The organism is Bradyrhizobium sp. SZCCT0153 (assembly GCF_018129995.1).
In the GTDB taxonomy this organism is placed as follows: domain Bacteria; phylum Pseudomonadota; class Alphaproteobacteria; order Rhizobiales; family Xanthobacteraceae; genus Bradyrhizobium; species Bradyrhizobium japonicum_G.
Genome location: NZ_JAFCKS010000002.1, coordinates 224209 through 281087, shown reverse-complemented (window position 1 = coordinate 281087; position 56879 = coordinate 224209). Strand labels below are relative to the sequence as shown.

The 56879-nt window shown below is 64.5% G+C and carries 53 protein-coding genes (2 of these 53 only partly in view); 18 read left to right on the top strand and 35 right to left on the bottom strand.

The window, feature by feature from the left end:
* A protein-coding gene (locus JQ572_RS09185; protein WP_211382685.1) for a transketolase crosses the window boundary here: on the bottom strand, positions 1–2144 show its 5' portion. It extends 220 nt beyond the left edge of the window; only the first 2144 of its 2364 coding nucleotides appear in the window; the start codon lies at positions 2142–2144; its stop codon lies off the left edge, out of view.
* A gap of 133 nt (positions 2145–2277) precedes the next feature.
* Between JQ572_RS09185 and JQ572_RS09180 the strand changes: the two genes are divergently transcribed.
* Complete coding sequence (locus JQ572_RS09180) at positions 2278–2739, top strand: Lrp/AsnC family transcriptional regulator (RefSeq protein WP_014497003.1); 462 nt, start codon at positions 2278–2280, stop codon at positions 2737–2739.
* 109 nt (positions 2740–2848) lie between these two features.
* A complete protein-coding gene (ppk2, locus tag JQ572_RS09175) occupies positions 2849–3766 on the top strand; it encodes a polyphosphate kinase 2 (RefSeq protein ID WP_211382684.1) in 918 nt (305 codons plus the stop codon).
* Between the two features lie 108 nt (positions 3767–3874).
* On the opposite strand, the gene JQ572_RS09170 is transcribed toward ppk2, so the two are convergent.
* The 10 genes from JQ572_RS09170 to JQ572_RS09125 form a co-directional block, all read right to left on the bottom strand.
* Positions 3875–4954 carry a zinc-binding dehydrogenase gene (locus tag JQ572_RS09170; RefSeq protein ID WP_211382683.1) on the bottom strand — a complete coding sequence of 360 codons (1080 nt, stop codon included), beginning with the start codon at positions 4952–4954 and terminating at the stop codon, positions 3875–3877.
* 60 nt (positions 4955–5014) lie between these two features.
* Positions 5015–5956, bottom strand: a complete 942-nt coding sequence (locus tag JQ572_RS09165; protein WP_211383524.1) for a DMT family transporter — start codon at positions 5954–5956, stop codon at positions 5015–5017.
* Between the two features lie 187 nt (positions 5957–6143).
* Positions 6144–6983 (bottom strand): aldo/keto reductase, encoded by an 840-nt coding sequence (locus JQ572_RS09160; RefSeq protein ID WP_211382682.1) that lies wholly within the window; start codon positions 6981–6983, stop codon positions 6144–6146.
* Positions 6984–7307: 324 nt separating this feature from the next.
* Entirely contained in the window at positions 7308–10013 is a 2706-nt protein-coding gene (locus JQ572_RS09155; RefSeq protein WP_211382681.1) for a nitrate reductase, read from the bottom strand.
* Between the two features lie 14 nt (positions 10014–10027).
* A complete protein-coding gene (locus JQ572_RS09150; protein ID WP_211382680.1) occupies positions 10028–11245 on the bottom strand; it encodes an NAD(P)/FAD-dependent oxidoreductase in 1218 nt (405 codons plus the stop codon).
* Between the two features lie 10 nt (positions 11246–11255).
* On the bottom strand, positions 11256–11684 hold the full coding sequence (locus tag JQ572_RS09145) for a globin family protein (protein ID WP_211382679.1): 429 nt from the start codon (positions 11682–11684) through the stop codon (positions 11256–11258).
* 119 nt (positions 11685–11803) lie between these two features.
* On the bottom strand, positions 11804–13195 hold the full coding sequence (locus JQ572_RS09140) for an MFS transporter (RefSeq protein ID WP_211382678.1): 1392 nt from the start codon (positions 13193–13195) through the stop codon (positions 11804–11806).
* A 329-nt stretch (positions 13196–13524) separates the two neighbouring features.
* Entirely contained in the window at positions 13525–15240 is a 1716-nt protein-coding gene (locus JQ572_RS09135; protein WP_211382677.1) for an ABC transporter ATP-binding protein, read from the bottom strand.
* 7 nt (positions 15241–15247) lie between these two features.
* Positions 15248–16336 (bottom strand): ABC transporter permease, encoded by a 1089-nt coding sequence (locus JQ572_RS09130; protein WP_211382676.1) that lies wholly within the window; start codon positions 16334–16336, stop codon positions 15248–15250.
* Between the two features lie 79 nt (positions 16337–16415).
* Entirely contained in the window at positions 16416–17879 is a 1464-nt protein-coding gene (locus JQ572_RS09125) for a CmpA/NrtA family ABC transporter substrate-binding protein (RefSeq protein ID WP_211382675.1), read from the bottom strand.
* A gap of 693 nt (positions 17880–18572) precedes the next feature.
* Between JQ572_RS09125 and JQ572_RS09120 the strand changes: the two genes are divergently transcribed.
* Both JQ572_RS09120 and JQ572_RS09115 read left to right on the top strand, forming a co-directional pair.
* Positions 18573–19412 carry a formate/nitrite transporter family protein gene (locus tag JQ572_RS09120; protein WP_211382674.1) on the top strand — a complete coding sequence of 280 codons (840 nt, stop codon included), beginning with the start codon at positions 18573–18575 and terminating at the stop codon, positions 19410–19412.
* Positions 19413–19473: 61 nt separating this feature from the next.
* Complete coding sequence (locus JQ572_RS09115) at positions 19474–21210, top strand: bifunctional protein-serine/threonine kinase/phosphatase (RefSeq protein WP_211382673.1); 1737 nt, start codon at positions 19474–19476, stop codon at positions 21208–21210.
* Positions 21211–21274: 64 nt separating this feature from the next.
* Here JQ572_RS09115 and JQ572_RS09110 read toward each other — a convergent pair whose 3' ends face one another.
* Both JQ572_RS09110 and JQ572_RS09105 read right to left on the bottom strand, forming a co-directional pair.
* Positions 21275–21748, bottom strand: a complete 474-nt coding sequence (locus JQ572_RS09110; RefSeq protein WP_211382672.1) for an SRPBCC family protein — start codon at positions 21746–21748, stop codon at positions 21275–21277.
* Between the two features lie 38 nt (positions 21749–21786).
* On the bottom strand, positions 21787–22656 hold the full coding sequence (locus JQ572_RS09105) for an SDR family oxidoreductase (RefSeq protein ID WP_211382671.1): 870 nt from the start codon (positions 22654–22656) through the stop codon (positions 21787–21789).
* A gap of 102 nt (positions 22657–22758) precedes the next feature.
* Here JQ572_RS09105 and JQ572_RS09100 point away from each other — a divergent pair, with 102 nt between their 5' ends.
* A complete protein-coding gene (locus JQ572_RS09100) occupies positions 22759–23652 on the top strand; it encodes a LysR family transcriptional regulator (RefSeq protein ID WP_211382670.1) in 894 nt (297 codons plus the stop codon).
* A gap of 28 nt (positions 23653–23680) precedes the next feature.
* Here JQ572_RS09100 and JQ572_RS09095 read toward each other — a convergent pair whose 3' ends face one another.
* Positions 23681–24598, bottom strand: a complete 918-nt coding sequence (locus JQ572_RS09095) for an intradiol ring-cleavage dioxygenase (RefSeq protein WP_211382669.1) — start codon at positions 24596–24598, stop codon at positions 23681–23683.
* Between the two features lie 172 nt (positions 24599–24770).
* On the opposite strand from JQ572_RS09095, the gene JQ572_RS09090 reads away from it, so the two are divergent.
* On the top strand, positions 24771–26045 hold the full coding sequence (locus JQ572_RS09090; RefSeq protein WP_211382668.1) for a serine hydrolase domain-containing protein: 1275 nt from the start codon (positions 24771–24773) through the stop codon (positions 26043–26045).
* Positions 26046–26097: 52 nt separating this feature from the next.
* Here the strand turns inward: JQ572_RS09090 and JQ572_RS09085 are convergent, their stop codons facing one another.
* The 4 genes from JQ572_RS09085 to JQ572_RS09070 form a co-directional block, all read right to left on the bottom strand.
* The gene (locus JQ572_RS09085) at positions 26098–27417 is read right to left on the bottom strand and encodes a TRAP transporter large permease (protein WP_211382667.1); all 1320 of its coding nucleotides are present in this window, start codon (positions 27415–27417) and stop codon (positions 26098–26100) included.
* On the bottom strand, positions 27414–27926 hold the full coding sequence (locus JQ572_RS09080) for a TRAP transporter small permease (protein ID WP_211382666.1): 513 nt from the start codon (positions 27924–27926) through the stop codon (positions 27414–27416). Before JQ572_RS09080 ends, JQ572_RS09085 begins: the two co-directional genes overlap by 4 nt.
* A gap of 83 nt (positions 27927–28009) precedes the next feature.
* The gene (locus tag JQ572_RS09075) at positions 28010–29008 is read right to left on the bottom strand and encodes a TRAP transporter substrate-binding protein (protein WP_211382665.1); all 999 of its coding nucleotides are present in this window, start codon (positions 29006–29008) and stop codon (positions 28010–28012) included.
* Positions 29009–29404: 396 nt separating this feature from the next.
* Positions 29405–29638, bottom strand: a complete 234-nt coding sequence (locus JQ572_RS09070; protein ID WP_211382664.1) for a hypothetical protein — start codon at positions 29636–29638, stop codon at positions 29405–29407.
* A gap of 138 nt (positions 29639–29776) precedes the next feature.
* On the opposite strand from JQ572_RS09070, the gene JQ572_RS09065 reads away from it, so the two are divergent.
* The 3 genes from JQ572_RS09065 (at position 29777) to JQ572_RS09055 (ending at position 33082) form a co-directional block, all read left to right on the top strand.
* Positions 29777–30121, top strand: coding sequence for a DUF1236 domain-containing protein (locus tag JQ572_RS09065; RefSeq protein WP_211382663.1), 345 nt, complete (start codon positions 29777–29779; stop codon positions 30119–30121).
* A 353-nt stretch (positions 30122–30474) separates the two neighbouring features.
* Entirely contained in the window at positions 30475–31932 is a 1458-nt protein-coding gene (locus tag JQ572_RS09060) for a sensor histidine kinase (RefSeq protein ID WP_211383523.1), read from the top strand.
* Between the two features lie 13 nt (positions 31933–31945).
* Positions 31946–33082 carry a mandelate racemase/muconate lactonizing enzyme family protein gene (locus tag JQ572_RS09055; RefSeq protein ID WP_211382662.1) on the top strand — a complete coding sequence of 379 codons (1137 nt, stop codon included), beginning with the start codon at positions 31946–31948 and terminating at the stop codon, positions 33080–33082.
* Between the two features lie 97 nt (positions 33083–33179).
* Here the strand turns inward: JQ572_RS09055 and JQ572_RS09050 are convergent, their stop codons facing one another.
* Together JQ572_RS09050 and JQ572_RS09045 are read right to left on the bottom strand one after the other, a co-directional pair.
* Entirely contained in the window at positions 33180–33911 is a 732-nt protein-coding gene (locus tag JQ572_RS09050) for a cytochrome c biogenesis CcdA family protein (RefSeq protein ID WP_211382661.1), read from the bottom strand.
* Between the two features lie 204 nt (positions 33912–34115).
* Complete coding sequence (locus JQ572_RS09045; protein WP_211382660.1) at positions 34116–34382, bottom strand: hypothetical protein; 267 nt, start codon at positions 34380–34382, stop codon at positions 34116–34118.
* Between the two features lie 483 nt (positions 34383–34865).
* On the opposite strand from JQ572_RS09045, the gene JQ572_RS09040 reads away from it, so the two are divergent.
* The 5 genes from JQ572_RS09040 to JQ572_RS09020 all read left to right on the top strand — a co-directional run bounded on the left by JQ572_RS09040 (position 34866) and on the right by JQ572_RS09020 (position 38222).
* Positions 34866–35912 (top strand): LysR family transcriptional regulator, encoded by a 1047-nt coding sequence (locus tag JQ572_RS09040; protein ID WP_211382659.1) that lies wholly within the window; start codon positions 34866–34868, stop codon positions 35910–35912.
* Positions 35913–35941: 29 nt separating this feature from the next.
* Positions 35942–36313, top strand: coding sequence for a helix-turn-helix domain-containing protein (locus JQ572_RS09035; protein WP_211382658.1), 372 nt, complete (start codon positions 35942–35944; stop codon positions 36311–36313).
* Positions 36314–36676: 363 nt separating this feature from the next.
* Positions 36677–36862 (top strand): hypothetical protein, encoded by a 186-nt coding sequence (locus tag JQ572_RS35040; RefSeq protein WP_256806466.1) that lies wholly within the window; start codon positions 36677–36679, stop codon positions 36860–36862.
* A gap of 129 nt (positions 36863–36991) precedes the next feature.
* On the top strand, positions 36992–37813 hold the full coding sequence (locus tag JQ572_RS09025) for an enoyl-CoA hydratase (RefSeq protein WP_211382657.1): 822 nt from the start codon (positions 36992–36994) through the stop codon (positions 37811–37813).
* Positions 37814–37931: 118 nt separating this feature from the next.
* Positions 37932–38222: a hypothetical protein gene (locus tag JQ572_RS09020; RefSeq protein ID WP_211382656.1), complete on the top strand. Its 291-nt coding sequence runs from the start codon at positions 37932–37934 to the stop codon at positions 38220–38222.
* Positions 38223–38266: 44 nt separating this feature from the next.
* On the opposite strand, the gene JQ572_RS09015 is transcribed toward JQ572_RS09020, so the two are convergent.
* The 3 genes from JQ572_RS09015 to JQ572_RS09005 form a co-directional block, all read right to left on the bottom strand.
* On the bottom strand, positions 38267–39346 hold the full coding sequence (locus JQ572_RS09015) for an isocitrate/isopropylmalate dehydrogenase family protein (protein WP_211382655.1): 1080 nt from the start codon (positions 39344–39346) through the stop codon (positions 38267–38269).
* Between the two features lie 135 nt (positions 39347–39481).
* Positions 39482–40549 carry an alcohol dehydrogenase gene (locus JQ572_RS09010; RefSeq protein WP_211382654.1) on the bottom strand — a complete coding sequence of 356 codons (1068 nt, stop codon included), beginning with the start codon at positions 40547–40549 and terminating at the stop codon, positions 39482–39484.
* Between the two features lie 159 nt (positions 40550–40708).
* The gene (locus JQ572_RS09005; protein ID WP_211382653.1) at positions 40709–41905 is read right to left on the bottom strand and encodes a CaiB/BaiF CoA transferase family protein; all 1197 of its coding nucleotides are present in this window, start codon (positions 41903–41905) and stop codon (positions 40709–40711) included.
* A gap of 203 nt (positions 41906–42108) precedes the next feature.
* Here JQ572_RS09005 and glgA point away from each other — a divergent pair, with 203 nt between their 5' ends.
* Entirely contained in the window at positions 42109–43524 is a 1416-nt protein-coding gene (glgA, locus tag JQ572_RS09000; RefSeq protein ID WP_211382652.1) for a glycogen synthase GlgA, read from the top strand.
* 26 nt (positions 43525–43550) lie between these two features.
* Here glgA and JQ572_RS08995 read toward each other — a convergent pair whose 3' ends face one another.
* From JQ572_RS08995 to JQ572_RS08985, 3 genes are all read right to left on the bottom strand, one after another.
* The gene (locus JQ572_RS08995) at positions 43551–44501 is read right to left on the bottom strand and encodes an oxygenase MpaB family protein (RefSeq protein WP_211382651.1); all 951 of its coding nucleotides are present in this window, start codon (positions 44499–44501) and stop codon (positions 43551–43553) included.
* Positions 44502–44592: 91 nt separating this feature from the next.
* Positions 44593–45741 carry a patatin-like phospholipase family protein gene (locus JQ572_RS08990; protein WP_211382650.1) on the bottom strand — a complete coding sequence of 383 codons (1149 nt, stop codon included), beginning with the start codon at positions 45739–45741 and terminating at the stop codon, positions 44593–44595.
* An 85-nt stretch (positions 45742–45826) separates the two neighbouring features.
* The gene (locus JQ572_RS08985; protein WP_211382649.1) at positions 45827–46651 is read right to left on the bottom strand and encodes a 3-hydroxybutyrate dehydrogenase; all 825 of its coding nucleotides are present in this window, start codon (positions 46649–46651) and stop codon (positions 45827–45829) included.
* A gap of 217 nt (positions 46652–46868) precedes the next feature.
* On the opposite strand from JQ572_RS08985, the gene JQ572_RS08980 reads away from it, so the two are divergent.
* Positions 46869–47756: a LysR family transcriptional regulator gene (locus JQ572_RS08980; protein WP_211382648.1), complete on the top strand. Its 888-nt coding sequence runs from the start codon at positions 46869–46871 to the stop codon at positions 47754–47756.
* Positions 47757–47838: 82 nt separating this feature from the next.
* Here JQ572_RS08980 and JQ572_RS08975 read toward each other — a convergent pair whose 3' ends face one another.
* A complete protein-coding gene (locus JQ572_RS08975) occupies positions 47839–48555 on the bottom strand; it encodes a peroxiredoxin-like family protein (protein ID WP_211382647.1) in 717 nt (238 codons plus the stop codon).
* A 324-nt stretch (positions 48556–48879) separates the two neighbouring features.
* On the opposite strand from JQ572_RS08975, the gene JQ572_RS08970 reads away from it, so the two are divergent.
* Entirely contained in the window at positions 48880–49299 is a 420-nt protein-coding gene (locus JQ572_RS08970) for a cupin domain-containing protein (protein ID WP_372703058.1), read from the top strand.
* 104 nt (positions 49300–49403) lie between these two features.
* On the top strand, positions 49404–50606 hold the full coding sequence (locus tag JQ572_RS08965; protein WP_211382645.1) for an MFS transporter: 1203 nt from the start codon (positions 49404–49406) through the stop codon (positions 50604–50606).
* On the opposite strand, the gene ccoS is transcribed toward JQ572_RS08965, so the two are convergent.
* From ccoS to ccoN, 8 genes are all read right to left on the bottom strand, one after another.
* Complete coding sequence (gene ccoS, locus JQ572_RS08960; protein WP_008550618.1) at positions 50603–50770, bottom strand: cbb3-type cytochrome oxidase assembly protein CcoS; 168 nt, start codon at positions 50768–50770, stop codon at positions 50603–50605. The genes JQ572_RS08965 and ccoS overlap by 4 nt on opposite strands.
* Positions 50770–52959, bottom strand: a complete 2190-nt coding sequence (locus JQ572_RS08955; protein WP_211382644.1) for a cation-translocating P-type ATPase — start codon at positions 52957–52959, stop codon at positions 50770–50772. Before JQ572_RS08955 ends, ccoS begins: the two co-directional genes overlap by 1 nt.
* Before the next feature lie 11 nt (positions 52960–52970).
* The gene (locus JQ572_RS08950) at positions 52971–53456 is read right to left on the bottom strand and encodes a FixH family protein (protein ID WP_211382643.1); all 486 of its coding nucleotides are present in this window, start codon (positions 53454–53456) and stop codon (positions 52971–52973) included.
* A gap of 15 nt (positions 53457–53471) precedes the next feature.
* Positions 53472–54938, bottom strand: coding sequence for a cytochrome c oxidase accessory protein CcoG (gene ccoG / locus JQ572_RS08945; RefSeq protein ID WP_211382642.1), 1467 nt, complete (start codon positions 54936–54938; stop codon positions 53472–53474).
* A 111-nt stretch (positions 54939–55049) separates the two neighbouring features.
* Complete coding sequence (gene ccoP / locus JQ572_RS08940; RefSeq protein ID WP_211382641.1) at positions 55050–55925, bottom strand: cytochrome-c oxidase, cbb3-type subunit III; 876 nt, start codon at positions 55923–55925, stop codon at positions 55050–55052.
* A gap of 6 nt (positions 55926–55931) precedes the next feature.
* Positions 55932–56096: a cbb3-type cytochrome oxidase subunit 3 gene (locus tag JQ572_RS08935; protein ID WP_211382640.1), complete on the bottom strand. Its 165-nt coding sequence runs from the start codon at positions 56094–56096 to the stop codon at positions 55932–55934.
* A gap of 13 nt (positions 56097–56109) precedes the next feature.
* Positions 56110–56844, bottom strand: coding sequence for a cytochrome-c oxidase, cbb3-type subunit II (ccoO, locus tag JQ572_RS08930; RefSeq protein ID WP_211382639.1), 735 nt, complete (start codon positions 56842–56844; stop codon positions 56110–56112).
* 10 nt (positions 56845–56854) lie between these two features.
* Positions 56855–56879: the 3' portion of a cytochrome-c oxidase, cbb3-type subunit I gene (gene ccoN / locus JQ572_RS08925; protein ID WP_211382638.1), read on the bottom strand. 1625 nt of this gene lie beyond the right edge of the window; only the last 25 of its 1650 coding nucleotides appear in the window; its start codon lies off the right edge, out of view; it ends in the stop codon at positions 56855–56857.

Sequence of the window (56879 nt, the reverse complement as noted above, 5' to 3'; positions counted from 1 at the left end):
CAGTCGCGCGGCAGCGGCGCCAGCAGCTTTTCGATGTGGCTGAGATGCTGCACGCCGCGCCGATCGCGCCGCAATTTTCGCGCGGCGGTCCAGCCAGCATGCAGGCGATCGGCCGAGGTGATCGCGAGCAGGCCGATGTCGCGGCGGCTCTCGCCGATGAAGCCGGTCGCCTCGATCGCTTCGGGCGCCACCGCGCCGGTATAGGCGATCACGAGTTCGGCATTCGGGCCCGGCTTGCGCAGCCAATAGGCGCCGTCGGTGATGCCCTGCTCCAGCTCCGGCGTCATGATCCGCTGCGCCTGCTCGATGCTGCGCGTCGAGAGCCTCAAGTAAACGGAACCACCCTCGCCCGGATCGCGCTGCATGTGGTTGAAACCCCAACCCATGATCACGGCGAGCTCATCGACGAAGGCCGGCTCGAACGAGGCAAGGCCGTCCTGCGCCATGCCGATCAGCGGCGTCGCGATCGACTGGTGCGCGCCGCCTTCCGGTGCGAGCGTGATGCCGGACGGCGTCGCCGCCACCATGAAGCGGGCATCCTGATAGCAGGCGTAATTCAGCGCATCGAGCCCGCGCTCGATGAAGGGATCGTAGAGCGTGCCGACCGGCAGCAGCCGCTCGCCGTTGATCTGGTGCGACAGGCCGAGTGCGGAGAGCATGATGAACAGGTTCATCTCGGCGATGCCGAGCTCGAGATGCTGGCCCTTGGGCGAGAAGTCCCAGTTGAAGGTGGAGGGAATTTTCTCGCTGCGGAATAAATCCGCCTTCTCGCCGCGCGCGAACAGGCCGCGGCGGTTCACCCAGGGGCCGAGATTGGTCGAGACGGTGACGTCGGGCGAGGTCGTGACGATGCGGCTGGCGAGTTCACTGTCGTCGCGCGCGATCTCGTTCAGGACGAGGCCGAAGCCCTGCTGGGTCGACATCTGCGCCGATGGCTTGAACGCGAGCTGCGAGGGCACCTCGACCACGGGCGCGGTCAGCCGGCGGCCATCCTGGTTGAACGGCACGCGCGCGAGGAAGGCGTCGAGCTCGGCGGCATCCTGCGCGAGGCCCTCGTATCTGTCCCATTCGTGGCCCGGGCGGATATTCTGGCTCTCGCGATATTTCTCCATCTGCGCGACCGTCATCAGGCCGGCATGATTGTCCTTGTGGCCCTGGAACGGCAGGCCGACGCCCTTGATGGTGTAGGCGATGAAGCAGACCGGGCGGTCGTGGTCGATGGATTCGAAGGCGTCCAGCATGCTCGCCATGTCGTGGCCGCCGAGATTCGACATCAGTGCCAGCAGCTCGTCGTCGCTGCGCTTGTCGATCAGCCTTGTGATCGGGCCCTGGTCGCCGATCTCGTCGTGCAGATGCTTGCGGAAGGCCGCGCCGCCCTGGAAGCACAGCGCCGCATAGAGTGCGTTCGGGCAATTGTCGATCCAGCGCTTCAACGCCTCGCCGCCGGGCTCGGCAAAGGCCTCGCGCATCAGGCGGCCGTATTTCACGATCACCACGTCCCAGCCGAAATTGCGGAACATGGTCTCGAACTTTTCCCAGAGCCCTTCGCGGACGACGGCATCGAGCGACTGCCTGTTATAGTCCACCACCCACCAGGTATTGCGCAGGCCGTGCTTCCAGCCCTCCGCAAGCGCCTCGAAGATGTTGCCCTCGTCCATCTCGGCGTCGCCGACGAGCGCGATCATCCGCCCCTCGCGGCGATCCTTCATCCAGCCATGCGCCTTGACGTAGTCCTGCACCAGCGAGGCGAACAGCGTCTGCGCGACACCGAGGCCGACCGAGCCGGTCGAGAAGTCGACGTCGTCGACGTCCTTGGTGCGGGAAGGATAGGATTGCGCGCCCTTGAAGCCGCGGAAATTCTCCAGCTTGTCGCGGGTTTGGCGACCGAACAGATACTGGATGGCATGAAACACCGGGCTCGCATGCGGCTTCACCGCGACGCGGTCCTCGGGCTTCAGCACGTGGAAATACAGCGCCGACATGATGGTTGCCAACGAGGCTGACGAGGCCTGGTGGCCGCCGACCTTCAGGCCGTCCGAGTTCGGGCGGATGTGGTTGGCGTGGTGGATGGTCCATGACGACAGCCACAGCGCCTTGCGGGCCAGCGCGGTCAGGGTTTCAAGGCGAGCGGACTCAACGGGCATGGCGATGCTCCGGAAAACAAGGCCCCGATCATACCCCTACGGAGCGCGCCAAACTTCTCAATTTTTCGCGCCATACCCGCGGATATTGGGATAATTTACCAAAGCATGCCCACAGAATACAGGTTTCATCCCAATGCCGGACCTCGACGCCATCGACCGCAAGATCCTCGCCTTGCTCCAGAACGACAGCCGACTGACCATGCAGGAACTCGCCGACAAGGTCGGGCTCTCGGTCTCGCCCTGCCATCGCCGGGTCAAGCTGCTGGAGGAGCGCGGCGTGATCTCGCGCTACATCGCGACCGTCGACCAGAAGGCGCTGGGGCTGCATGTCAGCGTGTTCATCTCGATCAAGCTGGCGCGGCAGAAGGAGGAGGACCTCAACCGCTTCGCGCGCGCGATCTCGAAATGGGACGAGGTGCTGGAGTGCTATCTGATGACCGGCAACCGCGACTACCTGCTGCGCGTGGTCGCGGCCGACCTCGCGTCATACGAGACATTCCTGAAGACCAAGCTGACCCGGCTCGACGGCATCGCTTCGATCGAGTCGAGCTTTGCGCTGAGCCAGGTCAAATATTCGATCGCATTGCCGGTGTGACGGCTTGCCCGGCCCATTTCGGAACCGGCCGGCCGCCGGTGTCACATGGGCGCAATAAACCCCATCGATGGTCGTGGGGATATTGGCACCCGAGCCGAGAGAATGACCCATGACCGCAGTCGATCGCCCCACCACCGCCATGCGCGAGCGCATCTACCAGGAAATGGCCGACAATCTCGACGAGGAGCTGGAGCTCGAGCTGGACGACAGCCGGCTCGACGAGTTCCTGGACGAGAACGACACGCTCAGTCCGACGGTGGATCGCAGGCTCTATTTCAAGGAGTTGCTGCGGCTCCAGGGCGAGTTCGTGAAGCTCCAGGACTGGGTGCAGAGCGAAAAGAAGAAGGTCGTCGTGCTGTTCGAGGGCCGCGACTCCGCCGGCAAGGGCGGCGTCATCAAGCGCATCACCCAGCGCCTCAATCCCAGGATCTGCCGCGTCGCCGCGCTGCCGGCGCCGAGCGAGCGCGAACGCACGCAATGGTACTTCCAGCGCTACGTCTCGCACCTGCCGGCCGGCGGCGAGATCGTGCTGTTCGACCGCAGCTGGTACAATCGCGCCGGCGTCGAGCGGGTGGTGGGCTTCTGCTCCGAGGACGAGTACGAGGAGTTCTTCAAGACGGTGCCGGAGTTCGAGCGGATGCTGATCCGCTCCGGCATCATCCTGGTCAAGTACTGGTTCTCGATCACCGACGACGAGCAGCAGTTCCGCTTCAGCATGCGCATCAGGGATTCACTGAAGCAGTGGAAGCTGAGCCCGATGGACGTCGAGGCGCGCAGCCGCTGGGAGGCGTACACCAAGGCCAAGGAGACGATGCTGGAGCACACGCACCTGCCGGATTCGCCGTGGTGGATCGTGGATGCCGTGGACAAGAAGCGCGCCCGGCTCAACTGCATCGCTCACTTCCTGAGCCAGATGCCGTACCAGGAGGTCGCACGCGTGCCGGTGGTGCTGCCGCCGCGCGTCCGCAATCCGGACTATCACCGCGGCCCAATTCCGCCGGAGATGTACGTGCCGTCGAAGTACTGAAGAAGATCTCGCAGGGTGGGCAAAGGCGCGTAGCGCCGTGCCCACCATGCGTCCGCGCTTGTGATGGGAATGGCGGGCACGCTATGCTTTGCCCATCCTACAGGACCGTCACCGCCACGGCTGCACGATGATCTTGGTGTGCGCCTCGGGATTGGCGAGGTCGGCGAAGGCTTTTGCGACGCCATCGATGCCGATTTGCGCCGTCACCATCGCTGCCGCATCCACCTGCCCTTCGGCGATCAGGCGCAATGAAGCTGCGAACTCGTCCGGCGTGTAGCCGAGCACATACTGGACGTTGAGCTCCTTCATGATGCCGAGCATCGGCTCGCTTTTGTCGCTTTCCATGCAGACGCCGACCACGACGATCCTGGCATCGCGCGGCGCGCCCTCGTACACCTGCTGCAACAGTCCGGGCACGCCGACGCATTCGAAGATGATCGCGGGCTTGAGTGCGGGCAGCATCGCCTGCAGCGGCGGCCGCGCCGCCTTCTCGGCCTCGGACATCTGCGCATGCTCGGCCCAGGTCGCATAGGGCTGCGACACTTTTGGATCGACCACGATATTGGCGCCGAGCCTGGCCGCGAGGGCGCGCCGCGCCGGCGAATAGTCGGCGGCGACGATCGGATGCAGGCCCCTGATCCTGAGCGCCGCGATCACCGCCAGCCCGACCGGACCGCAGCCGATCACGAGCGGCACTTCGCCACCGCTTATGTTGGCTTTCGCCACGGCGTGGACGCCGACGGCGAGAGGCTCGGTCAGCGCGGCATGTTCGGGCGCAAGTCCATTGGGTACTTCGAGCAGCAGCGGCTCGCTGAGCAGCATCGCCGCGGCATAGCCGCCGACATTGTCGTTGGAATAGCCGATGCCTTCGATGCCCTGCGGCGTCACGAGCGCTGGCAGCGAGCAGACGCGTGTGCCGGGCTTCAGCTTGCGCGCGGTGCCGGGGCCGTAGTCGACGATCTCGCAGCAGAACTCGTGGCCGAACACGACGTCGCGGGTGAGGTCCATCGGCTTGCGCCCGGTCTTTCGCGCCATCTCCACCATGCGATGGGCGTGCTGGCGCGCGTGCAGGTCGGAGCCGCAGATGCCGCAGGCGAGCGTCTTGACCAGCACCTGGCCGTTGCCCGGCGTCGGCTCGGCCATTTCGTCGACGATAATCTCACCGTTCCTGAAGATCGCAGCGCGCATCCGGCTCCTCCCGTGTTGTTGGAGCCGTTGATAGCACGAAGCGGAAGCCGTGATATTGCTTCAGGCGTTTGGGGAACGCTCTTCCAGCACCAGGAGCTGGGCACGGCGGACGCGCTCGCGGTGGGCGATGTAGAGACCGCTGGCGACGATGAAGGCCGCACCCACGACGGTCCAGACATCAGGCACTTCGCCGAAGATGAAGAAGCCCAGAATGCTGACCCAGAGCAATTGCGTGTAGGAGAACGGCGCCAGCACCGAGGCGTCGCCGTAGCGATAGGCCAACACGATGATCCACTGGCCGACGGTCGAGGCAACGCCGATCACGATGCCAAGCCCGATTGCAGTCCAGGTCGGAGTCACCCAGACGAACGGCACCATCACACTGAGAATCGCAAGACCCGTGAGCGCGGAATAGGCCATGGTGGTGAGGACGGCTTCGCGGCCGCTCATCATGCGTGTCAGGATCAGCGCCGCGGCCCAGCAGAATGCCGAGATGATCGGGAAGAACGCGGCGACGTGAAACGCGCTGGAGCCCGGCCGCAGGATGATCAGCACGCCCGTCAGGCCGATCGCGGTCGCGATCCAGCGGCGCATACCGACCTTCTCGCTCAGGAAGACGATCGACAGCGCGGTGACGAACAGCGGCGAGACGAAGCCGGTCGCCGACGCTTCCGCGATGGGGAGGAAGCTCAGGCCCGTGATGAAGAACAGCGAGGAGCCGAGCAGCGCGGCACCGCGCATCAGTTGCAGGCCGAGGCGCTCGGTGCGCATCGCATGCAGCGGCGAGCCCGGCAGCATCACCGGCGTGAACATCAGCGCGAACGTCACGAAGCGGATCCAGGTGATCTCGATCGACGGCAGGCTCGTCGACAGATATTTCGCGGTGACGTCGGAGCAACCTAGAAAGATCGTCGACAGCAGCACAAGCGCGATACCCTTGAAGGGATGATCGACGCGCGCAGGAGCACGACGGCCGACGCTCTTCTTCTCGGGCATGGGCACGGAAATACTGTCGAGCCTAACGGCTGCGGCGGGCGGCGGAGTCACGGCTGGAACTCTGGAAAATGCGAATCGGGGACGGCCTTAAAAAACGACAAATGCGCCGGTTTCACAACTTCCGAAAACAGGATGCCGATATGCGCTGAGGTCCGCGCGCGTCAATACTCCGTTAATTTGCCCGTTTGCTGCACTACAGCATTGGTAGGCCGCGCGGCTTCGGACCGCGCGGAAACGCCGCATCCAGCGCAGCAATCTCCTCTTTCGTCAGCATGAGATCGCCGGCCGCGGCATTTTCGCCGGCGTGTTCCGAAGACGATGCCTTCGGGATCGCGAACACCGTAGTCGCACGGGTGAGGAAGCTCAGCGCGACCTGACGCGGTGTCGCACGACGCGCCTCTGCGATGCGCGCCAGCACGGCGCCGCCCTTGCTGCCATCAGCTGGGAAATCGTCATGACCGAACGGCGAATAGGCGACCACGGCGACACCATGCTGCGCGCACCACGGGATCACCGCATGCTCGATCGCGCGTTCCTTCAGATGATAGAGCACCTGGTTGCAGGCGATCCGGCCTTCGCCGGCGACATCGAGCATCTCGTCGAGATCGTCTGCGTCGAAATTGGAGACGCCCCACGATTTGATCTTGCCAGCCTTCACCAGCTCTTCGAAGGCGGCCACGGTGTCTTCCTGCGGATAGGAACCGCGCCAGTGCAGCAGATAGCAATCGAGACGATCGGTCTTCAGCCGCTTCAGCGAGCGCTCGCACGCGGTGATGGTTCCGCGCCGCGAGGCGTTGCTCGGCAGCACCTTTGAAACCAGGAACACGTCGTCGCGCCGGCCCGCGATCGCATCGGCTATGACGAGTTCCGCATCGCCATACATTTCAGCGGTATCGATATGGGTCATGCCGAGATCGAGTCCGCGCTGAAGCGCAGCGATGGCGCGTTTGCGGTCGCCGTGGTCGAGATACCAGGTGCCCTGCCCGATGACGGAGACGTTGGCGCCGGTCTTGCCGAAGGCATGTGTGTTCATGTTCGTCTCCGAAATCTATGTCGTCCTGGCGAAAGCCAGGACCCATTACCACAGGGAGATGTTGCCGCAGTAGATGGTGGCGGCGGTGCGCTTCAGCAACTGATCGGGGCAATGGGTGGACGACGACGGAAAGATAGGAAGCACGCCTCCATCAACCCCGTCGTTGCGAGCGCCCTGTCCGCCGTAGCTCGAAGAGCGAAGGCGGAGGCGAAGCAACCCAGACTGCCCACCGCGGAGGAACTCCGGATTGCTTCACGGAGCCCGTCATCGGGCCGCGCTTCGCGCGGACCCGTTGGCGCGCAATGACGACGGCGAGAGCAGCGCCTAGCCCGCGGCGCCCGCGAGCTTGGCCTGCTTCACCGGCGCAACCTCCGTCGTTGCGATCAGGCGCTTCAGCTCCGGGATGCAGGAGCCGCAATTGGTGCCGGCCTTGAGCTTTGCGCCGATCTCGGCGGCCGTGCGGGCGCCTGCGACGATGGTGTCGCAGATGGTGCCGCGGCCGACGCCGAAGCAGGCGCAGACAACGGGACCCGTCGAAGCTGCGCCCTCACTGGACTTGCCGGACAGCAGCATGCGGCGCTGCTCGTCGGTGACGTGGTCGGCCACGAACAGGCTCTTCACCACCTCCCAATCGCCGGCATCATGCGCGGGGCCGACGAACAGGCAGGTCTCGATGCGGTCGCCCACAAACGACGCCGCGCGGTAGACGCCGCCGCCGAAATCGCGATAGTCGGCGACGTCCTCGCCGGCAACGCTGTCGAGCCAGGCCGGCCAGCGCGACAGATCCGCATTGTCGGCGAACAGATAGCCGAAGCCGCCGCTCACGGTGACGCGGGTCCACATCAGGTTCGGCGGCAGATCGAGCTGCTTGCGCGACAGCGCAAAGCCGCGGAAGACGTATTCATACGGCGCGATCGCGGCCGGCGTCGCCTTGGATTCCGGTTGCCCCGAGAACGGATCGGTGAACGGTGCGACCAGCGCGCCGACGCGGCCGTGCGAGGCATTCATCGCGCTCCAGTGGATCGGCGCGAACAGCGTGCCGCGCTGCTGGCGGTCGCTGACGACGACCTTCAGGATGCACTGGCCGTAATCGGTGGTGATACGGGCGAAGCCGTCATGGGCGATGCTGTATTTGCTGGCGTCGTCGGGATGAATCTCGACGAACGGCTCGGGCAGATGCGCGCCCAGCCGCTGGCTGAGGCCCGTGCGGGTCATGGTGTGCCACTGGTCGCGGATGCGGCCGGTGTTGAGCCGCAACGGCCGCGACGGCCCGGTCTCGCCGCGCAGCGCCGGCACTTCCGGCGCGACGAAACGGCCCCTGCCGTCATTGGTGAAGAAGCCGCCGCCGGCAAAGAAGCGCTCGCCCGGTGCCTCGCCTTCGCGGGCAGGCCACTGCACGGGGTCCAAGGCGTCGAACCCATCATCGGACAGCGCAGTGAGCGCGCCGATATCGAAGTCGCGGCTGCCATTGTTCTCGAACGCCGAGAGCGCCGCGTGCTCGCGGAAAATATCCGCGGCGGATTTGTAATTGAAGCTGTCGCCGAAGCCGAGACGTTTGGCGGTCTCGCTGAGAATCCACCAGTCCGGCCGCGCCTCGCCCGGTGCCGGCAGGAACGAGCGCTGGCGCGAGATGCGGCGCTCGGAGTTGGTGACGGTGCCCGACTTCTCGCCCCAGGCAAGCGCCGGCAGCAGCACATGCGGGCCGGCCTCGACCGTGTCGTTGGAGAGCACGTTCTCGGAGATCACGAACAGCTCGAGCTTCTTCAGCGCTTCGCGCACGAAGTCGGCGTCGGGCAACGACACCGCCGGATTGGTGCCCATCACCCACAGCGCCTTGACCTCGCCGCGATTGATGGCCTCGAACAGCTGTACCGCCTTCAATCCCTCATGGGTGGCGATGCGCGGCGCCTTCCAGAATCGCCTGACACGGTCGATGTCGGGCGGCGTGAAGTTCATGTGCGCGGCGAGCTGGTTGGCGAGGCCGCCGACCTCGCGGCCGCCCATCGCGTTGGGCTGGCCGGTGAGCGAGAACGGCGAGGCGCCGGGCTTGCCGATACGGCCCGTGGCAAGATGGCAGTTCAGGATCGCGTTGACCTTGTCTGTCCCCTGCGCCGACTGGTTGACACCCTGCGAATAGAGCGTCACGACGCGCGGCGTGTCGCGGAACATCTTGAAGAAGGTCGCGATGTCCTGCTCGGACAGCCCCGTCGCCAGCGCAGTCGCGGTGACGCTGCCGGCGATGTTGCGTGCGCGCGCCAGCGCGTCGTCGAAGCCCGAGGTGTATTGCGCGATGTAGTCCTGATCGAGCGCACCATGGTCGACGAGATGCACGAACAGGCCGCAGAACAGCGCGGTGTCGGTGCCGGGCTTGAGACCGAGAAAAAGGTCGACGTCCGTGGCGGTATCGGTGCGGCGCGGATCGATCACGATCATGCGCGCACCGCGCTCCTGCCGGTTCTTCAGCATGCGCTGGAACAGCACCGGATGGCACCAGGCCGCGTTCGAGCCGACGAACACGAGCAAATCGGCCTCGTCGAGATCCTCATAGCAGCCGGGCACGGTGTCGGCGCCGAAGGCGCGGCGATGACCGGCGACCGAGGACGACATGCAGAGCCGCGAATTGGTGTCGACATTGGCGGTGCCGACAAAGCCCTTCATCAGCTTGTTGGCGACGTAATAGTCTTCGGTCAGGAGCTGGCCGGAGAGATAGAACGCGACCGCGTCGGCGCCGTCGCGCGCGACGATGTGCTGCATGCGATGGGCGATGTGGTCAAGCGCATCGCTCCAGGCAACGCGCTCGAGCGCGCCCTTGCAGCGGATCATCGGATAGAGCAGACGGCTTTCCAGCCCGACGGTCTCGCCGAGCGCGGACCCCTTCGAGCACAGCCGGCCGAAATTGGCGGGATGATCGGGATCGCCGACGACCGCCGCGCCGCCCCTGCCGTCGGGGGTCGCCAGCACGCCGCAGCCGACGCCGCAATAGGGACAGGTCGTCTTGGTGGTGCGGAGCGTGGGATCGATCGCTGTCATATCAACCCGCCTTGTCAAGCCGCCTTGGAAGGACGCGCCAGCGCGCGGCCGAACATCATGTCGGTACGGATCGCCGTCACCTTGTCGCGATTGCGGATCAGCTCGAGATACCAGAGCGCATCGACGGTATCGCCGATCAGCACGGCGCCGGTGAGCCGGCCGTCGGCAATGACGAGTTTCTTGTAGGTGCCGCGCCTGCGATCTGACAGCACGAGGCTCTCGCTGCCCTCCCCGCCCATGAAATCGCCGGCCGAGAACACGCTGACGCCCGACACCTTCAGATTGGTCGAGACCACGCTGCCCGGATAGGCGGCGGGCCGACCGGCAAGATGCCGCGCCAGCACGCGCGCCTGCTCGTAGGCGGGCTCGACCAGGCCGTAGCAGGTGCCGCGATGCTCGGCACATTCGCCGAGGGCGTAGATGTCCGGCGAGGCGGTCTGCATCTCGTCGTTGACGACGATGCCGCGGTTGACCGCGATACCGGCATCCCTGGCAAGCGCCACATTCGGCCTGATGCCGGCGGCGAAGATGACCGCATCGGCCTCGATACGCGTGCCGTCGGCAAGTTCGACGGCCTCGACGTGACGTTCGCCATGGATACGGGCAGTCGATGCATCGAGCAGGATGCGGATGCCCTTGCGCTCGACCAGCGTCTTCAGCAGATCGGCCGCGGGCGCATCGAGCTGACGCTCCATCAGCCGGTCCATCAGGTGCAGCAGCGTCACCGGGGCGCCGGCCTTGGCAAGACCGTAAGCCGCTTCAAGCCCGAGCAGACCGCCGCCGACCACGACGACGCGTTTCCTGGCCGCGGCGAGCGTCAGCAGCAGATCGACATCGCGGGTGTCGCGAAAAGTGTGCACGCCGGCAAGATCGGCGCCCGGCACGTTGAGCCGCAGCGGGGTCGAGCCGGTGGCGAGCACGAGCTTGGAATATTCCATGCTCTCTTCGCCTTCGATCTTGAGCTCGCGGCGGCCGGTGTCGATCTCGGTAACGCGATAGCCGTAGCGTACCGTGACGCCGCGATGGCGCCACCAGTCGGCCGGCCGCAGCTCGATCTCGTGCGAGCCGGTCTCGCCGGCCAGCACGGAGGAGAGCAGCACGCGATTGTAAGCGAGCCGCGGCTCTTCGCCGATCACGGCGACCGCGTAGCGGCCGAGCGCGGTCTTGGCGAGCTCGTCGACCAGACGCGCGGCCGCCATACCGTTGCCGACGATGACCAGCGGTTCACTCACAAGGCATCTCCTATTCGGCAGCCTGCGCCTTGGCGCCATAGGCTTCGGACATCATGTAGCCGGACAGCACGCCATAGGCATCGGTCCAGGCCGTGGCGAGTTCGGGCGTCCAGGCTTCGCCGAGCCCCTTCTCCAGGGTCCACAGCAAGGTCGCGCCGACCACGGGATAGTGCTCGGCCTTGGCGCCATAGGCGACGTGACGCTTGGCGAGCGCCGAGGCCGCGGGAAGAATCGAGTCCAGGTTCGACAGGCCGCCGACGACGGCGGCGAGCATGCCCATCAGCTTCTTGCGCTGCTCGGTCATGTCCTCGGGAAACATCGCACGCACGGACGGCGCCACCTCGAACAGGCGGTCGTAGAACAGCACCGCGGCCGTTTCCGATATCGGCGCGACCTTGGCGAAGCTCTGCTGGACGAGGGTGATCTGTTCTGGCGTCATGATATTCTCCTGCCTGTTGGGTTTGCCTTGGTGCGCGCCATTGCGAACCAGGTTCATGGTCAAACTGTCGGGCAATGCTTCTCCCCGCGTACGGGGAGAAGCGAGATTCGTACCAAGCGTTACACCCTTGCTCCAGCAAGGCTTGGCGCGCCTTCGCCCTGCGGGCTGCGACGCAGGTAGAACCACCAGGTCAGTGCGAGGCAGGAGGCGTAGAAGCCGAGATAGATCGCCAGCGCGAGCTGCGGGCCGCCGGTCAGCGCGATCGACTTGCCGAAGCCGCTCGGGATCAGATAGCCGCCGACGGCGCCGACCGCGCCGATGAAGCCGACCGCCGCGCCGCTCTCGATGCTCGCCGTCTTCAACGCGATCGCGCGCTCCGCATCGCCCTTGCCGCGCACCCTGAACAAATTCTGCTCGCGGAAGATCGAGGGGATCATGCGGTAGGTCGAGCCGTTGCCGATGCCCGTCGTCACGAACAGGATCAGGAACATCGACAGGAAGCCGATGAAATCCTTCTGCCCGACGAAGTAGAGCACGCCGACCGTGGCGCCTGCCATCACGATGAAATTCCAGAACGTGATGACCGAGCCGCCGATCCTGTCGGCGAGCCAGCCGCCGAACGGGCGCGACAGCGAGCCGACCAGCGGCCCCAGGAACGCGATCGCGATCGTGACTTGCGGGAACTGGGTCTTGATCAGCAGCGGAAACGCGGCCGAGTAGCCGATGAAGGATCCGAACGTGCCGATATAGAGATATGCCATGATCCAGGTGTGCCTGCGCTTGACCACCGCGAGCTGGTTCCTGATCGACGACTTCGCCGTGGTCAGGTTGTTCATGAAGAACACCGCGCCGAACACCGCGATCGCGATCGGCAGCACCCACATCAGGCCGGCGTTCTGAAGGAACACGCCGTCGACCGGCGTGGCCTGGAACAGGTTGATGACCGCGAGCGTCATCAGGATCGGGGTCAGCAGCTGCACGCTGGAGACGCCGATATTGCCGCCGGCTGCGTTGAGGCCCAGCGCCCATCCCTTCATCTTGTCGGGGAAGAAGAACGAGATGTTGGTCATGCTGGAGGCGAAATTGCCGCCGCCGAGACCGGCGGTCGAGGCGATCAGCAGCATCAGCCAGAACGGCGTATCCGGCTGGCTCACGAAATAGGCGAGCGAGAGCGTCGGGATGAACAGGATCGCCGCGCTGAAGATGGTCCAGTTGCGGCCGCCGAACGTCGTCACCGCGAAGGTGTAGGGAAAGCGCATCAACGCGCCGATCAGGCCCGGCACGGCGACGAGCTGGAACAGCTGGTCGGTGGTGTAATGGAAGCCCGCCTGCGGCAGCTTCGTGGTGACGATGCTCCAGATCAGCCAGACCGAAAAGCCGATATGCTCGGCCACGATCGACCAGATCAGGTTGCGTCGCGCGATGGTCTTGCCGGTCGCATTCCAGAACGCCTCATCTTCGGGGCGCCAGTCAGAAATCCAGGTTTGATTTCCAGTCGGACTCTTGGTCATTGAAGAATATCCCTTCCAGTCTCACCGCTGCGTCGTTGCAGGCTCAGCCTCCGGCCACGGAGGCGCGCTCCGGGGCTTCACCCCGGTGGCGAGTTACGATGCTGATTGATGATGTTGAGGGACGTCGTCGTTGGCGTCGCGCTAAAGCATTTCAATTTCCGTGCCAGTTGCGCGTTATCGGGAAATACAGGGAATTCAGAGGCTTGTTCGAATTGCCCGAAATGTTTGCAGGCCAATTTCGCATGCAAATTTTGCGATTCGCTCAATCCTTGTGCGACGCACAAGGATTGAGCTTGGTGCAAATGATTTGAACGTGCATGCGCGCCTGCTCACGCCGCTTCTGGATTGACGGCTTGTGTCTTCGGCGCCTTTGACACGGCTCCATGCTCGTAAGCCTCGAGAAAATCGAGCAGCTCGCGGCGATATCGGTAGTAGTTGGGGTGCTCGAGCAGGGCCTTTCGCGTGCGCGGCCGTGGAATGTCGACCTCCATGATGTGACCGATCCGGGCGTTCGGCCCGTTGGTCATCATCACCACCCGATCGGCAAGCAGGATCGCCTCGTCGACATCATGGGTCACACACATCGCCGTCACCTGCGTGCGCTTCCAGACCTCCATCAGCACCTCCTGGAGGTCCCAGCGGGTGAGGCTGTCGAGCATGCCGAACGGCTCGTCCAGCAACAGCAACTTCGGCGACAGCGCGAAGGCGCGCGCAATGCCGACCCGCTGGCGCATGCCGTTGGACATCGCCGCGGCCGACTTGTCGAATGAATCCGCAAGCCCAACCCGCTCGAGGTAATAGTCGACGATCTCGTCGCGCTGCCGCCGCGTGGCGTGCGGATAGACGCGGTCGACACCGAGCGCAACGTTCTCACGTGCCGTGAGCCAGGGAAACAGTGAAGGCGCCTGGAATACGACCGCACGGTCGGGACCGGCCGTCGTCACCTCTCGGCCATCGAGAATGATGCCCCCGAGCGAGACCTCGTTGAGACCGGCGGTCATCGACAGCACCGTCGACTTGCCGCAGCCGGAATGACCGATCACCGAGATGAACTCGCCCTTGCGAACCTTGAGATCGAAGTTCTCCACGATGGTCAGCGGCCCCGTCGGCGTCGGATAGACCTTCGAGAGCTGGGAGAATTCGAGATAGCGATCTGTATTGAACGTGACCGCAGTGGCCGCCTTCTGATAGGCCGTCGGCGGCTTGTCCATCTGCGTGATGGACACAACGTTGGGGAGGGTACGAACCGTCGCATCGGCATTGGCCGAGCGCTCGTTCACGACGTCCAGGAGATAGCCGGTGACGGCCTGCCGCAGCCGCTTGAAATGCGGATCCTCGTTGATCGAGGACCGGTCGCGCGGGCGCGGGATGTCGACCTTGAACTGCTGGCCGAGCGTGGCGTTCGGACCCGGCAACAACGGAATGATGCGATCGGCGAGCAGGATCGCTTCGTCGACGTCATTGGTAACCAGCACCACGGTGCGCTTCTCGCGCGACCAGATGTCAACGATCTCGTCCTGGAGCTTCGCGCGGGTCAACGCGTCGAGCGCCGACAGCGGCTCGTCGAGCAGCAAGATCTCAGGGCTGGTTGCGAGCGCACGCGCAACGGCGACGCGCTGGCGCATGCCACCGGACAGCTCCACCGGCAGGCGGGTCGCCGCGTGCGACAGCCCGACCATATCGATGTAGCGGTCGATGCGGCCGGCGCGCTGAGCCTTGCTTTCGCGGGCAAACACCTGATCGACAGCGAGAGCGATGTTGCCGCGTACCGTAAGCCACGGCATCAGCGAGTACGACTGAAACACGATGCCGCGGTCCGGCCCGGGCCCCGCGACCGGCTTGCCTTTGAGCGTGATCTCGCCGGCATCCGGCTGCACCAGCCCGGCGATCGCCGAGATCAGCGTCGTCTTGCCGCTGCCCGAGAAGCCCACGATGGCGATGAATTCGCCCTCGGCGACCTCAAGATTGACGTTCGACAGCACGTTGGTGCGCTTGGCGCCGGCACCGTAGCCCTTGCAGAGCCCCTTCAGCGACAGGAACGACATCGGGGCCTCAGCGCTGGCTGGAAAAGGTGAAAGCGGACTGGAGCGCGTACATCACGCGATCAAGCAGGAAGCCGATGATACCGATCGTCAGGACAGCCAGGATGATCCGCGCCAGCGACTGCGACGAGCCGTTCTGAAACTCGTCCCAGACGAACTTCCCAAGGCCCGGATTCTGCGCGAGCATTTCCGCCGCGATCAGCACCATCCAGCCCACGCCGAGAGAGAGTCGCAATCCGGTGAAGATCAGCGGCAGCGAACTTGGCAGAACCAGCTTGGTGACGGTGCGCCATGTCGGCAGCTGCAGCACGCGCCCGACGTTGAGCAGGTCCTTGTCGATCGAAGCCACTCCAAGCGCAGTGTTTATCAACGTCGGCCACAAAGAACACAGCGTCACCGTGATGGCGGAGATGACCAGCGACTTCGGCAGCAATTCCGACGGGTTCACGTAAAGCGCCGAGACCACCATGGTCACGATCGGCAACCACGCAAGCGGCGATACCGGCTTGAATATCTGGATCAGCGGGTTGAGAGCACCGTTCATGGTCCGGGAGAGGCCGCACAGAATGCCGAGCGGCACCGCGACAAGCGTCGCTACGGCAAAGCCGAGCGCCACCGTCAGGAGGCTGGTCAGGATCTGGTCGAAATAAGTCGGCTTGCCGGCATAGCCGCGATGCCGGACATCCTCGGGATGACCGTCGGCCACCACCTTGGCGTTGCGTGCGTCCTGGCGCTCATAGAAGGCCGCTTGCTTGGCGCGCTCGGCCAGATGATCGGCGTAGAGGTTTCCGGCCTGCGTCCAGACCTCGGCCGGCCCGGGGATGGCGCCGAGCGACGTCTTGACCCGCGGCGCGGCCCAGGCCCACGCTAGAAGGAAGACGCCGATGCCGATCAACGGCACCAGCAATCCCTGGCGCAGCTCCTTCAACTGCGGCTTGACGCTGTCGCCGGCCGCGATGCGTGCCAGCGGCACGAGCCATCCCAGTCCGAGGATGTTGAGATAGATCGCCGCCGCGTTGATGCGCGCGAACACCCGCTCCCGGCGGGCGCGCTTGCGTTCCTCTGCGCTCAGGTCGATGTAGTCGGTAACCACTGCCATAGCCTTGTCCCCCGGCGTTCATCGCCCGACTTCGAGTAAGGAGGCCGGGCCGGCCTGACGGCGGCCCGGCTCATGCGCGTCAGCCGTCGATGACCTTGGCGCCGTCGATCTTCTGCTTGCCCTTCAGACCGATCTTCAGGCTGTCGATGTAGGCGTTGGGCTTGCGACCGTCGTAGCTGAGGCCATCGATGAATTCCGCGGTCGGCGCGCGATAACCGTCGCTCTCCCAGGGGAAATCTTCCTTCTTCGCCTTGCCGTCGGCGATCAGGAGCTTGGCCGCGGAAAGATAGATGTCCGGACGGTACACGCTTTTGGCCGTTGCCTCGTACCATGTGTCGTCCCTGGCCTCCGCGATCTGCCCCCAGCGGCGCATCTGCGTCAGATACCAGACGGCGTCGGAATAGTAGGGATAGGTCGCGAAATAGCGAAAGAACACATTGAAGTCGGGAATGGAGCGCTTGTCGCCTTTCTCGTATTCGAAGGTGCCGGTCATCGAGTTGGCGATGACCGCCTTGTCGGCGCCGACATATTCGGGCTTCGACAACAGCTCGACGGCCTTGGCGCGATTGGCGTTGGCATTCTCGTCCAGCCACATCGCGGCACGGATCAGCGCCTTGGTCAGGGCCAGCACGGTGTTGGGATTCTTCTCGGCAAAGGCCGCAGTGATGCCGAACACCTTCTCCGGATTATTCTTCCAGATCTCGTAGTCGGTGATCACGGGAACGCCGATGCCCTTGAACACCGCGGCCTGGTTCCAGGGCTCGCCGACGCAGTAGCCGTTGATGGTGCCGGCTTCGAGCGTCGCCGGCATCTGCGGCGGCGGCGTCACCGACAGCAGCGCTTCGGCCGCGACCGTTCCGGTCACGTCGCCGGACGAATAATAGCCGGGATTGATGCCGCCCGACGCAAGCCAGTAGCGCAGCTCGTAATTGTGGGTCGACACCGGGAAGACCATGCCCATCTTGAAGGACTTGCCGTCGGCTTTCAGCTTCTCGATCGCCGGGCGCAGCGTATCGGCCTTGATCGGATGCACGAGCTTGCCGCTCGCATCCTTCGGGATGTTCGGCTTCATCATCGCGAAGATCTCGTTCGAGACCGTGATGGCGTTGCCGTTCAAGTCCATCGAGAACGGCGTGATAATGTGTGCCTTGGTGCCGAAGCCAATCGTGGCCGCCAGCGGTTGGCCCGCCAGCATGTGCGCGCCATCCAGTTCGCCGCTGATGACGCGGTCGAGCAGAACTTTCCAGTTGGCCTGCGCCTCCAGCGTGACGAATAGACCTTCGTCCTCGAAGTACCCGTTCTCCTTGGCGACGGCGAGCGGCGCCATGTCAGTGAGCTTGATGAAGCCGAGCTTCAGTTCGTCCTTTTCGGGCTTGAGCGCGGCGGCGCGGACGCGGCCGGGAGCGACAGCAAACGCCGCGGCGACGGTGCCTGCGGCGAGGAACGTGCGGCGGTCGAGCAGCATAAGCGCGTTCGCGCTGGCTCCCCCAAGATGGTGGCCGTGACGACCGCTGCGCGAGGACTGATCAGTTGGCTTCGTCATTGAATGTGGTGATCCTTTGTGACCGGAGCGACCATCCGCACATGCCGACCACACGACGCGCACGGCGGCACGTCTCCGGGGAGGCCCCGGATGGCGGAAGTCACAATTCGGATGGAGATCTTCGAGGGACGGCATCGATGGCGTCGCGCCTTCTCAAACAAAAAGCGTGCCAGAGCGAACAATTCGACAATACCAAGCAAAAACAGAGCGTTGTGCCGAGGAGGCTGTTGGTGACAAATCTCGGCGCGCCGTCAAATTCGGCTAACCGCTCAGTCTTTGTGCATCGCACAACAATTAGGCAGACCTGACTTTTCGTCTCTTCTGAACCTTGGTCCGTCGGTGCTCCGCTCGGCATGCAAGGGTGGCCAAAACGCGCCACAACCGCGCCAGCAGGCCGTCGCGATCCCCGGCCCATCATCTGGCACATGGATTGCTTCCAGAATAACCACTCAGTCAACGACGACTGCGGTCCGCCGACATGTTGAGGCCTCCAAAGGCTGAAACTCGGGGAGAGCAATATTGCTTCGCTGGGCCCGTTTTGGCGCAGTCGTCGTCACGCGATCCCAAGCGAGATTCCGAATTCCTTTGGCCCGCAGATTCCCGGTTCGCCGGCTCGTGCGGAGGCAGTGGCCTGACAACGGTACCGTCCGAAACCGCCGCGCTATCTATTCACACGAGCAAAAGGAACCATTGATGTCGTATCTCGCGCCTTCGGAATTCGTCACCAAGATGGTGGATGCGGGCGAATCCAAGATCTTCATGTCCACCCGGGATACCATCATTCGGGCCTACATGGCCGGCGCCATCCTCGCGCTCGCTGCCTGGTTCGCCGTCACCATCAACGTGAACACGGGCCAGCCGATCATCGGCGCGTTGCTGTTCCCGGTCGGATTCTCGATGCTCTATTTGTTGGGCTTCGACCTTTTGACCGGCGTGTTCGTGCTGGCGCCGCTGGCGCTGATCGACAAGCGCCCGGGCGTTACCGTCGGCGGCGTATTGCGGAACTGGGGTCTTGTCTTCATCGGCAATTTCGCGGGCGCCCTTACGGTGGCCTTCATGATGGCCTTCGTCACGACTTTCGGCTTCACGCAGGACCCGGACAAGGTCGGCGCGGCGATCGGCAATATCGGCGAAGGCCGAACGCTCGGCTATGCAGCGCACGGCGCGGCCGGCATGGCGACGCTGTTCATTCGCGGCATGCTCTGCAACTGGATGGTCTCGACCGGTGTCGTCGGCGCCATGATCTCGACGTCGGTCCCCGGCAAGGTCATCGCGATGTGGATGCCGATCCTGGTGTTCTTCTACATGGTGTTCGAGCATTCCGTCGTGAACATGTTCCTGTTCCCGTCGGGGCTGATGCTCCACGCCAAGTTCTCGATCATGGACTACTTCATCTGGAACGAGATCCCGACCGTGCTGGGTAACCTCGTGGGCGGTCTCGCCTTCACCGGCATGACGCTCTACGCCACGCACGTCATGACCCTGCCGAAGCGCCAGCCCGGCAAGGCCACGCATCCCCGCGTCGCGGCCTGATCAAACAACGTCTCGACAGGGGAGCCTCGCCCGAGCAGGGTGAGGCTCCCTTCTGCCGGTGATGACGATGACCCGCGGACTTCACATCTCGGTCGGCCAGCATTCCGACAAGGGTCGCAAGCCCGTCAACCAGGATTTTCACGGCGTCCTGATTCCGGACGAGCCGATGCTCAGCCTGAAGGGCATTGCGGCCGTCCTCGCCGACGGCATCTCCAGCAGCACGGTGAGCCAGATCGCCAGCGAGTCGGCGGTCAAGAGCTTCCTGATGGACTATTACTGCACGTCGGAATCCTGGACGGTGAAGACCTCCGCGCGCCGCGTTCTGGATGCGACCAATTCCTGGCTCCATGCGCAGACGCGCAAGAGCCAATACGCCTATGACCGCGACAAGGGCTACGTCTGCACGCTGAGCGCCATGGTCATCAAGGCGACCACCGCGCACATCTTCCATGTCGGCGACTGTCGGGTCTACCGCGTCGCCGGCAAGGCGCTCGAGCAGTTGACCGACGATCACCGGATCATCGTCTCCTCAGAGCAGACCTATCTCGGCCGCGCGCTCGGCATCAATCCGCAGCTCGAGATCGATTACCAGAGTTTCGAGATCGAGGCCGGCGACACGTTCCTGCTGGCGACCGACGGCGCCTATGAATTCGTCGATGCGCGCTTCATCACGAACGCGCTCGGCGAGCATGCAGCCGAGCTCGACGGGGCGGCGAAGGCGATCGTCGAGGAAGCCTACCGGCGCGGCAGCGACGACAACATCACCGTCCAGATCCTCCGTATCGATGCGGTACCGCAGCGCGAGCCGGCCGGCATCTTCAATCAGACCTCACAATTGCCGCTGCCTCCGCTGCCGGAGCCGCGGGCGATGTTCGACGGCTACAGGATCGTCCGGGAAATCCACGGCAGCAGCCGCAGCCATATCTACCTTGCCGTCGACGCCGAGACCGAGCAGCCGGTCGCGCTCAAGCTGCCGTCGATCGATTTGCGCGACAATGCCGCCTATCTCAAACGCTTCCTGATGGAGGAATGGATTGCGCGCCGGATCGACAGTCCGCACGTGCTGAAGCCGCTGTCACAGTCGCGGCGGCGCAGCTATCTCTATGTCGCAACCGAATTCGTCGAAGGCCAGACCCTGAGGCAGTGGATGACCGACAATCCGCGCCCCGATCTCGAAACCGTGCGCGGACTGATCGAGCAGATCGCATCGGGCCTGCGCGCCTTCCATCGCATGGAGATGCTGCATCAGGATCTCAGGCCCGACAACATCCTGATCGACAAGACCGGCACCGCGAAGATCATCGATTTCGGATCGGTCAGGGTGGCGGGCGTCGCAGAGGCCGCGCCGCCGGGCGAGGCCGACGACATCCTGGGTACGGTTCAGTACACGGCGCCGGAATATTTTCTCGGCGAGGGCGGCTCGCCGCGCTCCGACATGTTTTCGCTGGCGGTGATCTGCTACCAGATGCTGACGGGAAAGCTTCCCTATGGCACGCAGGTCGCCAGGATCCGGCGCAAGCCGGACGTGCGAAGGCTCAAGTACCGTTCGGCCGACGACAACCGCAACGTGCCTGCGTGGGTCGACGGCGCGCTCAGGCGCGCGCTCAACCCGGATCCCTACAAGCGGCACCAGGATCTGTCCGAATTCGTCTTCGAGCTTCGCACGCCCAATCCGGCCTATCTCGACACGCGGATCACGCCGCTCTTGGAGCGCAGCCCGCTGATGTTCTGGAAGCTGACCACGGCGGCGCTCGCCTGCGTCGTGGTCGTCCTGCTTGCGCTGCTGCACGCGCGCTGATCAAGGGTGTGGCCTCGGGCTGCCTCCGGAGAGGCAGTCCCGTGGCTCACGTTTGTTGTGATGATCAGAGCTTGCCTTCGGCGAGCAATTGTTGTGTGCGCTTCAGCGTCGACAGCAGGGCGGCCTTGTAGCCCGTGTCGCTGTCGAACTGCGCCTGTTCGGCCTGCTCTTCGGGGCCGAAGGGCTTCTTGCCGCGCAGGCCCGTGTAGCAATAGAACCGCAGTTGCAGCGCGCCGGCTTCGCCCTCGAACAGCTCGTTGACGATCGCGCCTTCGCGCGGACCGGCGGCCTGGAAGAAGGTCACCTTGCGCTCCGGCTCGAAGCTGATGATCTCGCGCAGATCGTCGCCTGCGATCGTGGCTTCGCGCACGATGTGCGTCGCGCTCTCCTCCACCACCTCACAGCGGGTGCAAAGATCGGGTGGAAGAAACAGCCGCGCATCGCGGGCCTTGAGAACCAGGCCTTGCCAGACTTGCGCGCGGGTCAGCGGCGTCTCGCCTTGCGGATTCACCGGAACGGTGGCGGTCGAATAGATCATGATCGTAATCCTTGTTGATGTGATCGACACTTGCCGCGTCAGGCAGAGGCCGCGATCTCGGAGACGAAGTCGCGATAGGAGCGCAGGGAACGGCCCAAAAGCGCGGTCAGCCGCTCGACGTCGCCGGCCTCGGGGACCATTCCCTCGGTGAGGAAACGCTCGCTCATCAGCCGCATGTCGAAGGCCATCCAGCTCGGCATGAACTGCCTGAGATTCTTCTCGAAGGCGGCGGTATCGTCACCGGGATAGGAGATCGCGCGACCCAGCACCTCCGACCAGACCGCGGCGGCTTTCGCGCCGGTCAGCGTCTCGGGACCGACGAGATTGATGCGAGTGAGTGGAAGCGGCGCTGCGGCTCGCTCACGACGGAGGAGCTCGATGGCCGCGATCTCGCCGATGTCGCGTGCATCGATCATGGCCAGCCCCCTGCTCCCGATGGGCATCGGGTAGATCCCGTAGCCGGTCACCACATCCTTGATCGTGACATCGTTGTTCATGAAGTAGGCGGGGCGCAGGATGGTGGCGTTGAAGCCCATCTGCTCGATCATCCGCTCGACGCCGAACTTGCCCGCAAAGTGCGGCACGTTCACGTAGCGATCGCTGTGGATCACCGAGAGATAGACGACCCGCTCGACGCCAGCCTCGCGGGCCAGGTTGAGCGCAATCAGCGCCTGCGTGAATTCATCGGGTACAACGCCGTTGAGCAGAAACAGGGTGGAGACACCCGAGAGAGCGCCGCGGAGCGAGTCGACGTCGAGCAGATCGCCCCGCACGACGGTGACGCCCGCCGGCAGGTTTGCCTTGGCGGGATCGCGGGCAAGGGCGCGGACATCGGCGCCGCGCTTGACGAGCTGTTCGACGACGTGACGGCCGATGGTGCCGGTTGCGCCGGTAACGAGGATGGTCATGGGATCACTCCGGGTTGGGGTCAGAAGACATCCGGGAAACTAGCGATCCACATTTGAACCGATAGATGATATATCTAGACAGACTGTCTCACTGGTGGAACGATGGACCTGCTCGCACTCGCCGATTTCAATCTCGTCGCCCGGCACGGCGGGTTCGGACGGGCCGCACGGGCCGCCGGGCGCCCGAAAGCCACCCTGTCCCGGCGGGTCGCCGAGCTGGAGGCCGCGCTCGACCTGCGCCTGTTCGAGCGCGGCGCGCGCGCCCTGAAACTCACCCAGGAAGGACGCGCCCTCTACGAGCGGACGGGCGCACTGCTCACCGAGCTCGACGAGACGGCAGCCGCGATCGCTTCGGGCGGCAACAGGCCGCGGGGCAGCTTGCGGATCAGCGCACCGCTGCTGTTCTCCCAGACCGCGATGGGCAAGCTCGCCGCTGCGTTTGCGCTGAGATACCCCGAGGTCCGGCTCGAGATCACGACGGAAGACCGGGCCGTAGACATGGTGGAGGAAGCCTATGACCTCGTCATTCGGGTCAATCCGGATCCGGACGAGAGCCTTGTCGGAAGGATTTTTCTGCGCGACCGGCTGGTGGTCGTGGCGAGCCCTGACCTGGAACGACCGACGGACAATGTCGTGGCTCCCGCTGTCGTTCGCGGGGCAGGCGATCGGACTAAGGCTTGGGACGTGACGGGCCCCGTCGGAAGATCCCGCATCGCGGTCGATCCTGTCCTTCGCCTGTCATCGCTGGTCATGGTCCGCGATGCTGTCCGGGCCGGGGTCGGCGCCGGATGTCTGCCGGTTTCTCTTGTCAGCCACGACATCGCCGCCGGCACGCTGGTGCATTGGGGTGACGTCGATGGACCGGAGATCACGTTGTGGACGCTCTACCCATCGCGGCGATTGCTCAGCGCGCGCGTATCCGCCTTCCTCGACTTTTTGAAGGAAGCCTTTCCAATGGGTACGCCTGACGAGCTTGCCGCCTATCTCGGCACATGAGAGGCGGCGCATGCGGCTCGCCTGATCGTCAGGCCGGCTCCTCGCTTTTCACCCCCAGAGGCTTCGGCGCCATGCCGCCGCCCGGCTTGAGATGGAATTCGTAGCTCATCAGGTGCCACTGCCCGTTCGCCTTGGTGCCGTCGGGCATCGCCGGATCGTTGCGCGGCTCGACCTTGGCGACGAGATCGTCCTTGACGCCGAACACCACGTCGGAATCCAGATATTTGTCGCCGTCCATGAAGACGTGGGTGATCAGCGGCTCGTAGCCCTTGGCATTGACCAGGAAATGCACATGCGCCGGGCGCATCGGGTGGCGGTTGGTCTGCACGATCATCTCGCCGACCGGACCGTCGGTCGGGATCGGGTAACTGCACGGCAGGATGGTGCGGAAGAAGAAACGGCCGTCGCCGTCGGTGATGAAGCGCGCCCGCGCGGAGGCGCCGACCGCGTCATAGTTCGGCTTCTGTGAATCGTAGAAGCCGTCATCGTCGGCGTGCCAGACGTCGACGGGGACATTTGCGAGCGGCTTGCCCTTGAGATCGGTGACGCGGCTCTGCACGAACATCCGTTCGCCGGTCTGGTTGTTCGGCGAGATGTCGGTGCCGTGGGCCGTCACCTTGTGCTCGCCCACATAGAACGGGCCGAGCACCGTCGTCTGCGTGGCGCCCTCGCGCTCACGGTGGTTGACCGCGTCGACCAGCATGGAGACGCCGAGCACGTCGGACAAGAGGATGAACTCCTGGCGGGTGTCGGTGCATTTCTGGCCGGTGCGGGTCAGGAAATCGATGGCGTATTCCCATTCCTCGAAGGTGAGACCGGTCTTGCTCACGTAATCGTGCAGCGACTTCACCAATTCCTGGAGCAGGAATTTTGCGCGCGGGTTCGGCGTCTTGTCGAAGCTTTCGACCACTGCTGCGGTGAGTTCGGTCTCGTTGAACTGGGTCATGGTGCGTTTGCCTGCGTTTTCTCGTTGGCCCCATTGGGGATCTTTGGGGCTGCTTGGAGGCGTTCCAGGCTGGAGCCTACACCAACCGGCCGGCCGGCGTTAAGCGCGACCGGCTTGGAATGAGACCGCCATTTCGGCTATCAACGTCGGACAAAACTGCCCGGAGGAACCGATGCTCGCCCCTACCCCCGCCTCGCCCGAATCCGTGGGCATGTCCAAGGCCGCGCTCGACCGCGTCGATGCGCATCTGAAGAGCCGCTACATCGATGCCGGCCGCTTCCCGGGCACCCATTTGCTGGTCTATCGCCGCGGCAAGATCGCCCACAGCTCGGTGCAGGGCCTTGCCGACGTCGAGCGCAAGCTGCCGGTCAAGGACGACACCATCTACCGCATCTATTCCATGACCAAGCCGCTCACCAGCGTCGCCTTCATGATGCTGGTCGAGCAAGGGCTGGTCGCGATCGACGAGCCCGTCGCCAAATACATTCCGGAATGGAAGGATCTCGGCGTTTTCGTCGCCGGCACCGCGCCGGCCTTCCTGACCCGGCCGCCGGCGCGGCCGATGCTGATCGTCGACCTGCTGCGCCACACCTCCGGCCTCACCTACGGCTTCCAGCAGCGCTCCAACGTCGATGCCGCCTATCGCACTGAAAAGATCGGCGAGGTCGAGAAGGCAGGCACCCTCCAGACCATGATCGAGAGCCTCGCAAAGATCCCGCTGGAGTTCTCGCCGGGCGAAGCCTGGAACTACTCGGTGGCGACCGACGTGCTCGGCTACCTCATCGGCAAGATCTCCGGTATTCCCTTCGAGCAGTTCCTCAAGACACGGATCCTCGATCCGCTCGGCATGACCGACACCGACTTCCACGTGCCGGCCTCGAAAGCCCATCGCTTCGCCGCCTGCTACTCGGCCGATCCGGGCGGTGGCATGACCTTCCATGCCGGCCAGCGCCGCGAGGGCCTGACGCTCCAGGACGATCCCACCAAGAGCTCGTTCCTCTCCCCGCCCTCCTTCATCTCGGGCGGCGGCGGCCTGTGCTCGACGGTCGCCGACTATCTCACCTTCTGCCGCGCATTGCTCAATGGCGGCGAGCTCGGCGGCGTCAGGCTGATCGGGCCGAAGACGCTGGCGCTGATGACGACCAACCACATTCCGGGCGGCCGCTTCCTCCCCGAGGTATCGCGCTCGCTGTTCTCCGAAGCGACCTATAACGGCATCGGCTTCGGCCTCGGCTTCGCCGTGACCATGCGCCCGGCGGAGACGCTGATCGCCGGCAGCCCCGGTGAATACAATTGGGGCGGCGCGGCCACGACGTCGTTCTGGATCGACCCGGCCGAGGAGCTGATCGCGATCTTCATGACGCAGGTGCTGCCGTCGAGCGCCTATCCGCTCCGGCGCGAGCTGCGCAGCATGGTCTACGCCGCGATCACCGAGAGCAATCTGTAACCAATTGAATCGATCTCGCGGCCGACGGCCGCGGGATCGCGATATCGCGCCCTCATTTGAGCATCTCCGGCACGATCAGACGCGGCAAGAACAGCGACACGCCTGGCCAGATGATGACTGCCGCCAACACGAGCAGCATCGGAATCAGCATGATCACCGTGTCCTTCAGCGCGTAACGCAGCCGCACGCCGGCGATCGAACAAGCGATCATCAGACATAAGCCATAGGGTGGCGTCACCAGTCCGAAGGCCAGCGATACGATGGAAATGATCGCGAACTGGACCGGATGGAGCTCTACGGACCTGGCGAGCGGCTCCAGCACGGTGCCGACGATGATGATCGCAGGGATGGCGTCGAGGAAGCAGCCCACCACCAGAAAGCAGAAGGCGATGAAGAAGCCGGCCGTGACGGTGCCCATCCCCCATGTCGAGACATTGGCCAGAAGCTCCTGCGGAATCTTGTAGTAGGCGAGCAGCCAGCCGAACGCGCTGGCCGTGCCCACGCAAAACAGCGCGACACCGGCCAGACGCCCGGTGTCTAGCAAGGCCTTGTACAGTTCGCGTGGACCCGTCTCGCGATAGAAGAAGGCCGAGAGCACCACGGAATAGAGCACCGCGACGCAGGCGGACTCGGTCGCCGTGAACCACCCGAGCAGAATGCCGCCAACGATGATGAACGGCGTCATCAGCGCCGGTATCGACTGCCAGATGGCGCATCGCATCTCGACCCAGGTGGTCTTCGGATAGGTCGGGTAGCCACGGCGCACCGCATAGATGTGCACCGTCGCCATCTGCGCGCCCGCGATCAGCAGGCCCGGCACGATGCCGGCCAGATACATCGCCGCAATCGAGGTCGAGATCAGCCCGCCCCACACGATCATCAGGATCGACGGCGGAATGATGACTGCAAGCACCGCAGAAACCGCAGTGATGGCGATGGAGAACGAAAGGTCGTAGCCCTCCCTGGTCTGGGCGTCGATGAAGATTTTCGACTGGCTCGCCGCATCCGCGGTGGAGGAGCCGGAGATGCCGGCAAAGAACACCGACAACACGACGTTGATCTGCGCCAGTGACCCCGGCCAGTGCCCGACCATCGAGCGCGACAACGCCACCAGCCGGTCGGTGATGCCGCCGATGCTCATCAGGTTCGCCGTCAGCAGGAAGAACGGCACCGCCAGCAGGATGAATGAATTGTAGGCGTTGAAGGTTTCCTGCGCGAGCGTCATCAGCGACAGATGCGGCTCGATCAGCAGGATCGGCACGCAGGCAAGGCCGAGCGCGAAGGCGACCGGCACACGCACGATGAGCAGGCCGACGAAGACCCCGAACAGCACCATCGCGGCCTGTCCGGCGGAAAGCACATTGCCGCTCATCGCTCCGCCCCAGCCAGAATGCGCATTTCATCGACGATCTGTTCGCCGGCAAACGCGATCCACGTCGCGCCGGTCACCGGCCAGGCGACGTGGATCAGCCAAAGCGGCAGATCGGCCAGTTCCGAAGTTCTGTTCCAGGCAAAGCGCGTGAACTCGATGCCGGCGGAGACGAACACCAGCGCCAGGGCCAGCACACCGAGCCGCGCGAGGATCCGCACCGTGGCCTCCGCACGCCGCGACAGGTCAGGCCACACGTCGACCTCGAAATGCTGCGCTTCCCGCACACCGACCATCGCGCCGATCATGATCGTCCAGATGAACAGGAACCGCGCCATTTCCTCAGTCCAGATGTAGGATGGAATGAACGGCGTGTAGCGTGAGATGATCTGCAGCGTGACCGGAATGACGAGGACGCCGACGCAGGCGGCCAGCAGGAATTCCAGCAATCTCGCATAGGCCGCCGTTACGCGACGCCACAGCGGTGCGGACGGGACGGGCATTTCAGACATTTGGGCTCCGTGCGGCAGTTCGTCCGCTGCGTCCGGGCAGGAAGCGGGGCCTGCCCGGATTGTTGTCGACGGACGCAACGACCTCAGGCGACGTTGATCTTCTCGAAAATGCCTTCCGCACCGATTTCCTTGGCGTAGGCGGCCATCACGGGGTCGGCGAGCTTCTTCATGGCGTCCCGCTCCTCGAACGGAACGCGCTTGAGCTTGCCGGCCTTCTCGAGCGTGTCGAGCTTGACGACCTCTTCGCTCGATTCGAGCTGACGGCCGTAGTCGCCGGCCTCCTTGCCGGCCTTCATGATCGCGTCCTGCAAATCCTTCGGCAAGGTCTTCAGCGTCTTCACCGAGAAGCAGATCGGCCGGATCGACACCGCGTGCTGTGTCAGGTTGAGATGCGGGGCCACTTCGTAGAACTTCATCGCCTCGACGCCTGCCGCCTCGTTTTCGCCGGCCGATATCACGCCGTTCTGGATCGCGTTGTAGATTTCGTTATAGGCGATCACCGTCGGGCTCATGCCGACCGCCGCAAAGGTCTTCGACCAGATCGGCGCGCCCTGCACGCGAACCTTGAGGCCCTTGAGATCGGCGAGATTCTTGAGCGGCTTGTTGGCGAAGATGTTGCGGATGCCACCACCGGCATACCCGATCAGAACGACCTCGGCTTTCGCCGCGACTTCGTCGGCGATCGGCGCCAGGATATTGGCTTCGACGACCTTGTTCATGTGCTCGATGCCCTTGAACACGAAGGGCGCATCGATGAACGGGGCCGCCTTGGCGAAGGTCGACATGTGGGCCGGCGAGACGATGCCGTAGTCGACCGCCTTGCCCTGCGACATGTACTCGAAATACTGCTTCTCGAGGCCGAGCGAGGAGTTCTTGTGCAGCGTGAAGTTGACCGGCTTGCCGTAGTACTTCTTGACCAGCTCTTCGAACCGGATCAGTGCCCGGTTGAAGGCGTGGTCGTCGTTGAACTGGACCGCACCGTTCAGCGTGATCGGCGCCTGTGCCCTGGCGATCGACGGCATGCCGACCACGGCCGTCGCAGTGGTCGCGCCGAGCCCAGCGAGAAATGATCTTCGCTTCATCCTCTGCCCTCCCTTTGATGCTCCGGCCCTGTAGCCGGGCCGTGAGCGCAGCCGGTATGCGGCTTGCGAAAGGGAAGCGTAGGGAAAACATCGGCGGGACGGAAGTCATTTCGCGCGCGCGGGAGGTACTCTTCGTCGCAGGGGCCGCTCCTGCGCGGGCTGTTGCACTGCAACTCGCGCTCCCGCCGGCGCGCGGCAGGCTACGGGGGCCCTCCCATTCAGCAAGAGGCGGACGACTTGGGATACGAAAGACTTGCGGGTCTGTGCGTTGCACGCACAGACCCGCTCGCCTTCCACTGCGGCTTAGTGCAGGTGGCCGATCAGATAGATGCCGCCGCCGATCACCAGCACGGCCGGCACGGCCCACAGAATCAGAACCGGCATTTGTCATCCTCCTCAGTTTGACGTGCAGACCTTGACGGTCTTCATGCCGCTCTCAGCCTCGATGCGCGACTTGTAGATCGTGCCCGAGGGGCTGACGACGGTCGTGGTCGTGTCCGTCGGCTTCTTGTCGACGATGGTGCACTTCTTCGTCTTGACGTCCTGGACGACGTAGAACTCGTCGGCCGCGAACGCCGGCAGGGACAATGCAGCGAGCATCAGCGCTGCGGTCGCTACTTTCAGCTTCATACTCTCCTCCTCCAGTTGCCGGGCTTTCCGGCCCGGTCGATTCACCAACGGGAAAAATCGGCAATTTGTTCCTGTGGGCAGGAACGTCGCGCACGGTGAGATGTTGATGCGGCGCCTGATCCGTATGAGGAGGAGAATATGAAGAAGCTGTTCCTGCTATCCGCCGCTGTCGTCCTGATGTCGACCGGCGCTTTCGCGCAATCCACCGTGGTGACCACGACCGGAACCGGTCACGCGGCAGCGGTTCAGATCGAGCCGCAATACCGGACCAGGATCAAATCCTATGTCACCGAGCACCATCTCCGTCCGGTGACGACGAAGCAAAAGATCATCGTCGGCGCGACAGTGCCGAGCGATGTCGAACTCGAGGCCGTTCCGGCAGACTGGGGTCCGTCCCTCACGAGGTATCGCTATGTCTACTCCGGCGAACGCGTGATGCTCGTCGACCCCGGCTCGCGCACGGTCGTTCAGGAAATCGATTGATCAAGGCGCGAGGGCGGTCACCTCCAAGGCGGCCGCCTTCCCCGGAGTTGACCGCATGAGATCGCATCGAGAGGCCCGGATCGCCGGGCTCAGCCTGGCGGCCGTTTACGCCATGTGTCTCCTACTGACCGCACTCAGCATGAGCTGAGCTGAGGCGCAGGCGCCCGAACTGCGCTGCAATATCCCGCCGCTGGGCGGCTCGCCCAGATGCGAAAATCATGGCGCAGCGCATATCCCGCCCCTATGGTCTCCCAAAATCATAAATCCGGCGCTCTCCTGCGCCGGAACCGGGACGCCCGCGTTTGTCAAAGCTCACCCTGCCGGTCCGGCTCGCCCTTCTGGTCACGGGAACGATGTTGCCGCTGATCGTCTTCGCGGTCGGCATTGCCGTCTACAATTACAAGCAGGACCGGAACGACGCGACCCGCCGCGTGCTGGAGAACGTGCGCAGCATGCGCCTCGTGCTGGACTCCGAGGTGCAGCGGATGACCGGCGGCTTGCAAGTCCTTGCGCTGACGAATTCGCTGCGCAACGACGACTTCGAGAACTTCCGCCGCATCGCGCTCGGTTTCGTCGACCAGTACGGCAAGGGCGGCCTCGTGCTGATCTCCGATCGCAAGGGCCGGCTGCTGTTCTCCTCCGCGACGGAGGACACCGCAAGCCTGCCGCCGCGCGATCATATCGAGATCATCGAGAAGGTATTTGCGACCAGGTCGCCGCAATATTCCGACCTGTTCACCGGCGCGATCAACGGGCGACAGGTGCTCACGGTCGAGGTCCCGGTGCTCCGCGATGGCGAGGTGATCTACGACCTCTGCTTCAGCCCGCCGGTCGGCATCTTTCAGCATCTGGTGGAAAAGCAGCGGCCCGACCAGCTCTGGACCGTATCGCTGCTCGATACCAAGGGCATCGTGTTCGCGCGCACTCCCAATCCGAGCGAGACATTCGGCAAGCGGGCTTCCCCCTCGCTCTACGCGGCGATGTTCCGGAGCAACGAGGCATCGCTTTCGACCGTGTCGCTCGACGGCATTCCGCTCGCCTCCGCCTACACCCGTTCGCAGCTGACGGGCTGGACGGTGGCCGCCGGCGTCGCCGAGAGCTCGCTGATTGCCCCGCTCTGGCGCAACATCGCGATCACCAGCCTGATCGGCGGCATCCTGCTGCTGACCGGCCTGACCTTCGCGGTCAGGATGGCGACCACGATCGCGCGCGGCGAGATGCTGCACGATCTGTTGATCGACGAGCTCAACCATCGCGTCAAGAACACGCTCGCCTTGATGCAGGCGATCGCCGTGCAGACCTTCCGCAGCGCCAGCCGCGACGAGCGGGCGAAATTCGAGGGCCGGCTCGGCGCCCTCGCCGAGGCGCATAACCTGCTGAGCCAGGAAAAATGGGCAGGCTCCGAGCTGAAGGACGTGATTGCCCGCGCGCTTCAACCGTTCCTGCTGAACAATCCCGAACGCATCCGGATGGACGGCCCCGCCGCGCCGCTGTCGCCGCGGCTCGCCGTGGTGCTGTCGATGATCGTGCACGAGATCGCCACCAACGCCGCAAAATACGGCGCACTCTCCAACGAGACCGGCCGTGTCACGCTGGAATGGGAGGTCATCGCCGATGCGCCGAAGCCGCGGCTGCGCCTGATCTGGACCGAGATCGGCGGCCCGCCGGTGACGGCGCCGGTGCAGCGCGGCTTCGGCTCGCGCCTGATCGAGCGCAGCGCGCGCGACCAGCTCGGCGGCGAGGCGACCGTCGACTTCCTGCCGCGCGGCGTGGTCTGCACGGTGATCTGCACGCTGGACGAGGCGCGGTGAACGGGGAATGGCAATGAAGATCACGAGCGTTCGCACGCACATCCTCGAAGCAAAGCTCTCGCAGCCCTTCGCCTATTCGCGCGCCTGGTACGACACGCGCACCGCGATGCTGGTCGAGGTCGAGACCGATGACGGTCTCGTCGGCTGGGGCGAATGTTACGGCCCGGCACGCATGACGGCGGCAGTGGTCCGCAGCATCGAACCATGGCTGACCGGTGAGGATCCGCTGCGCACCGACGTCTTGTGGCAGATGGTCTACGCGCGTTTGCGCGATCACGGCCAGAAGGGCGTCGTGATCCAGGGCCTGAGCGGCATCGACATCGCGTTATGGGACATCAAGGGCAAGCATTTTGGCGTGCCCGCGCACCAGCTTCTCGGCGGCGCCGCGCGCAAGGAGGTTGCGGCTTATGCGACCGGTCTCTACCGGCGCAAGTCGGGCGATCCGCTGAAATATCTGCCGGAGGAGGCGGCGGGTTATGCCGCGGAAGGATTCCGCGCCGTGAAACTGAAAGTCGGCTTCGGCATCGCGGACGATGCCGCGGTGACGCGCGCGGTGCGCGAGGCGATCGGCCCCGATGTCGCGCTGATGGTCGATGCGAACCACGCCTATGACGCGATCGCTGCGATCCGGCTCGGCCGACTGATCGAGCGCTATGATATCGGATGGTTCGAGGAGCCGGTACCGCCGGAGGACGTCGCAGGCTATCGCGCGGTGAAATCCGCGCTCTCCATTCCCATTGCCGGCGGCGAATGCGAGTTCACGCGCTTCGGCTTCCGCGACCTGTTTGCCTCCCATGCGCTCGACATCGCCCAGCCCGACACCTGCGCAGCCGGCGGCCTCTCCGAATGCAAGAAGATCGCCGACATGAGCGAGGCGTTCGGCATCCGCTACAATCCACATGTCTGGGGCACCGGGATTGCGATCGCGGCCTCGCTCCAGCTTCTCGCCGTGCTGCCGTCGCACACGCCGACCTCGCTGGCACCGCTCGAGCCGATGCTCGAATTCGACCGCACCGAACATCCGATCCGGCAGGCGATTCTGAAGGAGCCGATCGAGCACGCGAAGGGCGTCGTGCGCGTGCCGGACGGTCCGGGTCTCGGCATCGAGGTCGATCGCGAGGCGCTGGCGCGGTTCGCGGTGAGTGCCTAGAGCATGATCCGGAAAAGTGCGAAGCGGTTTTCCGAAAAGATCATGCTCAAACAATAACGTAAAGCGCGATGACGATTCGCCCCAATCTCATCGCGCTTTAGCCGATCGTCTGCAACGCCGGAAACGTCTCGAGCAGCCAGATGCTGACATTCGAGACGGCGCCGGTGAGGAAGCCGATGCCGGTGATGACCATCAGGACGCCCATGGCGCGTTCGACATTGACGAGATGGCCCTTCATGCGCGCGAACAGTTTCGAGAACTGCTCGATCATCAAGGCTGCGATCAGGAAGGGAATGCCGAGGCCGGCCGAATAGACCGCGAGCAGGCCCGCGCCCTTCGTCACCGTCGCTTCAGCAGCGGCGACCGAGAGGATTGCCGCAAGGATCGGGCCGATGCAGGGCGTCCAGCCGAAGGCGAAGGCGAGCCCCATGATATAGGCGCCCCAGAGCCCGACGGGTTTCGGGATCGGCAGCCGGCCTTCGCGCATCAGGAACCCGATGCGCGTCAAGCCCAGGAAGTGCAGGCCCATGACAATGATGACGATGCCGGCGAGGATCGAGAGCTCGGCCGACCAGGCGCGGATCAGCCCGCCGATCAGCGAGGCACTGGCCCCGAGCGCCACGAACACGGTGGAGAAGCCGAGCACGAACAGCAGCGCCGACATCATGATCGCGCGCTTGGAGGCCGATGCCGGCTCGTCGCTCTCGACGTGCTCGATCGTGGCGCCCGTCAGATAGATCAGATAGGGCGGGACCAGCGGCAGGACGCAAGGGGAGAGGAAGCTGACGAGGCCGGCAATCAGCGCCGCCGGGATCGAGACATTTTGCATGATGCAGTCGGAGCCATCTCAGGCCCCGGTGCGGCGCGGGGAATGCGCGCGGCCCGGGGCCGAACCGGCTCAGGTGTAGCCGATGCCGGAAAATGCGCAACAGAGGCGCACAAAACCAGGGCTCCTCCCGATGCCGTCCGCAATCACAGATGCGGCATCGGGACGCGCACAAATCTCGCCAAAAAGCGAGACTCGGCGGCGCGGCTACTTCACCACGCGGAGCAGCGGACGCCGGGGCTGGTCCTGCGTCTGCTTGGAAGGGGGCTGCGGTTCGCTTCCGGCGCTCCGCAGCATTTCGTCGCACAATGCCTTGAGATCGGCACCGTCAATTCCTTTGAGTTTCATCCTGACGTCGAGGATGACAATGGACAGCAGCTCGGCCGACTCACGGCTGTTGCTCTCATTGAGAACCCTGCGGCACTCCACGAGCGTTTCCAGCACCGACTGCAATTGTTGGTCTGAATGCGACACCGGCGTTCTTTCCGTTAATTCGGCCTGTGAGACGTGGTTGTGACGACCTCTTTGGCCCCCTTGGGGGATCGAGAATAGCACGAGGCCATTGCGCCCCTGAACATGATTTCAATGTGTTTCCGCGTGGAAAACGCGGTTCCGGCGAACGCCGCCCCGTTGCGCCGTCCACTGTTATCGACACGGCCAGGAAAAGAACGCCCGGGTTGCTGAGAATGATCCATCCCGGAGAGCAACACCGGTGCTCGCGCAAGGAGGTCCATCGCGGACAGCGCCGACGATCCCGCAGCCATGTTACGGCTCATAACGGAACTCACGCCCACACCCCTCATACGGACGATAGCTTGCCCGATTCCCAGCCCTTGGCAGCACTCGAATACCACTTGAGACACAGTAAGGATGACGTTCAAAACTCGTCATTCCCCAACCCGCCGTGGTTGTGGTTTCCGCAAGATTCTGCCAGTTTAGCGACCCGAAGGGACTTGTATGCACTCCTTGGCGGAAAGGGGCGTTCCACTGGAGGAACGCCCAAAAACAAACATCAGCGGCCTCTCCGATTGGGATGCGGCCCGCATTTTCCTGGAAGTCGTCCGATGCGGAAGTTTCCGCTCGGCGGCCGAACGCCTGTCGCTGTCGATCAATGCCGTCCGCCGCCGGATCGATGATTTCGAACGCCAGACGGGCACCACCCTGTTCACCCGCGACGTGCACGGCACCCATCTGACCGATGAAGGCGCGCTGGTGGTGTCCGCCGTCGAGCAGATGGAGGCAGCTGCATTCGACGTGCTGCGCACCAGCGATTCGACTGCGAATGCCCTGTCTGGCGAGGTCCGTGTCGCCGTGACCGAGGGACTTGGTACGTTCTGGCTCGCCCCGCGGCTGGTCGAATTCCAGCAGGCCTATCCGAAAATCCTGGTCGATCTGCATTGCGCGATGCGCTCGGCCGACGTCTCCCGCCACGAGGCCGATGTCGCCATCCATTTGGCGCGGCCTTCGGCGCTCGACGTCAAGCTGGTGCGGCTCGGCCGCATGCATCTGATGTTCTGGGCCTCCGAGAAATACATTGCGAAACATGGCGCGCCGCGCACGGCGATGGAGTTGATCAAGCACCGCCTAGTGCTGCAATTCGCCGACCAGCTCGCCGCCAAGGAAACTTTCGAGAGCTTCTTCCCCGGCGTTCCGGAGCGTGACCTTCTGGTCATGAAGACCAACGTCTCAAGCGCCAACTACTGGGCGGTCGCGAATGGCGCCGGAATCGGCGTATTCCCGAGCTACGCCATTGCGCTTGGCGGGAAGTTGATTCCACTGGAGGTCGAGCTGAACAGACCGCTGGATATCTGGTTGTCCTACCATCCCGGTAGCGGCCGGATTCCGAGAGTGCGGCACATGATTGACTGGCTGATCGAAGCCTTCAGTCCGGCGCGATTCCCGTGGTTTAAGGAAGAATTCGTGCACCCGCATGAATTCAAGGACTCGTATATGGGCGAACCCCTGACCCAGCTCTTCGGGGGATTTTCAACCGAAGAACGATGAGAAAACGAATGAAAACAGCGGCGAAGAGAATGAAGCAGCGCAGTGCCGGCAAGCCCGACATTGAGCTGGGCAAACGCATCCGTCTGCGGCGCGTCGAGATGAAGATCTCGCAGGCCGAGCTCGGCGAGAAGCTCGGCGTGAGCTTCCAGCAGGTCCAGAAATACGAGAAGGGCGTCAATCGCGTCGGCGCGGCTCGGCTTCAGCAGATCGCCACCTCCCTCGACGTGCCCGTGACCTTCTTCTATGACGGCGACAACAAGGCGCGCGAAGTCGAGAGCCTGCTCTTCCTGGACTCGGCCTTCAGCCTCCGCCTGCTGCGCGCCTACAGCAAGATCAAGGACCAGACGGTGCAGCGGCAGCTGGTCTCGCTGATGGAATCGATCGCAGCGAACGAGGCCTGAGCCGATCGGCGTTCGCGCCTGTTCGGCCGATTGTTCAATCCGCCGCGTCACGGGGACGCGGCCGGATTGGACGAGTACATGATTGGACTCATCCGGACCCGCGCGCTTGCGCGCGGTCTTTCCCGGGGCGGATGCCGCCCCTTTTTGTTGACGATTTTTCCCGCCGTCGCCCGCGGTTTTCGCGAACCCATTCCGGCCTTGTCGCGACCCAATCCAGAGACCGCGCGTCCGACGCTATGTGGTGGTCAACGTCCCCGCGGCCTTCGCCGAGGCGGTCGAGAACGACGTGGTGGTGCGGTGCTATCGCGTGATCGTCGGCAAGACTGAAAGCCCTCGCCGACACTGACGGCCCAGATCACCAGCGTGGTCCTCAATCCGACCTGGACGGTGCCCTCCTCGATCGCCAAGACCGAGATCTCCGCGCACATGCGCAAGGATCCGACCTACCTGTCGCGCATGCACATGGAGGTGCTCGACGCCCACGACAACCCGATCGACCCGCATTCGGTCGACTGGCATTCTTCAGCAATGCCGGCAGCCACTCGCTGACCGCGCATATGACGCGCTAGCGGCCATGCAATCGCGGCACAGGCGGATGCAAAGCCGCCTCCCTCGCCGCGGTTGACCCTGGCGTCCCCCCGGCCGAACATCGCGCCTCGCCAACGAAAAGCGAGCGCGATGCCCGACATGTCCAGCACGACCGAAATATCCTACGCCGACGGCAAGATCCTCCAGCACACGGCCGGCGGCGTCGGCGTGGTCACCTTCAACAATCCCGACAAGCGCAACGCGATGTCGCTGGAGATGTGGGAGGGATTTGGCGAGGCGCTGACGGCCTTGCGCGACGACGACGCCGTGCGAGTCGTGATCCTGCGCGGCGCCGGCGGCAAGGCCTTCGTCTCGGGCGCCGACATCAGCCAGTTCGAGAAGGTCAGGCACAACGCCGCCGCGTCCGAAGAATATGCCAAACGCAGCGCCACCCAGCGCGCGCTGTTCGCCGACTACCCCAAGCCGACCATTGCCTGCATCCAGGGTTTTTGTCTCGGCGGCGGCATGCAGGTCGCGATGCTCGCCGACATCCGCATCGCCTCCCACGGCAGCCAGTTCGGCATTCCCGCGGCAAAACTCGGCATTGCCTATGGCTATGACGGCTTGCGGCACCTGGTGTCGCTGGTCGGCCCGTCCTGGGCGCGCTTTCTGATGTACACGGGCATGCGGATCGATGCGGCGGAGGCGTTGCGTATTGGCCTCGTCGAGCGTGTGTTTCCGGAGGATCTGCTCTGGGGCGAGGTCATGGGAGTAGCCGAGACGATCGCGCAGAACGCCCCGCTCGCAATCAAGGCCGCCAGGATCACCATCGCGCAGGTGCTGAAGGACGAGAGCGGGCGCGACATGGACGCGATCAAGGCGATCGGCACGGCCTGCATGGACAGTGCGGATTTCCGCGAGGGCCGGCAGGCCTTCATGGAGAAGCGCACGCCGCAGTTCCAGGGCAAATGACGTCGAACGCGCGAAGCTGAATTTTCATTCAGGAAGATTAAATTCCCCGGCCGCTTCGCTGCGGTAGCAACCAACTGATCTCCCGCAAGTTCTTCCGCCACCAACGAGGGAGATTGCGATGAAAATCAAGTTTGCCGTTCTCGGTCTGGCTGCGCTCGGCAGCGCTGCGCTGGCGTCGGGACAAGCGATCGCAGCGATGCCGAACGGCATCCCGCAGGCCGATCGCGTCGCAAGCGGTCCGGCCGCGAATGTCGATCAGGTGCGCATGGTCTGCAATGCCTGGGGCCGCTGCTGGTGGCGTCCGAACTATTACCGCGCCTATGGCTATTACGGTGGCCCGCGACGCTTCTACGGTTACGGTCCGCGTCCGTGGGGCTGGGGCGGCCACCGCCACTGGCGCCGCTGGTGAATGACGAAGGGGCCCACTGGGCCCCTTTTCTCTAAATGTATTGGCTACAGCGCGGCGAGCACAGCTTTCGTAATATCAGCCGTGCCGTTGCTGCCGCCGAACTCCATCGGCTTGATGCCGCCGGCATAAACCTGATCCACCGCACGCTCGATCGTCTCGCCGGCTTCCGCCGCGCTCTCGACGCCGTGCTTGTCGGCGAGCCAGTCCAGCATCATCGCCGCCGACAGGATCATACCGGTGGGATTGGCCTTGCCCTGCCCCATGATATCAGGCGCGGTGCCGTGGCACGGCTGGAACACGGCGTATTTGTCGCCGATGTCGGCTGACGGCGCCATGCCGAGGCCGCCGATCAGGCTCGCGGTGATGTCGGAGACGATGTCGCCGAACATGTTCTCCATCACCATCACGTCGAAATCCCAGGGCCGCTTGACCAGCATCGCCGAGCAGGCATCGACATAGAGCCGGTCGGTCTTCACCTCGGGATGACGCTTCTCGATTTCGTCGAAGATGCTGCGGAAGAACGCAAACGCCTTGAACACGTTGGCCTTGTCGACGCAGGTCAGCATCCCCGGCTTGCCGCGCGCCTTGCGACGCTCGGCGAGGCGAAACGAGAACTCGAACAGGCGCTCGGAGGTTTTGCGCGTGATCACCATGGTCTCGCGCGCCTCCTCATGGGTAACGACGCCCTTGCCCATCGAGGCGAACAGGCCTTCGGTGGACTCGCGGATCACGACGAGATCGATGCCGCGCGTGTCGGCGCCGACGATCGGGCTCGGCACACCCGGAATGAGCCGCGCCGGACGTACACCGGCATAGAGATCGAAGATGAAACGCAGCTCGATCTGCGGCGCGATCTCGGTATTGTCGGGGTAGCGCACCGACGGCAGGCCGCAGGCCCCGAGCAGGATCGCGTCCGCCTCCTCGCACAGCTTGATCGTCGTATCCGGCATCGACTTGCCGGTCGCGAGATAATTGTTGGCGCCGGCCGGCGCCTCGGTGAAGCGAAAGCTGAGGCCCGACTTGGCTTCGATCTTGCGCAGCACTTCAATGGCCGGCGCCATGACTTCGGGACCGATGCCGTCACCAGCGAGCACGGCAATGTGGAAGGCGTTGTTTGCTGACATTGGAGTTCCTGCGCGAAGAGGAGCGCGTCATTGCGAGGAGCTCTTGCGACGAAGCAATCCAGAAATGCGTCCGCACAGACACCCTGGATTGCTTCGTCGCTTCGCTCCTCGCAATGACGGCGGAAAGAGCATTGGCTACGGCGTCAGCACCGTGCGCCCGACCACCGCGCCCTGCTGCAGCTGCACCAGTGCATCGTTGGCCTTGGCGAGTGGCTGCCGCGTCACCGGAATCGGCGGTATATTCTTGGCGCGCACGAGGTCGAGCAATTCCTGCGTCTCGCGCAAATTGCCGACATAGCTGCCCTGGATCGACACCGCCTTGATCGGGATCAGCGGCAGCGCCCAGGTCGCGCCGCCGCCGAACAGGCCGACGATGACGAGCTTGCCGCCCTTGGTGAGGCAATCGAAGCCGAGCTGTGTCGTCGCGGCATTGCCGACGAGGTCGATCACTGCGCGGATCGGGCCGCCCGCTTTTTTGGCGAGTTGCTCCAGCGCATCCGGCGCCTTGGGATCCACGGTTGCGAGCGCGCCGGCCTTCTCCGCCGCCTCGCGCTTCCTGGCGTCGATGTCGACCATGATCGCGCCCTTGCCGCCCATCGCTTTCAGCAGCGACAGCGCCATCAGGCCGAGGCCGCCGGCGCCAAACATCACGATCGGCGTGTCGAAATACTGCTCGACCTTCTTCAGCGCGCTGTAGGTGGTGACGCCCGAGCAAGCATAGGGTGCGGCCGACGCCGGGTCGAGTCCCCTGAGATTGAGCAGGTAGCGCGGATGCGGCACCAGCATGTGGTCGGCATAGCCGCCGTCGCAATAGACGCCGAGCGAGCGCGGCGTCAGGCACATGTTCTCGTCACCGGCGAGGCACGTCGCGCATTTGCCGCAGCCGATCCAGGGATAGACGAGGCCGACATCGCCGAGCTTGAGATCGCCCTGGTCGGTCGGCTTCACGTCGGGTCCGAACGCCAGGATCTCACCGACGGTCTCGTGACCCATGGTCAGCGGCAGGTTGATGCCGCGGTCCTTCAGCGACAGCGGCTTGCGGCCATGGCCGAGATCGTAGCCGCCTTCCCAGATGTGGAGGTCGCTGTGGCAGACGCCGGCGGCCTTCACCTTGATCAGCACCTGCGTGCCCGACGGCTGCGGCGTGGCCTCGTCGAACTCCTGCAGCGGCGCCTTGAAATCGGCGACCTTGAAACTCTTCATCGGCGTCCTCCCGCATGCTTCTTGTTGCCGCGCCACCATGCCATGGCCGGAGGGGCGAGACAAACTTGCCTCTGTCTAGTTGACGGCGGCCGATGGTGGCAAGGCGCCCGCGCGCAAGGCCGCATTGCCCGCCGCAGCGGGCCCCTCTTCAGCCCCGCTTCAGCCCTGAACGGCCGTTTTGCCTGACGGAATTGGGGCATCGTCGGCGAGGCCGATTTCCTGGCGCAATGCGTCCGTGTGCTCGCCGAGCACGGCCATCGTTCTGGCCGGCGCGGTGTCGGCGCCCGACATCCGGAACGGCAGATTGAGGACCTGGAACGAGCCGCCTGCGTCCTCCACGGACGAGAGAGCGCGGCGATGCGCGAGTTGCGGATCGGCCAGCGCCTCGGACACGGTTCGATAGGCCGAGGCCGGCACGCCGGCCGCGCCAAGCGCGACGAGGCATGCGTCGGTCGTGAGTTGGCGCGACCAGGCTTCCACACCGTCCATCAAATCGGCCCAGTTCTCGCGCCGCGCGGCGTAGACGGAGAAGCGCGGGTCGGAGATCCATTCGGGGCGGCCGATCACGCCCATCAATCCCTGAAACGTCTTCTCGCTCGCGACCGTGATCATGACGTAGCCATTGGCCGTCTCGGTCGGCCCGAACATCGGCCGCGGCGGCGGCTTCACGGTGAACTGCGAGCTCTGCAACTCGATCACTGTCAGCGTCAGCATCGATTCCAGCATGGAGACGTCGATGTGCTGGCCGAGGCCCGTGACCGTGCGCTGATAGAGCGCCGACGCGATCGCGCCAAAACCGTAGGTGCCGGTGACGACGTCGGCATGGTAGATGCCGCAATAGTCCGGACGGCTGCGGCCGGGCTGGTAGGCCAGATGCGCCATGTCGTAGCCGGAGGCCGCATGGATCACCGGCGCGTAGGCCGGCAGCTCGGCCGAGGGACCGCTCTGGCCGTAGCCGGAGATCGAGCAGTAGATCAGCTTCGGATTGACCGGCCGCAGATCGTCGTAGTCGAGCCGCAGGCGGCGCATCACGCCGGGGCGAAAGTTCTCGACCAGGATGTCGGCGGTCGCGGCCAGCCGGCGCACCGCCTCCCTGCCGTCTTCGGATTTGAGATCGAGCACGACGCTCTTCTTGCCGACATTGAGCTGGCCGAACACGGTGCTGCAGCCCTTGCGCAGCGGCGGCCGGGTCCGCATCGTCTCGCCGCCGTCGGTCTCGATCTTGATGACCTCGGCGCCCATGTCGGCGAGCATCCGGGCACAATGGGGGCCGGCGATGGTGGTCGAAAAATCCAGAACCCTGAGGCCCGCGAAGGCCTTTGTCGTCGTCCCCTCATGCTTATCTGCTAGTGGCATGCCTGCTTACGTCCTTGCCGGTGCTCGGTCGCTTAGGAACTATCGAAGTTCTCTATTGTTGGTGCGCCGACCCTAGAGGGCGGCGGCTGAGTAGGAAAGTCTTTACCGAACGGACGCGTCAGGCGGGCGGGCTTGAGAATTCCAGGGGCAACTGGACCCGTTCTTGCATAGCAGCAAACGGGATCGGATGAGGGCAGCAGTTCTTGAGGGTCTTGTTCGTTACGACAGAGATGGACGACTTCGTCCGCGTCGGCGGACTTGGAGCCGTTTCCGCGGCTCTTCCCCGAGCCCTCCGCCCCTTCGCCGATATCCGGGTCATGCTGCCCGGCTACCGCGACATCATCGAGCAACTCACGCATATTCAGATCGTTGGCCGCTGTCCGGCGTTGGCGGAGATGCCGGCCTGCTCGCTCGGCCGGGCCGCGACCAAGGACGGCCTGCCGGTCTATGTGCTGTTGTGCTCGCAACTCTATGACCGGCCCGGCAATCCCTATGGCGACGAGTCCGGGCGCGACTGGCCGGACAACGACATCCGCTTCGCTCGTTTCGCCTCGGCAGCCGCTGAGCTTGCCATGGGCAAGCTGGACAAGAATTGGGCAGCAGACCTGGTCCATGCCAATGACTGGCAGGCCTCGCTCGTGCCGGCTTACCTCGCCTGGCGCGGCGCCAAGCTGCCGTCGATCCTGACCATTCACAACCTCGCCTATCAGGGCCTGTTCCCGAAGGACTCGTTGCGGCGGATCGGCGCACCGGAGAGCTCCTTCCACATCGACGGCGTCGAGTTCTACGATCAGCTCTCCTTCCTCAAGGCCGGGCTGGTTTACGCCTCGCACCTCACCACCGTCAGCGGCACCTACGCGCGGGAAATCACCACGGATGAATTCGGCTGCGGCCTCGAAGGCCTGCTTCGCGTCCGCTCCGACGCTTCGGAGCTCACCGGCATCCTGAATGGCATCGACGAGAGCTGGGACCCGCGCTCCTGCGCCCAGCTCGCCCAGCAGTTCGGCGCCGGCGACTGGGTCGGCAAGAAGGCCAATGCGGACTATGTGCGCAAGCAGTTCGGGCTCGCGGTATCGCGCGGCCCGATGTTCGGCATCGTCGCCCGCCTCGTGCATCAGAAAGGCATCGACCTCGTGCTGGCGGCGGCCGACGAGATCGTCGATGCCGGGGGGCAGATCGTGGTCACCGGCTCCGGCGAACCCGCGCTCGAGCAGGCCCTGATCGACGCACATCGCCGCCGTCCCGACTCCATCGGGGTCGTGATCGGCTTCAACGACGCGCAGGCGCGCCGCATCTTCGCCGGCAGCGACTTCACATTGATGCCGTCGCGCTTCGAGCCGTGCGGGCTCAGCCAGATGTACGCCCAGCGCTTCGGCTCGCTGCCGATCGGTCACCAGACCGGCGGCCTCGCCGAGACCATCACCGACGGCGAGACCGGATTCCTGTTCTCGAAACCCTCGCACGAGTCTTTCCTCGGCGGCGTTCGCCGCGCCTTCTCGGCTTTCATGGCGCAGGACCAGCTCGACACCATGCGCCGCAGCGCGATGGGACGGTCGTTCTCCTGGAGCATCTCGGCCGGCAGCTACAACGCGCTGTACCGGAAGCTGGCGTCGGCGTGAGACCGAGACGTTTCCACATTCTCCGTTCACCCCTTCCGGCGCTGGTCCATCCGCGGCCGCCCGATCCAGGCACGGTTGAGGCAGCGGGTCATCCAGTCGGGCTGCGGCTCTCCCCGCAGCCGCGCCTGCGCTTCCTGATAGGGACCGACATAGCGCAGCCGATCGGGCAATCTCGGATAGACGCGCCTGATCCATTTCAGTGCGTTGTCGGCGGACCTGATATCGCGCTCGCAAAGCTCAAAACCAAAGCCCGCGCGCAAGCGCTCCGGCAGCAGGCTCGCCGTGAGCGCGCGATACCACCGTGGCGGCCGCAGCCACGGGCGCGCGCCGCTGAAGATTTGCGTCGCTATCTCGCGCGCCGCCGGGCTGACGGTGAGCGTATCCGACTGCACCATCGCCGCGGTGTAGGCGGCAAAGCCGGCCCAGTCCGCCGGCAGATCATCCGCCGTCAATCCGAACAACGCACCAAAAGTCCGGCTCTCGGCCCAGTAGCGCTCGCGTTCTCCCGCCGAAAGCTGCGGCAGCACCAGATCGTGCGCCATCAGCGCGGTCTCGACCAGCGTGGCATGGACCCAGCGCAGCGACGGGATGTCGTTGGCACAATAGCGCGATCCCGCTGCGAACGGACCGACCGTCTGGGGCATTTGCCCGACGATCATGGCATGGCGACGGTGCAGCTGCTGGGACGACAGCAAGGCACGGTCGAGCGAGCCGAACACCATGGCAAAGACGATGTCGAAGGTGCGATGGAAACGGCCGATCGGATCGGCAAAGGTTTTCGAATGCTCGGCGATGGCGGCAGCGACCCAGGGGTGCGCGAGTTGAAGCAGCAGCGCACGGCCGGCGCCGAGAAAGATCACGGCCTCCCGGTCGATTTGCCAGGTTACCGAGGTCGGACCGAACACGCCGGCAACCGGTCCCGCCGCGTTGGCGCGGACGATATCGAGGGCTAATTCCAGATCGCTCTCAACGACCAATTGCAAGCCTCGCGATGAAGACGCGGCCACAATAACCCGGAGTGCGTCCTCGTGAAATCGTCACGACGCAGAACAATGACGGACAACGCCCTCACTCCGCCGCAATAGGCAGCACGTCCATATGCTCGTGCAGCACTACACCGGCGAGCGGGTCGAATTCGCCGACCCACGGCTTTCGCTCGAGCACAGACCTCGTGTGAGCATAGCCCGCATCCCACCGCCGCATGATGCCCGACGGGCTGAAATCGATGTCCTTGGTGTGGTTCTCGCGGTCGAGCTGCGGCGCGAGCAGGCGCACGACGTGCATGCGTGTCGGGCAACCATAGCTCGCCAGTTCACGAACCGCCGGATCGTTGCGCTCGCTCTCAGGCAGACGCGCGGCCAACTGGTTGATGACGTGGCGCAGGCGATGAGCCTGCTGCTGGCGGACGATCTGGCTTGCGATGCGGCTGGAATATTGCACGTCCTTGTGCCGATTCAGCACCTCCGCCATCGTGGTCGGCTCGGCGCCGACGGGATTCCACAGATGCACGGAGAAGATCAGCGCGTCCTTGCGCGGGTTGTCGTCGAACACGGCCTCCGTCGGCGTGTTCGACAGGATGCCGCCGTCCCAATAGAGATCGCCATCGATCCGCACCGCAGGAAATGCCGGCGGCAGCGCGCCCGAGGCCATCACGTGCTTGACCGTCAGCTCACCATCGCGGCTGTCGAAATAGCGCATCTGGCTGGTGCGGACATGGGCCGCGCCAACCGTCAGCCGCGGCGCGCAACGATTGACCAGGCTGAAATCGACAAGGTCGAGCAGTGTCTTCTCGAGCGGCGCGGTCGAATAGAAGCCGGCATTGTCGGGGCCGAGCGGATAGGAATCGCCGGCGTGCGCCAGAGCATTGGGCCGGAAGAAGCCGGGAATGCCATTGGTGACGGTCGACCAATAAGAAAGTTTCTCGTTGAAATCGGGAAACGCGGTGCGGAAATTCCACACCGGGTTCTGCTCCATCCGCTTCCAGAACTCCCTCAGGCGTGCAAGTCGCTGTCCGGGCTCGTTGCCCGCAATCAGGCTCGCATTGATGGCGCCGATCGAGGTGCCGATGACCCAGTCCGGCTCGATCCCCGCCTCGTGCAGCGCCTGATACACCCCGGCCTGGTAGGATCCGAGCGCACCACCGCCCTGAAGCACGAGCACGACCTGGCCCGGCAAGTCCTTACCCTTGTGTTGCGTATTGTCCTGCGTGCCGTTCATGTCTCGCTCCTGGTGAGCCTGCACCGATCGAATATTCGCTGGCCGCTGCGTCTTGTTACGCCTGCCCAGGCTACCGCGGCTCATGCTAATGCGCCGTCCAGCCGCCGTCGACCGGCAGTGCGATTCCCGTGATCGAGCCGGCCGCATCGGTCGACAGGAATACAGAGAGCGCGCCGAGCTCCTCGACCGTGGCAAAACGCTTGTTCGGCTGCTGGGCGAGCAAGACGTCGCGGATGACCTGATCGTGCGAGATGCCGTGCGCCCTGGCCTGCCCGTCGATCTGCGCCTCGACCAGCGGCGTGTAGACGTAGCCGGGACAGATCGCGTTGCAGGTGATGCCTTGCTCGGCGGTCTCCAGCGCCGTGACCTTCGTCAGGCCGACGATGCCGTGCTTGGCCGTGACGTAGGCCGCCTTGAACGGCGAGCCGACCAGGCCATGCGCCGAGGCGATGTTGATGATCCGGCCAAAGCCGTTCTCGCGCATCGCGGGTAGTGCGAGCCGCGTGGTGTGGAACGCCGATGACAGGTTGATTGCGAGGATCTGGTCCCATTTCTCGACCGGAAATTGGTCGAGCGGCGCGATATGCTGAATGCCGGCGTTGTTGACCAGGATATCGAGCCGGCCGGACTCGGCGATCGTGGCCGCCATCATCTCGGCAATCGACCTCGGCCTCGTCATGTCCGCCGACGAATAGCTCGCCCTGACACCGAATTCGGCGGCGATCTGCTCGCGCGTCCGGCCGATCTCGGCCGCGACACCGAGGCCGTTCAACACGATATCGGCACCGGCTGCGGCCAGCGCTCTGGCGATGCCAAGTCCGATGCCGCTGGTCGAACCCGTGACAAGCGCCACCTTGCCGGCCAGAGCACGTGCGAGGTCGGACGTCTGCAGTTTCACCGGGATGTTCATGGCAAGATCCTCCGTTGGCGATCGCCCAAGACGATGGCCCAAGACGATGGCCCAAAGCGATGGCAAGTCCGGGCTTCCGCAGAACTCTGGAGGACCGCCGGCTCGAACGGAAATACCGGCTGGCTTCCGAAACCATACGCGCGCGCTATCGCGGGCGGGATGTCTTTCCCCGGCCCGATCGGCTAGATTTGCGGCCGGTCTTGCTCGGAGCCGATCCATGGAAATGCACCAGGTCCGCTATTTCCTCGCGGTGGCGCAGCTGTTGAACTTCACGCGCGCCGCCGAGGAATGCAACGTGACGCAACCGTCGCTGACACGCGCGATCAAGCAGCTCGAGGCCGAGCTCGGCGGCGACCTGTTCCGTCGCGAGCGGCCGGCGTCTCAATTGACCGAACTCGGCCAGCGTATGCACCCGCTGCTGAAGCAGTGCTATGACGCCGCTGCCGGCGCGCGCTCGCTCGCCTCCTCGTTCAAGGGCGGCGAGATCGGCGCACTGCGCATCGCACTGGCGCATTCGATCGATCTGGCCCTGCTCATTCCCCATCTCAGCGAGATCAAGCGGCAGTTCAACCGGCTCGAATTGCGCTTCCTGCGCGGAACGAGCCGCGAGGTCGCCGATCTCCTGAAGAAAGGTGAAGCCGAGCTCGGCATCGCCGCCGAGATCGATGAATCCTGGGATCGGCTCGACGTCTGGCCGCTGTTCACCGAGGCTTTCGAGCTTGTCTTGAGCAAGGAGCATCGGCTCGCGGAGCGCGACATAATCGAGCTGGACGATCTGCACGCGGAACAATTTCTCAGCCGAACCTTCTGCGAGCATTCGCGGCGCATCTCCGCGAGCTTGCGAGAGCATGGCATCGACGTCGATCAGGGCCACGAGATTTCAAGCGAGCACGACCTGATCGAACTCGTGGAAGCCGATATCGGCATCGCCATGATGCCCCGCACCTCGCCTGTGCCGGAGAGCCTGAAACGCACCGCAGTCACCGGGCTGGACGCGCGCCGCACGGTCAGTCTCTACGGCGTCGCCGGCCGGCAACGTACGGCGGTGGCCAACGCCGTGATGCGGATGCTGCGCGGTGCGGACTGGCGGACAATCGCGGGATAGCTGGTAGAACGATCGCGGCTCTTCTTCCTTCCTCCCCCTGTGGGAGGGGGGAAGAACATGCCGCGCCATCAAACCTTCAGGCTCAGTTCTCCCGACTCGCGCTCTCCAGCGCCGCGAGGAGATCATCGATCTCCATGCGCTTGCGAAAATCGGGATCGACGAAGCGGGCTTTCACGATCCCGTCGCGACCGACCACGAACACGGCCGGAATCGGCAGCATCCAGCCGTCATTGCCGTGGAATTTATTCATGTCCTGATAGGACAACAGGCCCTGGATCTCGGTGCCGAGCCAGATCGCGAGATCCAGCGACAGCGCATAGCCGTTGTCGAGATCGGTCAGGATCGGAAATGGCGCACCCGCTTCCGCCTTGAGCTGCCCGGTGAATTCCTGCGTCTCCGGCATGACTGCGACGATCCGCGCACCCATGGCCTCGATGCGATCCAGCGCATGGACCACCGCGCGGACATTGAGCCGGCAATAAGGACACCAATGGCCGCGGAAGAACATCACGGCGACCGGGCCGCTCTCCAGCAGCGCAGGCAGCGTGACGAGATGTCCGCTTTCGTCCGGCAGCATGAATGGCGGCATCGCATCGCCCGGGAGCGGCGCCGTCGCGCCGCCGCCGTTCTCGCCCAGTCGCGCTACCAGGCGATCGACAGCCTCGCCATAGGCCGGAAAGACCTCGCGGCTGGCATCGGCATAGGCGCGGAGCTGTTCGTTCAGCGTACCATCCATGTCGCGGCAGCGCTGGAAGGCGAGCTTGAGCCGTTCGGCATCCGCTGGTGAGAGTGAGGTCATCTTCCGCTCCGGCAGCAGGAGTTCGCATTATTTTTGCGTTCGCCCCTTCCCGCAAGGGGGCATCCACCATCCGAGCGCGAATCTTCGTCGAGGGGCAATACCGATACCCAATCAGTTCGATAGCTGCGGCCTATCGCGCCGCGATAGCGCGGGGCTATCGCATCGAGAGCAAGAGGGCATTTCAGCACAAGGGCTGCTTCGACGAAGCTGATGCCATCGCCGGCGACCAGCGGGGTCACGGCCAACAAAGGAGACCTCCCCGTGTTCAAGCATCCCATCGCATCGCGCGTGATCTGTTCCGGCATCGTGCTTGCCGGAGCCCTCATGGTTTCGGCGCAACCGGCGTCCGCCGGCGAGTGTCCGGCCGACAAGGTCAAGCCGAACGCGCAACAGATGGTCGACTACAAGCCCGTCGGCGTCACCGACGTCACGCTCGGTGCCATCGACCTCGGCAAGCAACCGGCGCATATCGAAGGCCGCGAGTTGCGCTTCCGCAAGCTGACGATCGCGCCCGGCGGCATCGTGCCCTGGCACAGCCATGACGACCGCCCTGCCCTGATCTTCGTGCAGCAGGGCGAGATCGTCGAACACGCCTCCAACTGCATCGATCCGATCGTGCACAAGGCCGGCGACCTCCGCCCTGAAGTCCACGGCACCTCGCACTGGTGGAAGAACCTCGGCAAGGAGACGGTCATTCTCTATGTCGGCGACGTCCGCAAGGATCCGCACGACCACAACATGTGACGAGCGCCTCAGGCCCCAGCGCGTTCGTTACAGGATGTGGCGTCCGAAATCCCCATGCCATCCGGCATGCCGGGCGCCACATCCCCCACCGGAGATGCTACGCCATGACCGATCTGTCCGTACGGATGAAGCCGATCAGGATACCGATGGACGCACATTCGCCGGGGCTCGCGCTTCGCTCGCTCGTGATCGGCTTGACCGCCTTCCTGACCGTCGTCGACCTGTTCGCGACCCAGGCGATCCTGCCCTCGCTGACCCGTCATTACGGGGTCACGCCGGCAGCGATGGGCTTTGCCGTCAACGCCAGCACCTTCGGCATGGCCGTCGCGAGCCTCGTCGTCGGCTTCTTCAGTCCGCGCATCAACCGGCGGACCGGCATCCTGCTCAGCCTCCTGTTTCTGGCGATCCCTACCGGCCTGCTGGCGACCGCTCCCAATCTTGCCGTCTTTACCGCTCTGCGCGTCGTGCAGGGCCTTTGCATGGCGTCCGCCTTCGCGCTCACGCTCGCATATCTCGGCGAACAATGCAGCGCCATGGACGCCGGCGGCGCTTTTGCCGCCTATATCACCGGAAACGTCGCGAGCAACCTGATCGGCCGGCTGATCTCGGCGGCGGTCGCCGACGGTCTGGGCCTCGCCTGGAATTTCTATTTCTTTGCAGCCCTCAATCTCGCCGGCGCCGTGCTGGTCTATTTCACCATCAAGCACGTTCAACCGATGCACACGATGATGCCGGCGGGATCACCGCTCCCCGCCATGATCGCGCATTGGCGAAATCCGCGGCTGCGCGCCGCCTTCGGCATCGGCTTCTGCATCCTGTTCGCCTTCATCGGCACCTTCACTTTCGTCAACTTCGTGCTGGTCCGCCCGCCGCTGTCGCTCGGCATGATGGACCTCGGCCTCGTCTATTTCGTCTTCCTGCCGTCGGTCGTCACGACGTTGCTGGCCGGCAAGGTGGCGGCACGCCTGGGAACGCGACCGACGATCTGGGGCTCGCTGGCCGTCGCTGGATTAGGCCTGCCGCTGCTGCTGGCGCCGCATCTGGGCGAAGTGCTCGCCGGCATGATCCTGGTCGGAATCGGCACCTTCTTCGCGCAGGCGGTCGCCACCGGGTTCGTCGGACAGGCTGCGGCCGACAATCGAGGCGTCGCCAGCGGCACCTATCTGGCGTGCTATTTCTGTGGCGGGCTTGTCGGCACGGCCGTGCTCGGACGCCTGTTCGACGCCTTCGGCTGGCATGCGTGCGTCACCGGAATCGGCGTAGCTCTCGCGGCCGCCGCCCTGCTCACATTCGCGTTGAAGCGCTAACGCTTGGCCGGAGCTTCCTGCGGCGGCTCGTCGTCGGCGATGGCGCGCCAGGCGGCGCCGTCGAGATCGTCGTACTGGCCGCTCCGGAGCGACCAGAGGAAGGCGACGAGACCGGCGCCACCGAGCATCAGCGCCAGCGGGACCAGGATGACCAGAATCTCCATCACACGACCTCCCGAGAGGCGCTGCGCGCCCGCAGCGAATTCAGCATGACCAGGATCGACGATCCGCTCATGGCGGCTGCCGCGATCAGGGGCGTCACGATTCCGCTGATCGCGACCGGCACCGCGAGGACGTTGTAGCCGATCGCAAGCCAGAGATTTTGCCGCATCAGGTGCCGCGCTCTGCGCGCGGAATCGATGGCGGCGACGACCGGCGCCAGCGGCCGGCCGAGGAAGACGAGATCGGCGGTCGCCTGGCTCAAATGCGCGGCCGAAATCGGCGACATCGAGACGTGCGCCGCCGCAAGCGACGGAGCGTCATTCATGCCGTCACCGACCATCAGCACCTTTGCGCCTCGCTGCTTCAGTTCCTCGATCCGCGCGATCTTGTCGGCCGGCGTGACGCCGGCGCGCCATTCCGGAATGCCGAGCGCGTGGGCCGCCGCCGTCACCGCGGGCTCACGGTCACCGGAGAGAATCTCGATGCCGAGATTGCGCATCTTCAACGCCGCGATCACGGCATGCGCATCCGGGCGCAGACCTTGACGCACCGAAAGCACGAATTTTTCAGCCCCCTTGCTGAAGGCCACGATGGAGGCTTCGGGATCGAGCGTGGCGCGGCCGATCAACGCCTCCGCGCCGCAGAAGGAAGGCCGGCCGAGACGGATCTCGACGCCGTCCACAGTCGCGCGCACGCCCTGCCCGGCCTCTTCGACAGCGCCGACGATCGGCGATTTCGCGTCGGCGGCCTGCGCGACCGCGGCGGCGACCGGATGATGGCTCGACAGCGCGAGGCGGCCGGCGAGATCGAAGATGGCGGCGGGAATGTCGGCCGCATTCGTGACCTCGAGCTCCGGCAGCGTCAGCGTGCCCGTCTTGTCGAAGATGACGTGGTCGGCTTCGGCGAGGCGCTCGATGGCATCGCCGGAATTGAGCAGCACGCCCGCCTTGAACATTGCGCCCGAGGCGACCGTCTGCACGGTCGGGATCGCAAGGCCGAGCGCACAGGGACAGGTGATGATCAGCACGGCCACGCCGGTAACGATCGCATCGTGCCAGCCGGCGCCCGCGATGACCCAGCCGAGGATGGTGATGAGCGCGGTGGCGTGCACCACGGGCGCGTAGAGCCGCGAGGCGCGGTCGGCGAGACGCATGTAGCGCGAGCGCGCCTGCAGCGCGTTGTCGAGCAGTCGGGTGATCTCGGCCAGCAGCGTCGCTTCGGAGGCCGCCGAAACGCGCACCCGCAGTGTGCCGGAGATGTTCATGGAGCCCGCATAGACCGGCGTGCCCTGCCCGGCCGTGACATAGAGCGTCTCGCCGGTGATCAGGCTCTGGTCGATTTCGGAGCGTCCCTCGATCACGGTGCCGTCGACCGCGCAGCGCTCGCCGGGCCGCAGCAGCACGATGTCGCCGGGATGGATCGCCGCCACCGGCACCTGCGATATTTCATCGGGGCCGACGAACTTGGCCGCGGTTTCGGCCTTGAGTGCCGCGAGATTGCCGGCGACGGCGCGGGTCCGCCGCCGCATGTTCTGGTCAAGGACGCGGCCCACCAGCAGGAACGTGAGCAGCATGATCGCCGCGTCGAAATAAGCGTGTTCGGCGTGGTGAATGGTCTCCACCACGGACATGCCGAGCGCAAGGCACACCCCGATCGAGATCGGCACGTCCATGTTGGTGGTCTTGTGCGACAGCGCGCGCCAGGCCGAGCGGAAGAACGGCTGTCCGGCATAGGCCGCCGCCGGCAGCGCGATCAGCGCCGACAGCCAGTGGAAGAAATCGCGCTGCTCGGGCAGCATGTCGCCGGCGCTGCCCGACCACACCGGGATCGACAGCATCATCACGTTCATGGTGGCGAACGCGGCGACACCGAGGCAGCGCAGCAGGAAGCGGGATTCGGCGACCTCCGTCGCTTCCGCGCTCTCGGTCTCGTAGGGGTAGGCCTTGTAGCCGAGCTCTTCGAGCCGATCGATAAAGCGGGCGGGATCGAGCGTGCCCGCCTTCCATTCCAGCGCGACGCGGCGATTGGTGAGGTTCACACGCGCCAGGGTGACATCGGGGATGGCTGACAGCCCGCGTTCGATCTTGGCCATGCAGCCGGCGCAGTGCACGCCCTCGACCGCGAGGTCGATGTGCTGGACGCCTTCGCCCGCAGTCCGGACGTAATGCGAGAAATCCCGCGTGACGTGCATGACGGAGTCCTTCAGTTCAGGATCACGCGGTTGCGCGACAGGAACACGCGGGTCCCCCGCGCCTCGCCCTCGATCACCAGATCCCACTGGCCCGGCGCAACCGACGCGGCATTGCCGCGATAGATGCCGATGCCGGACTCCGACAACTCGACCGCGAGATCGGCGCGCTTGTCGGTCGGCCGCTCCAGGCGGCCGCCGAATTTCAGCCCGGCGATCGGCTGGCCGGCGGCATCGCGCGCCTCGACCTGTAGAACGGCGCCGCCATCGTTACGGCGCTCGATATGGGCGTTGACCTTCCATTTGCGTGAATCCTGGTCATGCGCCGCCGAAATCTCGCTGTCGTAGGCGAGGCTCGCGGCATAGGGGCTGTCGACGTCGGTGCCGGGCAGCGTCGCGATCGCCAGCTTCATCATGGTGACGTTGACGCCGATCACTACTCCGAAGAAGGCGACCAGCATCAGGAACACCTTGGTTCCGGTCAGCGGCTTGGAGGCCATGGTAGTCTCCTGATCCTAGGGCGAGACGAAATTGTCGGTGGCGGACGCGGCTTCGCCGAGCCCGATGTCGGTGACGTGGAAACGGACCGGAATCGACTTCTCCGGATTGCCCTCTGCAGGCGCGGTCACCAGCAGTCGCAGCTCGCTGGTGGAATCGCGGGGGATCACGATCATCGGCCGGTCCGGCGTTACGGAATCGACGCCGACGACGTGAATCGTCAAGTTGGCCGGACCGTTCGCGTCGATCGCAACGACGCGGTCATAGCCGCTCTTGTTGAGGAGACGCACCGTGTAGGCGTTGCGGATCGAGCCGTCGCTGAGCCTGACCGCGACCGGGTTGCGGTCGTGCAACACGTTGACGTCGAGCAGGCTGCGGGTCGCGAGCGTGTAGATCATGAAACCGCCGATGGCTGCGATGATCGCGCTGTAGACAACGGTTCGAGCGCGCACGATCTTGTAGACCGGCGCCTTGCCGTCCTGGCGGCGCTGGATGTTGATGTCGTTGTCGTAGCCGATCAGCCGCTTCGGCCGGCCGATCTTGGTCATGACGTTGTCGCAGGCGTCGATGCAGAGCCCGCACTGGATGCATTCGAGTTGTGGCCCGTTGCGGATGTCGATGCCGGTCGGGCAGACCGCGACGCATTGATAGCAGTCGACGCAGTCGCCGACCTGCTGACCGAGCGCGCGCAGTTCGGCCGCCTTCTTGACCGAGGTGCGCTTCTCGCCGCGGTCGTAGCGATAGGTGACGTTCAGCGCCCATTCGTCGGTCAGGGCCGCCTGGATGCGCGGCCACGGGCACATGTAGGTGCAGACCTGCTCGCGCATGAAGCCGGCGAGCACGTAGGTCGTCGCGGTGAGGATGCCGATCCAGATATAGGCGATCATCGGCGCCTGGAAGGTGACGAGCTCCTTCACCAGCGTCGGCGCATCGTTGAAATAGAGCACCCAGGCGCCGCCGGTCCACCACGCGATCAGCAGCCAGATCGAATGCTTGAGCACGATCTCGGAGATGCGCTCGAGCCTCATCGGGTCGGACGACTTGTCCTTCTTCATCCGCTCGCGCCGGTCGCCCTCGATCAGGCGCTCGACGGCATAGAACAAATCGGTCCACACCGTCTGCGGGCAGAGATAGCCGCACCAGATGCGGCCGCCGACCGAGTTCATCAGGAACAGCGCCACCGCAGCGACGATCAGCAGCCCGGTGAAGTAGTAGACCTCCTGCGGCCACAGCTCGATGAAGAAGAAATAGAAGCGGCTGTTGGGAAGGTCTATCAGCACCGCCTGGCTGGGAGCACCGAGGCCGCGATTCCAGCGCACGAAGGGCAGGAAGTAGTAGACGCCGAGGCAGAACGCCATCAGGCCCCATTTGATCCGGCGGAAGGTGCCGGAGATACTCTGGGGATAGACCTTCTTCCGGGCTGCGTAGAGCGGCCCGTTGTCGTCTTCCAATGTGAGGTCGTTCGGATTCACGGTCTTGTTCATCGCCTGGTGCTTTTCGAAAAGGTGCGATTGAACCTAGACCCGGCGCGCGCGCGTCAGTTGATCCAGCTCAAGCGGGGGCGCTTTTGTTCGCCCCCGCCTGCCGCCGGCAGGCTATTTTCCACCGCCCAGCGAGTGGACGTAAACTGCCATCGCCTTGATGGTGGCGGGATCGAGCCGCCCTTCCCAGGCCGGCATGACGCCGGCGCGGCCCTGGCTGATCGTCTCGATCAGGGTCGCCTCGTCCGAGCCGTACAGCCAGATCTTGTCGGTCAGATCGGGTGCGCCCATCTCCTGGTTGCCCTTGCCGCCGTCGCCGTGGCAGGCGACGCAATTCTCCGCAAAGATTTTCTGCCCCTTGGCGGGGTCGAAGCCGTTGCGGGTCGACAGGCCCGACAGCGAGCGCACGTAATTGGCGGCGGTGACGATCTCGTCGCCCTTCAGCACGCCATCCTTGCCGAAGGCGAGCATCTGGCCCTCATGCGCCTTGGCGTGGCCGGAACGCGCGCCGAACTGGATGGTCTGCATGATCTGGTCGAGCGTGCCGCCCCACAGCCAGTCGTCGTCGTTGAGGTTCGGGAAGCCCTTCGCGCCGGCGCCGCCCGAGCCGTGGCACGGCGCGCAATTGTCGCCGAACACGGTCTTGCCCTTGGCGCGCGCAAGCGCCAGCAAGGCCGGATCCTTCTCGATGTCGGCGAGCGAGGCCGCGCCCAGCGCCACCATCTTGTCACCCCGGATCTTGTCGAGATTGGCGAGCTCGACCGCGACGTCGGCCCGGGACGAGTATCCGAACATGCCCGTGGTATTGCTGGAGATCAGGGGCCAGGCCGGATAGACGACCCAGTAGGCGATCGCCCAGACGATGGTGAGGTAGAAGGTGATCACCCACCAGCGCGGCAGCGGCGTGTTGAGCTCCTTGATGCCGTCCCACTCATGTCCGGTGGTGGACTTGCCGGTGACGGAATCGATGTCGCTATGATGATCGGTCATGATCTCTTACTCCTCCCGCAACGGCAGGCGCGCCGCTTCGTCGAAAGCAGCCTTGTTGCGAGGCCAAAGTGCGTAGGCGACGATCGCGAGAAAGATCGCGACGAACACCGGCGTCCAGATCGTGGTCACGAGACCGGACGCGAGATTGTCGAGTGTCAGGATGGCTTTCATCGGTGATGCCTTCTCAGCGAAGATTGGCTTTCTCGTTGTAGATCTTGAAGTCGACCAGCGTGCCGAGCATCTGCAGATAGGCGATCAGCGCGTCCATCTCGGTCGGGGTGCCGGCCTTGCCGTCGAAATTGCGCACGACGGCCTTGGCATAACGCTTGCTGAAGGCGTCGCTGCCGGAATTGTCCGGATCGGCCTGGGCCTTCAGATCGGCGCCTGCGCTCGCGATCTGGTCGTCGGTGTAAGGTACACCGACGGTCCGCAGCGTGCGCATGTGGTCGGCGATGGTGTCGGGATCGACCTCGGTCTTGCCCAGGAACGGGTAGCCAGGCATCACCGATTGCGGCACGATCGCGCGCGGATTGGTCAGATGGGTCACGTGCCAGTCGTCGGAATATTTGGCGCCGACGCGGGCAAGGTCGGGACCGGTCCGCTTCGAGCCCCACTGGAACGGGTGGTCGTACATGCTCTCGGCGGCGAGCGAGAAGTGGCCGTAGCGCTCGACCTCGTCGCGCAAGGGGCGGATCATCTGCGAGTGGCAGAGATAGCAGCCTTCGCGGACGTAGATGTTGCGCCCGGCGAGCTCCAGCGGCGTATACGGCCTGACGCCGTCGACCGCCTCGATCGTGCTCTTGAGGTAGAACAGCGGGGTGATCTCGACGAGACCGCCGATCGCGATCACCAGCAGGATGCCCACGACCAGGATGATCGAGTTCTTTTCGAAGATTTGGTGGCGTGTCCAGAACGACATGGAGAACTCCTCATTCCGCCGGCTGAAGCGCGACG

Coding starts and splice junctions, on each gene's coding strand:
- JQ572_RS09100 (WP_211382670.1), top strand. CDS start 22,759: ATGGACCTGCTCGCACTCGCCGATTTCAATCTCGTCGCCCGGCACGGC.
- JQ572_RS09115 (WP_211382673.1), top strand. CDS start 19,474: ATGACGATGACCCGCGGACTTCACATCTCGGTCGGCCAGCATTCCGAC.
- JQ572_RS08955 (WP_211382644.1), bottom strand. CDS start 52,959: ATGCACGTCACGCGGGATTTCTCGCATTACGTCCGGACTGCGGGCGAA.
- JQ572_RS09075 (WP_211382665.1), bottom strand. CDS start 29,008: ATGAAGCGAAGATCATTTCTCGCTGGGCTCGGCGCGACCACTGCGACG.
- ccoP (WP_211382641.1), bottom strand. CDS start 55,925: ATGACCGATCATCATAGCGACATCGATTCCGTCACCGGCAAGTCCACC.
- JQ572_RS09035 (WP_211382658.1), top strand. CDS start 35,942: ATGAAGCAGCGCAGTGCCGGCAAGCCCGACATTGAGCTGGGCAAACGC.
- JQ572_RS09015 (WP_211382655.1), bottom strand. CDS start 39,346: ATGTCAGCAAACAACGCCTTCCACATTGCCGTGCTCGCTGGTGACGGC.
- JQ572_RS09095 (WP_211382669.1), bottom strand. CDS start 24,598: ATGACCCAGTTCAACGAGACCGAACTCACCGCAGCAGTGGTCGAAAGC.
- JQ572_RS09120 (WP_211382674.1), top strand. CDS start 18,573: ATGTCGTATCTCGCGCCTTCGGAATTCGTCACCAAGATGGTGGATGCG.
- JQ572_RS09155 (WP_211382681.1), bottom strand. CDS start 10,013: ATGACAGCGATCGATCCCACGCTCCGCACCACCAAGACGACCTGTCCC.
- JQ572_RS08970 (WP_372703058.1), top strand. CDS start 48,880: ATGGTTTCGGCGCAACCGGCGTCCGCCGGCGAGTGTCCGGCCGACAAG.
- JQ572_RS08935 (WP_211382640.1), bottom strand. CDS start 56,096: ATGAAAGCCATCCTGACACTCGACAATCTCGCGTCCGGTCTCGTGACC.
- JQ572_RS09040 (WP_211382659.1), top strand. CDS start 34,866: ATGCACTCCTTGGCGGAAAGGGGCGTTCCACTGGAGGAACGCCCAAAA.
- ccoS (WP_008550618.1), bottom strand. CDS start 50,770: ATGGAGATTCTGGTCATCCTGGTCCCGCTGGCGCTGATGCTCGGTGGC.
- JQ572_RS09070 (WP_211382664.1), bottom strand. CDS start 29,638: ATGAAGCTGAAAGTAGCGACCGCAGCGCTGATGCTCGCTGCATTGTCC.
- JQ572_RS09020 (WP_211382656.1), top strand. CDS start 37,932: ATGAAAATCAAGTTTGCCGTTCTCGGTCTGGCTGCGCTCGGCAGCGCT.
- JQ572_RS09145 (WP_211382679.1), bottom strand. CDS start 11,684: ATGACGCCAGAACAGATCACCCTCGTCCAGCAGAGCTTCGCCAAGGTC.
- JQ572_RS09010 (WP_211382654.1), bottom strand. CDS start 40,549: ATGAAGAGTTTCAAGGTCGCCGATTTCAAGGCGCCGCTGCAGGAGTTC.
- JQ572_RS08980 (WP_211382648.1), top strand. CDS start 46,869: ATGGAAATGCACCAGGTCCGCTATTTCCTCGCGGTGGCGCAGCTGTTG.
- JQ572_RS09005 (WP_211382653.1), bottom strand. CDS start 41,905: ATGCCACTAGCAGATAAGCATGAGGGGACGACGACAAAGGCCTTCGCG.
- ccoO (WP_211382639.1), bottom strand. CDS start 56,844: ATGTCGTTCTGGACACGCCACCAAATCTTCGAAAAGAACTCGATCATC.
- ccoG (WP_211382642.1), bottom strand. CDS start 54,938: ATGAACAAGACCGTGAATCCGAACGACCTCACATTGGAAGACGACAAC.
- ppk2 (WP_211382684.1), top strand. CDS start 2,849: ATGACCGCAGTCGATCGCCCCACCACCGCCATGCGCGAGCGCATCTAC.
- JQ572_RS09065 (WP_211382663.1), top strand. CDS start 29,777: ATGAAGAAGCTGTTCCTGCTATCCGCCGCTGTCGTCCTGATGTCGACC.
- JQ572_RS08975 (WP_211382647.1), bottom strand. CDS start 48,555: ATGACCTCACTCTCACCAGCGGATGCCGAACGGCTCAAGCTCGCCTTC.
- JQ572_RS09140 (WP_211382678.1), bottom strand. CDS start 13,195: ATGACCAAGAGTCCGACTGGAAATCAAACCTGGATTTCTGACTGGCGC.
- JQ572_RS09055 (WP_211382662.1), top strand. CDS start 31,946: ATGAAGATCACGAGCGTTCGCACGCACATCCTCGAAGCAAAGCTCTCG.
- JQ572_RS09125 (WP_211382675.1), bottom strand. CDS start 17,879: ATGACGAAGCCAACTGATCAGTCCTCGCGCAGCGGTCGTCACGGCCAC.
- JQ572_RS09080 (WP_211382666.1), bottom strand. CDS start 27,926: ATGTCTGAAATGCCCGTCCCGTCCGCACCGCTGTGGCGTCGCGTAACG.
- JQ572_RS08965 (WP_211382645.1), top strand. CDS start 49,404: ATGACCGATCTGTCCGTACGGATGAAGCCGATCAGGATACCGATGGAC.
- JQ572_RS09025 (WP_211382657.1), top strand. CDS start 36,992: ATGCCCGACATGTCCAGCACGACCGAAATATCCTACGCCGACGGCAAG.
- JQ572_RS09050 (WP_211382661.1), bottom strand. CDS start 33,911: ATGCAAAATGTCTCGATCCCGGCGGCGCTGATTGCCGGCCTCGTCAGC.
- JQ572_RS09085 (WP_211382667.1), bottom strand. CDS start 27,417: ATGAGCGGCAATGTGCTTTCCGCCGGACAGGCCGCGATGGTGCTGTTC.
- JQ572_RS09180 (WP_014497003.1), top strand. CDS start 2,278: ATGCCGGACCTCGACGCCATCGACCGCAAGATCCTCGCCTTGCTCCAG.
- JQ572_RS09130 (WP_211382676.1), bottom strand. CDS start 16,336: ATGGCAGTGGTTACCGACTACATCGACCTGAGCGCAGAGGAACGCAAG.
- JQ572_RS09170 (WP_211382683.1), bottom strand. CDS start 4,954: ATGCGCGCTGCGATCTTCAGGAACGGTGAGATTATCGTCGACGAAATG.
- JQ572_RS08950 (WP_211382643.1), bottom strand. CDS start 53,456: ATGGCCTCCAAGCCGCTGACCGGAACCAAGGTGTTCCTGATGCTGGTC.
- JQ572_RS09110 (WP_211382672.1), bottom strand. CDS start 21,748: ATGATCTATTCGACCGCCACCGTTCCGGTGAATCCGCAAGGCGAGACG.
- JQ572_RS09135 (WP_211382677.1), bottom strand. CDS start 15,240: ATGTCGTTCCTGTCGCTGAAGGGGCTCTGCAAGGGCTACGGTGCCGGC.
- JQ572_RS09090 (WP_211382668.1), top strand. CDS start 24,771: ATGCTCGCCCCTACCCCCGCCTCGCCCGAATCCGTGGGCATGTCCAAG.
- JQ572_RS09105 (WP_211382671.1), bottom strand. CDS start 22,656: ATGACCATCCTCGTTACCGGCGCAACCGGCACCATCGGCCGTCACGTC.
- JQ572_RS08990 (WP_211382650.1), bottom strand. CDS start 45,741: ATGAACGGCACGCAGGACAATACGCAACACAAGGGTAAGGACTTGCCG.
- JQ572_RS08985 (WP_211382649.1), bottom strand. CDS start 46,651: ATGAACATCCCGGTGAAACTGCAGACGTCCGACCTCGCACGTGCTCTG.
- JQ572_RS09160 (WP_211382682.1), bottom strand. CDS start 6,983: ATGAACACACATGCCTTCGGCAAGACCGGCGCCAACGTCTCCGTCATC.
- JQ572_RS09060 (WP_211383523.1), top strand. CDS start 30,475: ATGTTGCCGCTGATCGTCTTCGCGGTCGGCATTGCCGTCTACAATTAC.